Below are 57,671 nucleotides of genomic sequence, written 5' to 3' on the forward strand. Positions count from 1 at the left end.
CGTCTATCTGGACGGCAACTCCCTGGGCGCGCTGCCCGCGCATGTCCCCGCGCGGATCGCCGATGTGGTCGCCCGGCAGTGGGGTGGGCTGCGTATCCGCTCCTGGGACGAGAGCGGCTGGTGGACCGCGCCCGAGCGGATCGGCGACCGGATCGCCCCCCTCGTGGGTGCCGGGCCGGGGCAGATCGTGGTGGGCGACTCCACCAGCGTCAATGTCTTCAAGGCCGTGGTGGGGGCCGTACGGCTCGCGGAACCCGGCCGTACGGACGTGATCGTGGACGCGGCCACCTTTCCCAGCGACGGCTATATCGCCGAGTCCGCCGCGCGGATGACCGGGCTGCGGATCGTCCCGGTGGAGCCCGCCGGGGTCCCCTCCGCCCTGGGACCGGGCACCGCGGCCGTGCTGCTCAACCATGTCGACTACCGCAGCGGCCGGCTCCACGATCTGCCGGGGCTGACGGCCGCGATCCACGGCGCGGGCGCGATCGCCGTCTGGGACCTCTGCCACAGCGCGGGCGCGCTGCCGGTCGGCCTGGACGCGCACGGGGTGGACCTCGCGGTGGGCTGCACCTACAAGTATCTGAACGGAGGCCCCGGTTCACCGGCGTATCTGTATGTCGCCCGCCGCCATCAGGCCGCCTTCGACTCCCCGCTGCCCGGCTGGACCTCCCACCGGGACCCGTTCGCGATGACCCCCGGCTTCACACCCGCGGACGGGGCGACGCGCGGTCGGGTCGGGACGCCCGACATCCTCTCGATGCTGGCGCTGGATGCGGCGCTGGACGTCTGGGACGGGATCGCGATGGAGTCCGTACGGAGGAAGAGCCTGGCCCTGACCGACTTCTTCCTGGAGTGCGTGGAGGCGTACACGGGCGGGCCGGGGAACCGGCTCCGCCCGCTGACACCGGTCGCGCACCACGAGCGCGGCAGCCAGATCGCGCTGCGGTGCGCCGAGGCCCCCGCCGTGATGGAACGGCTCGTCGCACGGGGAGTCGTCGGGGACCTTCGGAGGCCGGACGTGCTGCGTTTCGGTTTCACACCCCTGTACACGGGGTTCGGCGACACGGAGCGGGCGGCGGCCGAACTGGCCCGGGTGCTCGACGAGGTTCCGGCGGCTTGATCCGACCGGCGGCCCGGCCGGCGGGGGACTGGTACCGTCCCCGCTGGTCAGGTCATTTGCGCGGGCCCTGCCACCGGTTGCCGAGGCCCGCCGTCGACTCCGCGACTCCTCCGGAAGGCTGGAACCGTATGCCCGACCCCGTGGCCCGAGACGCCGCCGAGACCGAGTCGGCGTTCTCCCATCCCGCCGTTGAACCGGACGCGTCCCTTCCGTACGGCGACCATCCCGACCAGGTCGTCGACTTCTACGCGCCCCGCGACGGACGGGCGGACGCGCCGCTCGTCGTGCTGCTGCACGGCGGGGCGTGGCGGGCGCCGTACGACCGCTCGCACGTGACTCCGTTCGCCGGCTTCCTGGCCCGCCAGGGGCTCGCCGTCGCCAATGTCGAGTACCGGCGCGGGCCGGGGATTCCCCAGCAGCGCGGGAAGGACGGGAAGGACGGGAAAGACACAGAAGAAGGGGGCACCTCCGCGGAGCCGGTCGCGGGACGGTGGCCGGACACGTTCGACGATGTGGCCGCCGCCCTCGACGCCCTGCCGGGGCTCGCCCGCCGGGCACTGTCCGGAAGCGACGGCAGGCGTACGGTGCTGACCGGGCACTCCGCGGGCGGGCAGCTCGCCCTGTGGGCCGCCGCCCGGCACGTACTGCCGGGGGGGTCGCCATGGCGGCTGCCCGCCCCGCCCCGGCTGCGGGGCGTGGTCGCTCTCGCGCCGATCGCGGACTTCACCCGGGCCGTCGAGCTGGATGTGTGCGGTGGGGCGGTACGCCAGCTACTGGGCGGCGACGAGGAGTTCGAGGAGCGCCGGGCGCACACCGACCCCGCGGCCCTGCTGCCGACCGGGATCGCCACGGCCCTCGTCCAGGGGCGGGCCGACATCACCGTTCCGTACACCCTCGCCGAGTCGTACGCCGAGGCGGCGGCGAAGGCGGGGGAGCCCGTGGGCCTCACGCTCCTGGAGGACGTCGGGCACTTCCCGCTGATCGATCCGGCGGCGGACGCGTGCGCGGTGGTCGCGGAGGAGATCGCGCAGCTGGCCTGGTGAAACGGAGCAGTTGAGCCCGGTGAATTCCCTGCTCCCGGGCCATTGAGGACCGTAACTGTCCGCAAGCCTTCCTATGGTCGTTCCATGACGAATCTCGTAACCGGGGCAACCGGAACCGTAGGCCGCCAGATCGTCCGGGAGCTGCTCGACCGGGGGCACGCCGTGCGCGCGCTGACCCGGGACCCCGCGACGGCCGACTTCCCGGAGGGCGTCGAGGTCGTACGGGGCGACCTCACCGACGCCGAGTCCCTGGCCGCGGCCCTGGCGGGTGTGACCGGGCTCCATCTGATCACCTTCGGCGGCCCCTACTTCACCCCGCTGGCGACGGGCCCCCGCATTCTGGAGCTGGCTCAGAAGGCCGGGGTCCGGCGGATCACCGTGCTGCACGGCGGCGGGCCGACCCCGCTGGAGGACGCGGTCCGGGCCGGTGACATCCCGTGGACCGTGATCATGCCCGTCGAGTTCATGTCCAACGCGCTGGAGTGGGCGGAGGCGATCAGCGAGCGCGACGAGGTGCGGGAGCCCTTCGTGGACCGGCTCAGCGCAATGGTCCACGAGGCGGACATCGGCGCGGTGGCGGCGGTCGCGCTGACGGAGGAGGGGCACGGCGGGCAGGAGTACGTGGTCACCGGCCCGGAGGTCCTCACCGTCAAGGACAAGACGGAGGCGATCGCGGCGGCACGGGGGCGGGAGATCCGGCTCGTCGAACTGACCGAGGAGGAGGCCGTGGCGCAGTGGCACGCGGCGGGGCAGCCGGATGACGTGATCGAGTTCCTGCTGCTGGTGTACCGGGACACCCCCGAGGTGGGGCGGACGGTCGCGGACACGGTGGAGCAGGTGACGGGCCGCGCGCCGAGGCCGTTCGCGCAGTGGGCGCGGGAGAGGGCGGGGGAGTTCCGGGGGTAGGGGCGGTCGGCCGGGGTGCGGGGCGCGGGGGTCGGGGCACGGGGGTACGACCGGGATGCGCGTCGCGGGGGGACGCGCATCCCGGGCCGAGCCCGGTCCTCTCCGGGCGGAGACGGCCGCGTACTCCGGTCCTCTCCGGGCGGAGACACACGTGCGCCCCGGGCGTCCGCCTCCGGTCGGGCCGGAGGCGGAAGGCGGGAACTCTCCCGGCCGGAGACGGACGGGCGGGCGGGAACCCTCCGTAGTCCTCGGGACGGACGGCCGAGGATCCCCAGTCAGCCGGACGACCCCGCCCGCCGCGCCGCTTACCGTGCTGTATGTGAACGAGACGATCCGCAGCCCCGAGTACCGTCTGGCCGTCGGAGCCCTCCGGGGCCTGCGGCAGGACCTCTTCCACGACGCGTTCGCCTACCGTCCGCTGCCGCCGATGCGGCTGGACGGGCCGCTCCTGCGGCATCTGCCACGACGCGTGCACCGATTCGCGCGGTGGACTCCGCACGCCCTGATCCTGGGTATCGCGGGGATCACACTGCTCTACAGCGGTGTTGCGTACGACTCCCGGTTCACGACCGTGCCGCTCGTGGTGGGCCCACCGTTCATCATGGCGATGGCGCTGGTCAGACCGCTCGGCGCGTTCTGGATATCGCTGCTGTCCGCGCCGTTCCTGTCGGCGCTGGACGACACGGGGCTGTGGCCGTGGTCGGGCGGTGCGTTCGTCGCGCACCTCTTGGTGATGACCGTGCTGGCACTGCGGACCGGGCCTCGCACCGCGGTCTGGATGTGGGTGCTGACGGCGGTCAGCGGCACGCTCGCCGACCTCGCGGTCGATCGGTACTACGCGCAGGACACGCCGCACATGCTCATCATCTCGGCGCTGCTCCTGCTGATGGCGACCGTCCGCAATGTGCGGCGGACCGCCCAGGAGGAAGTCGCCGAGCAGCAGAGCGTCACGGCCGTCGAACGCGACAAGCGGACCCTGCTCGAAGAGCGCACGACCATCGCCCGCGAACTGCACGACGTGGTCGCGCACCATATGTCGGTGGTGGCGATCCAGGCGGAGGCCGCCCCCTACCGGGTCGAGAACCCGCCGCCCGAGCTGGAGCAGGCGTTCGTGACGATCCGCGAGAACGCGGTCGCCGCGTTGAACGAGCTGCGCCGGATCCTCGGAGTCGTCCGCGCGGAGGACTACGAGGCCCCCGACGCGCCCCAGCCGGTCCTCGCCGACCTGGACCGTCTCCTCGCCAACGTCGGTGACGCGGGCCTGGAGGCGGAGAAGACGGTCACCGGGGCAGTACGGGCCCTGCCGCCGGGCGTCGAGCTGTCCTCGTACAGGATCATCCAGGAGGCCCTGAGCAACGCGCTGCGGCACGCCCCCGGCTCGACGGCCAGGGTGGAGATCGCGTATGTGCTCGGCGGGCTGGGCCTGCGGATCGTGAACACCCCGGCCCGGGGGCCGGTCCAGCCGTCGCCGGGCGCCGGGCACGGGATCACGGGCATGCGGGAGAGGGTGGCGATGCTGAACGGTGAGATGACCGCCGAGGCGACGGAGGACGGCGGCTACGAGGTGACCGCCTACATCCCCGCCCCGCCGGGCGAACCGGCCGTCGCCGCGGGGGAGACGTCATGACCGGGCAGCCGATCCGGGTGCTGATCGTCGACGACCAGATGATGGTCCGCGAAGGGTTCTCCGTCCTCCTCAACGCCATGCCCGGGATCGAGGTCGTCGGCGAGGCGGTCAACGGCCGGGAGGCGGTCGCCAAGGTCGCCGAGCTGATGCCGGACGTGGTGCTGATGGACATCCGGATGCCCGAGCTGAACGGCATCGAGGCCACCCGTGAGATCGTCGCCGCGTACGCCGACTCCAAGGTGCTGGTGCTGACGACCTTCGACCTCGACGAGTACGTGTATCAGGCGCTGCGCGCGGGCGCGTCCGGGTTTCTGCTCAAGGACGCCTCCGCGCGGCAGCTCGCCGACGGGGTGCGGGTCGTCGCCGCGGGGGAGGCGCTGCTCGCGCCGACGGTGACCCGGCGGCTGATCACGGAGTTCTCGAAGCTCAGCCAGGCCCCGAGGGCGCCCGCGCTGGCGCAGATCGGGGAACTCACCGAGCGCGAGACTGAGGTGCTGGCGCTGATCGCCCAGGGGCTGTCGAACGCGGAGATCGCCACGCATCTGATGGTCGCCGAGTCCACGATCAAGACGCATGTGAGCCGTGTGCTGGTGAAGCTGGGTCTGCGGGACCGGACGCAGGCGGCGGTGTTCGCGTACGAGGCGAGACTGGTCACGCCGTCCTGAGGGACGGGACGAGTCGTCCCGGCCCGAGGAGGTACGGCGGTACGGGGCGCCCTGACTCGGGGTACGGGCCCGGTCGTTCCGCGTACGGGGCCCGGTCGTTCCGTCTTGGGCACGGGCGAACCGTCGTCCTGGCCCGGGGCACGGGCCCGGTCGTTCCGGCCCATGGCATATGCAACCGGCCGGCCTGGCCCGAAATCCGCGCCGTCGGCCGCCAACCTGTGAGTCCGTCCCCCGGACTGGCCGCCGTCGGGCCGGCAACGTTAGCGTCCGCGTATGAACACACTCTTCGAACCGTGGTCACCCGACTTCGTCGCCAATCCGTATCCCGCGTACCAGGGGCTGCGGGCCGGTGGGCGGGTGCACTGGTTCGAACCCACCCGGCAGTGGCTCGTACCGCACCACGCGGATGTGTCGGCACTGCTGCGGGACCGGCGCCTCGGGCGTACGTATCTGCACCGCTTCACCCACGAGGAGTTCGGGCGTACGCCTCCGCCGCCCGAGCACGAACCGTTCCACACCCTGAACGACAACGGCCTCCTCGATCTGGAGGCCCCCGACCACACCCGGATCCGGCGGCTCGTCACCAAGGCGTTCACACCCCGGACGGTGGCCGCGCTGGAGCCGACCGTGCGACGGCTGGCCGCCGGGCTGGTCGCGGATCTGAAGCGGGAGGGCGGCGGGGATCTGCTCGCCGATGTCGCCGAGCCGCTGCCGGTGGCCGTGATCGCGGAGATGCTGGGCATCCCGGAGTCGGACCGGTATCTGCTGCGGCCCTGGTCGGCCGACATCTGCGGAATGTACGAGCTGAATCCCTCCGAGGAGACGGCGGGCAAGGCGGTCACGGCGTCACTGGAGTTCTCCGCGTATCTGCGGGAACTGATCGCCGAGCGGCGCCGGAGGCCGGGCGACGACCTGATCTCGGCGCTGATCGCCGTGTACGAAGAGGGTGAGGAGAGTGAGGAGAGCGGGGACGGGGGTCTTGAAGGGTCCGGGGGGACGGGTGCCGGCGGGAGTTCCGCGGTCCGGCTCAGCGAGCAGGAGATGATCTCCACCTGTGTGCTGCTGCTGAACGCGGGCCACGAGGCGACCGTGAACACCACCGCCAACGGCTGGTGGACCCTCTTCCGGCACCCCGGACAGCTCGCGGCGCTGCGGGCCGACCACTCCCTGCTGCCCACGGCGGTGGAGGAGCTGATGCGGTACGACACCCCGCTCCAGCTGTTCGAGCGCTGGGTGCTCGACGACATCGAGATCGACGGCACCCGCATCCCGCGGGGCTCCGAACTCGCCCTCCTCTTCGGCTCGGCCAACCGCGACCCCCAGCGCTTCGACCGTCCCGAGGAACTCGACCTCTCCCGTAAGGACAACCCGCACGTCACCTTCGGCGCGGGCATCCACTTCTGTCTGGGCGCCCCGCTGGCCCGTGTCGAACTCACCACCGTCTTCGGCGAACTCCTCCGGGAGGCGCCGACCCTGCGGATGGTGGGTGAGCCGGAGTGGAAGCCGGGCTATGTGATCCGGGGCGTGCACGAACTGCGGGTGGAGCTGTAGGACTCGGCTCCTCCGCCGGAGTGGGGGCTCACGGTACCGGCCGGTGACCGGCGAGTTCGCCCGGGAGAGGACCGGGTACGAGCGCCGTCGCGTGCCGGGGACAGGCGTACTGAACGACTCCGCAGCCGCTGGGCCGCTGGACATGCACTAGGCCGGCCCCGGCTCGATCACTGTCGGATCCAGGGCGGGGGCGGACGCGGTCGAGGAGTCAGCGCAACGAGGGCACTCGCAGGGCGGATAACGACCCGGGTCCGAGGGGATGACGTATCGGTCACCTGACTGAACGCGGGTCGTCTGTGACCATGAGCGACCGGAGTCGCGGGATACGCGAAGCGTCATGAGAACGCGGGACTCGGGCTCCCCGGCCAGTGCCTGAGCGAGCCGCTCCTGTTCGTGACCCTCAGCGCCATTCTGCGTTGCCATATCCGTACCCTTCCGCAGGGCTGTTCCTGCCTGGTTCGCGACAACTCTCAGGAAAGCGGCAGAAGTCGGCGGACTCCACGGCATACATGCCGCATTCTTGGATCAGATCCGTGCACGGGTGCCGAACGGCTCGAAGGCGTGGGAAGAGGTCGTCATGGGACTGGCCGAACGGCGTAAGACCCTGGGTTACAGTCAGGAGAAACTGGCCGGGTTACTCGGCGTGGACCGCACGACGGTCGGGCGCTGGGAGAGCGGCAGGATCGAACCGCAGCCACCCCAGCGGCGAGGCTTGGCAATCGCTCTGGAAGTCAGCCTTCAAGATCTTGAACTCCTCCTGACAGAGCCACGGTCCGCAGGCCGGGAGGCCACAGGGCAGCAGTCCAGTGACTACCTGAGCGTGGGAGACCCCGACGAGATGATCCGCCGCGAATTCCTCCGTGTCCTCACCGTCAGCGGGGCTCTGACCTCCCTGCCGCTCGATGAGGCTGAAGCACTTGCGGACGGAGTGCTCAGAGGTGCGCCCGCCGACTTCGAGCGGATGAACAGCCACCTGTGGCAGGTCTACCAACTGGCGCGCTCGAAGGGCTCGGTCTATGCCGTGATCCGGGACCAGCTGGCCACGCTGAACGAGGCACTGGCAACCAGCCGGGGAAACTCGCGTCAGATGTTGATGGCGGCTGCCGATCTCTTCCAACTGGCCGGCGAGGTCGCCTTCGACAGAAACCGGTACGCGGACGCCGCAGCGTCGTACTCGCTCGCCGCCTCAGTCAGCAAAGACGCAGGAGCGTACGACTTGTGGGCCTGCGCCCTCGTGCGCCATGCCTATCTGGACGTGTCCGAGCAACGCTATCGACAGGCGGCCCAGGTGCTGGGTGCGGCCGAGCGGCTGGCTGGGCGAGGGGACAAGGAACTCACGACTCGGCACTGGGTCGCTTCGGTCCAGGCAGAGGCATACGCCGGGCTAGGTGACCTGGTGGCATGCGAACGCGCGCTGGACCAGGCCGAGAAGGTCAGGGGCCTCACCGCACACAGCGCCAACGGCGGATGGCTGCGGTTCGACGGCACCCGGCTGGCGGAAGAGCGGGGAGCACGCTACGTCCGGCTCGGCCGTCTCGACCTGGCGGAGACGACACTGAAGCAGGCACTGGACCAGAAAGCCCTCGCGGCTGGGCAGTCGTACCGGCGCAGGAGCGCGGTGCTCACCGACCTTGCGGCCATCGGGGCGAAGAGGCGTGATCCCGAACAGGTGGTCACGTATGGGCGAGAGGCCATCCGCCTGGCCCAAGCCTCATCATCCGGATACGTCGCCCGTAGACTCCACAGTCTGCGCGATGAGTTCGGTCCCCTGGCCCGGGACCACCGTGTGGCGGAGCTGGGGGCGGAGATCTCCATGTTGAGGACGCCGTGACAAGAAGGGTTGGCATGTCGCAGACCGAAGGCGCACGACTGTTCCGGGAAGCGTGGATCGCGGGTGTGCATCAGCACTTTCCCGGTGAGCCGAAGGCCGGTTATGTGACTCCGTGGGATGGCACTCCGCAGTGGGAGCGGGAGGCGGCGGGCTCCGTCTACGATCAGGTCCGGCAGTTCATCGAGATCAGCGGTGGTCATACGTCGAGGCTGTCCCGCGAGCAGAAGGGCCGGTTCGTCGCGATCTGCTGGACGGCCCAGATGTTCCGGCACTTCGAGGACCCGAAGCCGGGTTACGTCGCGGACTGGGCCGATCTGCCGTCCTGGCAGCAGCAGACGGACGCGGACATCTTCGAGGCCATCGAGAAGACGCTGGGCTGACCGCCGCGAGGCGGGCTCGGGCCCGGTAGACGCGGCTGGTGAACTGGACGTCGTCCAGGACGATTCGGCAGTCCGCCGCGAACAACTCGGCCGTGTGGTCGGCCGGTGCCGGACGTTCGGCCGATGAACCGGGCACAGCCCACCGCAGGCGGTCAGGACAGACGATCAGGCGGCTGACGACCCCCTTCCCCGCTGAATTGAACGCTCGCTCCAGTCCATTGCGTAGTCACGCCCGGGGCGTTCGCCCGCGTATCTGCATGTCGACGACCCGGGCCGTTCCGGCTCCGAGGTTCCCATGGGCCATCAGAGCAGGCCGTGCTGCTTGGACCAGTCGATGAACTGGCCCTGAGCACATGGATACCGGGCGCCGGTACCGATCATCGCGTCCACGAGGGCCGTCGCCGCGTAGGGGGTGGTACGGCCCTCGCTGACGGACTCGGCTATGACACGTAACGAGCCCCAGACCTCAAGACCCGCCCCGCGGCCGATGCGCCGTGCGTCGCCGTCGTCGACCACCGCGGTGGCTCGGTGCACCTCGGCCCGGGCGAGCACGGTGGCCTCGCCGTGGTTGGACTTCGCTCCTGAGACCAGATGCATCCAGTTCACCAAGGCTTCGATCTCGTTGATGTCGTCGACATGGACGATCTCCAGCCACTCCGAACCGGCCAGCGGCAGCTGGAAGTGGCTGATCTCGCTGATGACGGCCTGAGTGGTGACGTTCCGGCGTGCACCTCCCCACCGGTTCCGGGCTATGTCGCCCAGAACGTCGATCTTTCCCGCCTTGATCGCGTGCAGAAGCGGGGAGGTGTCCCAGACGAGGGTCGCCACTGAAGAGCGCGACGGGGGAGACGGGGGAGTCGCCGAGGTCACGGCAGGCTGTCCTTGAGGTTTCGGCTGGGAAGCTCGTTCTCCGTCACGGCTCCGTAGAGGAGTTCCACCGCCCTGGGCGCGGTGACGGCGCCTTGCGACCATGCCGAGAGAGCTGCCTGGCGCCATTGCACACCGGTCGCCCCGATCTCCAGGTCGGGGGTCGGCTGGCTGCCGTGCGCTGCCAGGAAGTCCCCGCGTACGGGGGTGTCCGCCTTCTGCCGTCTGGCTTCCGCCGGTTCGATCAGGCCAAGGTGGCGGGCCCTGTTGACGACCGCGCTCCAGGACATCCGGTAGGAGGCCGAAACGTCGATCATGATGGCCCGGGGTGTCCTGCCGTCGCTTTCGTTCGCACGCCAGAGCTGGCGCATATCGGTCGAGGGCAGCAGGAACTCTTCGGCGAACCGGTCGATGAACTGCTCGCGTTCGTCGCGGGACGTCGCGACCCCGGCATCGGTGTGGTACTCGTCCTGCATCAGGTGATGCCCCAGCTCATGTGCGGCCGTCCAGCGGCGCCTGCCCGGCTGCGCCCTGCCGCTGATCACGGCCACTCCGAAACCCTGGAGCAGGAGTGACGCGCCTTCGGCGGCTTCGTCGACCGCGGTCAGATAGAGCCCCAGCCGCTCCAGGACGTCCGCCAGCGGGCCCAGCGGCCCTGACGGGTGCCCCACGGCCCTTCGGGCGGCGGTCGCGAGAGCGAGGGGTTCGACGGTGGTCGTGGACCGCGGGCCGGGCTCGGGCCGGGGCGGGGAGAGGAAACCGTGGTCCACCAGCCACTGTGCGTGGCGCGCGTGCTCTTCGAGGCGTGCGTCGAGACGGTACCGGGCGCGCGATGCCTCGTCGGCGGTCTCCTCCAGCGCGCTGCGGCGTGACACGAGCGCTTCCGGTGGCCGCGAGACCAGATGCGCCAGTGGTACGCCGAGGACCTCGGCCAGACGGAAGAGCTCCAGGGCCGTGATGCGCCGGTCTCCGGCCTCGATGCGTACCAGCGCGGTACGGTCCAGCTCCAGCCGGGCGGCGAGCTCACCCTGGCTCAGGCCCGTGGCGAGGCGCGCCTCGGCGATTCGCTCGCCGACTTCGGCCCAGCTCCGCGCACCATCCATGTGTGTGATTTTTGCACACCTTCGGACGGGGAGACACCGGCGGCCGTGTCCGGGCCGTCGATTCCGGCCACGGTGCCGTCTGACGGCTGCGGCTCCGGACTGTCCCCGTGACGAGGCGCGAGCCGGTGCGGGTCCCCCGGTCCTCTGTGTCCCGGGGCCCACAGGAGGGAGGCCGTACCCGCCCGGGCCCGGTCCCCGCCGTGTTCGACCCGGCGTCGTGACCCCGTCGGCTGCCGGAAGGGGTGCCTCGCAGACCGTCCCGCCGCCCATGAGACCGCGGCCCGGCGCCGGCCGGCGGTTCTCCGGGGCAGCCGACCACAGAGCCGGGTCACGGAAGCCGGGCCGCGGGAGCCGGGTCACGGGACCTGGACGCACAGGAACAGTCAGCGGTCCCGGGGCGGGGGCATGGGCCGCGCGACCCGGGCCGCGAGAGGGCGATCGCGAGCGGCCCCGTCAGCTGTGCAGGTCCCGGCGGCGCAGGGCCGTCAGGCCCACGGCCACCAGGGCCGCCGCCGAGGCCGTCAGGATCAGGGCCGGGGGCCAGGACATCGCGGCGCCCGGCATCTTCGGGAGATGGCTGAACGGAGAGAGGTTCAGTACGCCCTCGGGGAGGTCGAGCGCCGGGCCGATCCAGCCGATGGCCAGACTGAGGCCGACCACACCCCAGGCCGCCGCCGCGAGCTTCGGGAGGAGGCCGTACAGCAGGAACGCCAGGGCGGCCAGCAGCCAGACGGCCGGGAGCAGGACCAGGGCCGCGCCCAGGAGGGTGCCGGTGTCCCGGCCGTGGCCGATGGCGAGGCCGGCGCCCGCGGCGGTCATGATCACGGCCGCGCCGCCGAACGCGATGGCCAGATGGCCCGCCGCCCAGCCCCCGCGGCTGACCGCGTTCGCGAGGAGCGGCTCGGCGCGCTGGGAGGTCTCCTCGCCGTGCAGGCGCAGTACGGAGGAGACCGCGTACAGCCCGGCGACCAGGCCGCACAGGCCGATGATCGCGGCGAGGAACGCGTCGGTCAGGCCGGACTGGCCGCCCATGCGCTCGAAGATCTCCCTCGCGCCCTCGTTCTCGCCGACGATGTCGGCCGCGCCTTCGGCCATCCCGCCGAAGACGACTCCGGCGACGAAGAACCCGGCGGTCCAGCCCATGAGCGCGCCGCGCTGGAGGCGCAGGGCGAGCCCGGAGGCCGTGGTGATCTTTCCCTCGGGCGGTCCCGGCCGGGTCGGCAGGAAGCTCATGCCGACGTCGCGGCGTCCGGCCAGGACGTACGCCACCGAGCCCTGGACGAGGACGGCGGCGCCGAGCATCAGCAGGACCCACCAGCGTTCCCCGGCGTACGGGCGCACGTTCTCGGCCCAGCCGAGCGGGGAGAGCCAGGTCCACACGGAGCCGCCGTCCGTGGCGGAGGCGTCACCGGCGGCCCGCAGGGCGAAGGCCGTGCCCAGGGTCGCCGCCGTGAGGCCGCGGGCGAGCCGGGCGCTCTCGGTGAGCTGGGCCATGATCCCCGCCATGCCCGCGAAGAGCATGCCGATCCCGGCGATCGCGAGGCCCAGCGCGAACGCGCCGGTGGCGGAGCCGGTCGGGCCGCTCAGACCGAGGGTGACGATCAGGGCGAGGCCCGCGTTGGCGATGAGGGCCGTGAGCATCGCGGCGGTCAGCGGGGCACGCCGCCCCAGCGCCGCGGACGACAGCATCTCCTGGCGCCCGGTCTCCTCCTCCTCGCGGGTGTGCCGGATGACGATCAGCAGGCTCATCACAGCGGCCAGCACCGCGATGAACCCGCCGAAGCGCCAGGCGACGAGTCCGCCGAGGGAGTCGCTGAAGACGGGCCCGTACATCGCGCGCAGCGAACCGTTGGTGGCCATCGACTCGGCGAGTTCGGCGCGCTTGGCGGCGGTGTCGTACAGCCCCTCGATCGAGCTCGCGCCGCTGACGGTGACCGCCCCGAGCACGATCACCCACGCGGGGAGCATCAGCCGGTCCTGGCGCAGGGCGAGGCGCAGGAGGGTGCCCGTGCCGGCGAAGGGCTGCGTGGAACCCGTACGCGCCGGGACCCGGGAGGCTTCGGCCACGGCGGTCATCGGGCCACCGCCCCGTCCGGGGAGGCCCCGGCCCCGTCCGCGGAGGCGCCGTCCCCGGCGCCGTCCCCGTCCCCGGGCGCGTAGTGGCGCAGGAACAGCTCCTCCAGCGTGGGCGGGGTGCTGGTCAGCGACCGTACGCCCGTCTCGGTGAGGGCGCGGAGCACCGCGTCCAGCTTGTCGGTGTCGACCTGGAGCCTGACCCGGGTGCCCTGGATGTCGAGATCGTGGACGCCGGGGAGGTGGGAGAGCCCGTTCGGCGGTCCGGCGAGTTCGGCGCTGACGCTCGTACGGGTCAGATGGCGCAGATCCGCGAGTGAGCCGGTCTCCACGGTCCGGCCCTTGCGGATGATGCTGACCCGGTCGCAGAGCGTCTCGACCTCGCTGAGGATGTGCGAGGACAGCAGCACCGTACGGCCGCGGTCGCGCTCCTCCGTCACACACCGCTGGAAGACCTCCTCCATCAGCGGGTCGAGTCCGGAGGTGGGCTCGTCGAGGATCAGGACGTCCACGTCCGAAGCGAACGCGGCGACGAGGGCCACTTTCTGGCGGTTGCCCTTGGAGTAGGTGCGGCCCTTCTTGGTCGGGTCGAGTTCGAAGCGCTCGATCAGGTCCGCCCGGCGCGTTCGGTCCAGCCGGCCGCCCCGGAGCCGTCCGTAGAGGTCGATGACCTCGCCGCCGGAGAGATTGCGCCACAGGGTCACATCACCGGGCACGTAGGCGATACGGCGGTGCAGTTCGACGGCGTCGTGCCAGGGGTCCCGGCCGAGGAGCTGGGCCGCGCCGGAGTCGGCGCGCAGCAGTCCGAGCAGGACCCGGATGGTCGTGGACTTCCCGGAGCCGTTGGGGCCGAGGAAGCCGTGGACCTCACCGGCCTCGACCGCGAGGTCGAGGCCGTCCAGTGCGTGGGTCCGTCCGAAGGACTTGTGGAGTCCGGAGACGGTCATGGCCTTCGTCATGGTTCAGAAAGTACGTTGGTTTCAGAAAATTGTGAAGTTAAGGAAGCGTATAAAGTCGAAACGAGTACATGATCAGGGGAGAGGATCGAAAGCATGACTGAGCAGCCCTCGCCCGAGTCGGTGTCGCCCGGGTCAACGACACGCGGGCGCGACGAGGCGGTGGTCTCCGCCTTCGTGGAGCGCTTCGCCGCGCAGTTGGTGGAGGCGGGCATGGCCCGGATGCCGGCGCGGGTCTTCGCGGCGACCCTCGCCTCCGACACCGGGGTGATGACGGCGGCGGAGCTGGGTCAGCAGCTGAAGGTCAGCCCGGCGGCGGTCTCCGGCGCGGTGCGTTATCTCGCGCAGGTCCATATGGTCTCGCGCGAGCGGGAGCCGGGCTCACGGCGGGAGCGCTACCGCGTCCACGCCGACCAGTGGTACGAGGCACTCACCAGCCGCGACCAGATCATGCGGCGCTGGGAGGACACGCTGCGGGACGGCGTCGAGAGTCTCGGCCAGGAGTCCCCGGCGGGGGAGCGGCTGACCGAGACGATGGAGTTCTTCGCCTTTGTGAAGCGGGAGCTGCCGCTGATGATGGAGCGCTGGCGGGCTCACCGGGAGAAGCTGTTCGGGCCGGAGTGAGGGCGCGGCGGTACTCAAGGCGCCGGCGGGTGAGCGGACCCGCGCCTGAGGGGTGAGGGTACGGGGGTACGGGGTCGCCGCAGCCGGGTCGGCCGGGCGCGAGGGCGCGGGGCCGGGTCCCGAGGGGCCGGGGGCGCGGTCCGCCGCACCGGACCCGTACGGCTCAGACCTTGCGCCAGCCGGGTACCCAGGCGCCGTCCTCGACCTCGTAGTCCCCGAACAGCGCCGGGGCCTCCTTGGTCATCAGCTCCCCGACCCTGCCGAAGAGCAGCCGGATCTCCTCCTCCGCGCCCGGGGCCGTACGGTTCTCGATGACGTGCCGCAGGGTCCGGACGTTGGCGGTCCATACCAGGCCGGTCGCGACGCCCTCGGGGGCGAACCGGCGCATGAAGGAGGTCTTGGCCTTCTTCTCGCCGAAGCGCGTGTCCTCCTCGTCCAGACCGAAGCGCTCGGCCATCCAGAGCTGGAAGGCCTCCATCTGCTCCAGCAGGGCGGTGGCGCGCTCCATCAGCTCGCCGTCCCGCTCGGCCCACTCCGGGAACCAGAACGGCAGATCGTCGAGCCGGACGAACCGCAGTGACTCCTGCGACACGGCGGTTCCCGCGCGGTGCCGGACGAGTTCATGGGTGGCGACCCGGCTGACGTCGTGCAGGACGAAGGTGAAGTTCACATGCTCCAGGACCGAACCGTGCGCGCCGGCCAGGATGTTGCGCAGATACGTGTCCTGGTTCGCGCGGATCCGCTTCACGTTCGGGTTCAGCCCCGGCTCCCAGGATCGGTAGCAGATACGGCCGGCGAACTCGGCGAGGTTCTGCGCGTCGTCCAGCTCCCCGCGGTCCACCCGCTCCAGCCAGCTCTCCCCGCCGACCTCCGCGAGATAGCCCGCGACCTCGTCGTAGTCCAGCTCGGGCCGGGCGATGATGCGGACCTGGGGTTCCACGCGACGCAAGATTTCCTCCGCCAACGGCTCGGTGAATCGGGCGCCCCGAGTCTGCCACGGCACCCGCGGGCGGCCCTGGAGCGGCCACGGGAGCCCGGGGGCTGCTCAGCGAGCGGCCAGCAGCCGCTCGGCGATGCCGTCAGTGCCGCCGGTGATGACACAGGTCCTGGGTGCGGTGTCGTTGGTCCTGGGTGCGGTGCCGCCGGTCCTGGTCGCGGTGCCGGTGGCCCTGGCTGTGGTGTCGCCGGTCCCGGCTGTGGTGTCGCCGGGCTTCGCCGCGGTGCCGGTCCGGTTCACAGGAACCTCGCCGCGATCTTCTCGGGGGTGAGGCGGACGGTGACCAGTTCCGGGAGGACGGCCGCCGACTCGGGGTGGTGCTCGGCGTACGGCAGGCCCGTGTACTTGACGGACAGCTCGTCCATACGGTCCCGGCTGCCCGCGCTCTCGAAGCGCCCGGCGCCGCTGATCACCGCGTACGCGTAGGGCTCGTCCGGTGGACTGACCGCCATGCTCAGCCGGGGGTCGCGGTGCAGATGGCGCACCTTGAGCTTGTCGATCCCGGTCACGAAGAACACGTCGTCGCCGTCCCGTCCGACCCAGACCACCGACTGGTGCGGGCTGCCGTCGGGCCGGAGGGTCGCCACGGTGACGAAACCCTGGAATCGAGGACGGTCCTCAACTTCTCGGACAACTGAACCGGGCTCACACGCGACTCCTGGAGAGGTGGGGCACGGCGCGAAGGGGTACGCGACCGGCGAACAACTGACACAATGATGTGACAGTTATTCGGGGAGTCGCAAGTGAGATGTGGCACTTATTGGAGGATCGGCCGCACTCGTGCGTATGCTCCCGTCACGATGAGAGCTGACGCGGCACGGAATCTGGACGCGGTCCTGTCGACCGGCGCACGCCTGCTGGCGCGCGATCCCGGTACGAGCATCGCGGCGATCGCGGCGGCGGCGGGTGTCGACCGGCGCACGGTCTACCGCCGCTTCGAGACCCGCGAGGCGCTGATGGCCGCGGTCCATGCGGCGAAGCTCGACGCCTGCGAGAGCGTCCTCGCGCAGGCGCGGCTGGACGAGGCGCCGGTGGTGGTGGCGCTGCACCGGTACGCGGAGGGCATCATCACCGTCAGCCGGCGCTGGCCGGTGGATCTCCAGCAGGCACGGGACGAAGCCGTGGCCGCCCGTCTTCGCGGGCTGGTGGGGCAACTCGACGCCTTTGTGGTCCGGGCGGTACGCGAGGGAGTCATCCGGCCCGGCCTTCCGGACCGCTGGGCCCGCTCCCTGCTCGTCCACCTCACCAACATCGCCTCGCACGAGATGCCGGAGCTGACCCCGGCGCAGGGCGCTGACATGGTGGCCCGGTCCCTGTTCACCGGGCTCGGCCCGACCGGGCCCACGTAGAGCGGGGGCTCGCGTAGAGCGGGGCGCAGGGGCGGACGCGCGTGGACCGGACCCACGTAGAGCGGGGCGGGGCGCAGGACCGGACCCGCGCAGGGCCGGACGCGCGTGGACCGGACCCACGTAGAGCGGGGCGGGGCGCAGGACCGGACCCGCGCAGGGCCGGACCCGCGCAGAGCGGGGCTCGCGTGGAGCCGGGCGGGCCGGAAGGGGGCGGGCGGAGAGCCGGGTCCCGTAGAGCCGGACATCCCCCTCGCGCCGGTACGGCAGCCTGCGACCGGCCAGTGGCCCCGCCCGTACCCGACAGCTCCCCGGGCACGAACGGCACGAACACGCGCGCCGTGAGCCCGGGCCCCCACCGCGGGGCCGGCACGTGCCCCGCCGGAGCGCCCCGCCCCGCCGGAGCGCCCGCCCTTCCCCCCGCCCCGCGGCTACGGCAGGGTCAGCCCCCACGCACCCGCCCGCAGGGTCCAGGTGCGGGTGCGGACCGGGCCCGTGATCAGGGTGTCAGCGCGATAGCGGAAGTCGGGGCCCGAGACCGTGACCGTCAGGGCCTTCGCGGTCACCGGTTCCGCGGGGGGCCGGGGCTGGACCGTGACCTCCGCGCGGCCGTGGGCCGTACGGACGGTCAGGGCAACGGTCTCCTGGTCCAGATCCGCGAGGAGGACCCCGTCCGCCTCGACCCGCAGCCGGTGCGGGCGCGTCACCGGCGGCGGGGCCGGGTTGACCAGCCCGCGGACGAGGGTGCGGCACACCGACCAGAGCGAGCCCGGCACCAGTCCGCCCGGTGCCCGGCCCGCCGGGATCGTGACATCGCCCACGACGACCCCGTCGCTCTCGTCCACCAGCAGATCGAGTCTGCGGACGACCCCGTCCAGCACCGCCCGCGCCGCGGCGACCGCGCCGCGCGGCACCCCGAGGGAGTGCGCCAGATCGACCGCCGGGCCCACCGGGACATGCGACAGGGCGCCGTCCCCGAGCCACCGGTCCCGGTGCAGAAGCGCCACCGCGCGCAGCAGCGCGCGGTCGTCGCCGATGACCACCGGCCGCCGTGAACCCCTGCGGGCCAGCGCCCGCGCGAATTCCTCCGGGCCCTCCGGAAGGCAGATTTTCGCCTCCGACCCGCCGCACAGCACATCTTTCGCGATCCGCACGGACTCGCCGTCACTTCGGCGGGCGACCGGGTCGATGACCACCAGCAGCTGGTCGTGAGCCGACACCTCGGTCCTTCCTCGGGTAGCATCTTTGTGCAAGAGCCCCTTGCGCTATTGCGCCAGGGGCTTCGTCTATTCCGGGGCAACCGGTCCGATGACTCAGGCAACTCAGGCAGGCTGAGGCCCCCTGACCTTGGACATGCCCCGCCCGGAAGGGGTGTACGCCTGTGCCCGCACTTGTGCTGCTCGGTGCTCAGTGGGGTGACGAGGGCAAGGGAAAGGCCACCGACCTGCTCGGTGGATCCGTTGACTATGTGGTGCGCTACCAGGGCGGCAACAACGCCGGCCACACGGTCGTCGTCGGCGACCAGAAGTACGCACTGCACCTCCTCCCCTCCGGGATCCTCTCACCGGGGTGCACCCCGGTCATCGGCAACGGGGTCGTGGTCGACCCGGCCGTCCTGCTCTCCGAGCTGAGCGGGCTCAATGACCGGGGTGTCGATACGTCCAAGCTGCTGATCAGCGGAAACGCTCATCTGATCACCCCGTACAACGTCACACTCGACAAGGTGACGGAACGGTTCCTCGGGAAGCGCCGGATCGGCACGACCGGCCGGGGCATCGGCCCGACGTACGCCGACAAGATCAACCGCGTGGGCATCCGCGTCCAGGACCTCTACGACGAGTCGATCCTGGAGCAGAAGGTCGAGGCGGCGCTGGAGTCGAAGAACCAGCTCCTCGCCAAGGTCTTCAACCGCCGGGCGATCGAGCCGGTCCGTATCGTCGACGAGATGCTCCAGTACGCGGAGCAGATCAGGCCGTACGTCGCCGACACCACGCTGATCCTGAACCGGGCCGTCGACCAGGGCAAGGTCGTCCTGTTCGAGGGCGGCCAGGGCACGCTGCTGGACGTGGACCACGGCACGTACCCCTTTGTGACCTCGTCGAACCCGACGGCGGGCGGCGCGTGCACGGGTTCGGGCGTCGGCCCGACGAAGATCTCCCGGGTCATCGGCATCCTCAAGGCGTACACGACCCGTGTCGGCGCCGGTCCGTTCCCGACGGAGCTGTTCGACGAGGACGGCGAGGCGCTGCGCCGTATCGGCGGCGAGCGGGGTGTGACCACCGGGCGGGACCGCCGCTGCGGCTGGTTCGACGCGGTGATCGCGCGGTACGCGACCCGGGTCAACGGCCTGACCGACTTCTTCCTCACCAAGCTGGACGTGCTGACCGGCTGGGAGCAGATCCCGGTCTGCGTCGCGTACGAGATCGACGGCAGGCGCGTGGAGGAGCTGCCGTACTCGCAGACGGACTTCCACCACGCGAAGCCGGTCTACGAGATGCTGCCGGGCTGGTCCGAGGACATCACCAAGGCGAAGACCTTCGACGATCTGCCGAAGAACGCGCAGGGGTATGTGAAGGCGCTGGAGGAGATGTCGGGCGCGCCGATCTCGGCGATCGGTGTCGGTCCGGGGCGTACGGAGACGATCGAGATCAACTCGTTCCTCTGAGGTCGGTCCGGCGGGCCCCTGAGGTCGGTCCGGTCGAAGGCGGTCCGGCACGGCGGATCCCGGGAGGACGCCGGGGCCGGAGCCAGGTCCTTCGGCGGTAGTGGTGGTGCGGGCGCGGTTCCCCGAGTCAGGGGAGCCGGGCCCGCCGCGCTTTCCGGCCCCTGGGCCGGTGGCCCCGTACGGCCGATCCGCCGAGGTTGTCGGCCCATACGTCTTTTTACTCCTTTGAGGAGAACACGGGACTACCCACCGTGGTGTTGGTTACGTATGGCGATCGTCAGTAACCGACAGTGAAATGGGAGTGGTCATGCGTACTGCACTGAAGACGAGCGCGGTCCTGGTCGCGGCCGGAGCCGCCCTCGCCCTGGGGCTCCCCGGCCCGGCCGCCGCCGGATCCGCCGAGCGCGCCGCCGCGCCCCGCGCCGCGTCCGTCGACGTCCAGCAGGTCACCCTCCGGCTGGCGAGCGACCCGGGCCAGGTCGCGAACGTCAGGGGCGCGTCCCATGAGAACGGCGCCGCGATCATCCAGTGGCCGCTCTCACGGACGGCGAACGAGCGCTGGGAGCCGGAGGCGACCGGTGGCGGCTACTACCGCTTCCGTTCCGTGGAGAGCGGTCTGTGTCTGAACGTCAAGGGCGGCGGCAACGCGGACGGCGCCCAGATCATCCAGTGGTCCTGCGGCACCGCGGCCAACGAGCAGTGGCGCTTCGAGCCGAAGGGTACGGGCTACCAGATCGTGGCCAGGTCCAGCGGCAAGTGCCTCAACGTCTCCGGTGGTGTGGGCCAGGGCCGCAATCTGATCCAGTACACCTGCACCGGCGCCGGGGCCGCCAACGACGTCTGGCTCGCGGTGGCCGAGGACCTCTAGGGGTTCGGTCGGCCGGGATGGCTCTGGGCCCGGCGGCCCGGCGGCCCGGGTGGCTCCTGGGCCCCTCGGTGGCCCGAGGGGCCGGGAGCCACCGGTGTGTCCGACAGTCCGGGCGGTCAGGTGGGCAAGGCGGGAGCCGGCCCGGCCGAACGGATCCGGGTGACGGCGGTGGGCGCCTGCCGGCCGTACGGCCCGGAGGGTCCGGGAGGCCCCTCGGTACGGGTGACCCGGCGCGGCTCCGGTGGCCTGAAGGGCCGGGCGGCTCCGGGGCCCTGGGTGGTCCGGCGGCCTGAGCGGCCCGTTGTCCCGGCGGGAGCCTTCCGGCCGCCCGGTCCGGGTGACCAGGTGGCCGGGTGACCGCGTGGCTGCGGAGGGCGGGGCGTTCACCGTGAACCCCCGTCCTCCCGTACGTACGGGTCCCGGCGGAGCAGATCCAGGGCCAGCAGGCTCAGCCAGCACCACCCCACCGTGATCGACAGGCGCTGGAACAGCCCGGCGGTGCCGGCCAGCCCGGCCCGGTGGTCGAAGCCCATGGCGGACAGGACGAACGCCGTGGCGACGACCGCCCCCGCGACGGCCGAACCGGCCGCCCGGGCGCGCTCGCCCTCCCTCGCGAACCGCAGCGCGAAGACGGAGCAGGCCGCCGTGAGCGCGGCGAAGGCGAGGAGCGAGAAGGCGTCGTGCAGCGCGGCTTCGGTGCCGCTGTAGGCGGCGGGCCGTTCGGGGGTGCCCGGCGGGTATCCGGAGACCGGGTCGGTGACGAAGGCCCCCGCCCCCAGCAGCCCGACCGCCCAAGCGGCGACCAGCCGGGGGCCCCAGCCCGGCGCGCCCCGTCGGCTGAGCACCCGGTGCAGTCCGGCGGCCAGCCCGAGGCCGAGCGTGCCGGTGACGAGGAAACCGGCGGTCTGCACCGCGCCGAGGTCGCCCAGGGCGAGCGAACTGACCGGATGGCGCCGCCAGTCGTAGTGCTCGCGCAGCGCACCCTGGACGGCGAACGCGGTGACGAACAGCGGGCCGGCGACCGCGCCGCCGATGAGCAGCTGCCGGGTACGGAGGGGCAGGTGCATGCGGGAGGGCGGAGGGATCGGGGACGGCGTGGGCGTGCGCGCGAGCAGGGAGGCGAGGGCGGTGCGGACGGTCCGGGCGGCTCGGGGTCCCCGGGCGGTACGAGTGGTGCGCGGTCGCGGCATGGCGGGCGTTCCCTCCGGCAGGCGTCGGCACGGGCCGGTGGGTACCGGCCCGTGCCTGTCATCCTGGGTTGACGAGGAGGGGTTCGTCAACCTTGATTGACATGCGGTCGGGTGCGGGCCCTGCCGTCTCCCCGGTCCCGGTCGTCCCGTCCGTTCCCTGCCCCGGGCCCCTGTCCGCGCTCGCGAACTGGGTCCGGTACAGCTCCGCGTACCGTCCGCCCCGCGCCAGCAGCCCTTCGTGCGTACCGCGTTCCACGATCCGGCCGCCCTCGACGACGAGGATCAGATCGGCGGCGCGGACGGTCGACAGCCGGTGGGCGATCACCACGGCGGTGCGGCCCTCCAGGGCCTCGGTCAGCGCCTCCTGGACGGCCGCCTCGGAGGTGTTGTCGAGATGGGCGGTCGCCTCGTCGAGGATGACGACCCGCTGGCGGGCGAGCAGCAGCCGTGCGATGGTCATCCGCTGGCGCTCACCGCCCGAGAGCCGGTAGCCGCGCTCACCGACGACCGTGTCGAGCCCGTCGGGCAGCGACCGCACCAGAGCGTCGAGCCTGGCCCGGCTCAGCACGTCCCACAGCTCCTCCTCCGTGGCCTCCGGCCGGGCCAGCAGCAGATTCTCGCGTACGGACTCGTGGAAGAGATGCCCGTCCTGGGTGACCATGCCGAGGGTGGCCCGCAGGGAGCCGGCGGACAGCTCCCGTACATCGACACCGCCGACGCGGACCGTGCCCTCGTCGGTGTCGTACAGCCGTGGCAGCAGCGCGGCGATGGTCGACTTGCCCGCGCCGGAGGAACCGACGAGGGCGACGGTCTGCCCGGCCTCGGCGCGGAAGGAGATCCCGCGCAGGACGTCGTCGCCGCCCCGGGTGTCCAGGGTGGCGACCTCCTCCAGGGAGGCGAGCGAGACCTTGTCCGCCGAGGGGTAGCCGAAGCGCACGCCGTCGAACTCCACGGCCACGGGCCCTTCCGGCACCTCCCGGGCGCCGGGCTTCTCGTCGATGAGCGGCTTGAGGTCGAGGACCTCGAAGACGCGCTCGAAGCTGACGAGGGCGCTCATCACCTCGACGCGCGCCCCGGCGAGCGCGGTGAGGGGCGCGTACAGCCGGGTCAGCAGCAGCGCCAGCGCCACGACCGCGCCGGGCTCCAGGGTGCCGCGCAGGGCGTAGTAGCCGCCGAGGCCGTAGACGAGGGCGAGGGCGAGCGCGGAGACCAGGGTGAGCGCGGTCATGAAGGTGTACTGCGCCATCGCGGTCCGGATGCCGATGTCCCGTACCCTGCCCGCCCGTTCCGCGAACTCCCGGGACTCCGCCCCGGGCCGTCCGAACAGCTTGATCAGCGTGGCTCCGGGCGCGGAGAAACGCTCCGTCATACGGGTTCCCATGGCCGCGTTGACCTCGGCGGCCTCCCGGTGGAGCCGTGCCATCCGGGAGCCCATCCGCCGTGCGGGGACGACGAACACCGGCAGCAGGACCAGGGCCAGCAGCGTGATCTGCCACGACAGGGTGAGCATCACGGCGAGTGTCAGCACCAGGGTGACGACATCGCTGACGACACCGGAGAGCGTGCTGCTGAAGGCGTGCTGAGCGCCGATCACATCGTTGTTGAGCCGGCTCACGAGCGCGCCCGTGCGGGTACGGGTGAAGAACGCGACCGGCATGCGCTGCACATGGTCGAAGACCGCCCGCCGCAGATCGAGGATCAGATCCTCGCCGAGGGTCGCCGACAGCCGGCGTTCGAGAAGGCCGAGCGCGGCTTCCACGACCGCGATCAGCGCGATCAGCAGCGCGAGCCGGACGACGGTCCCCGGCGCGTCACCGGACACGATGGCGTCGATCACCCGCCCCGCGAGTACGGGGGTGGCGACCGCGAGCAGTGCGCCGAGGACGCTGAGAAGGACGAAGTGGACGATACGGCGGCGGTGGGGCCGGGCGAAGCCCATGATCCGCCGGAAGGTGGCGCGGGCGAGGGGGCGTTGCCCCTGATCGGCGCGTTTCATGTTGTACAGCTGACTCCAGCCGGTCATCTCCATGCTCATACGCAGGACCGTAAAACCTCAAGGTTCATTGAGGTCAAGGTCCTGATGCCTTCTCTGTTCGCCGGTTCCGCGCCGCCGGTTCCGCGCCGGGGCTCCGGCGGGCCGCGGTGCCCCGGCGCCCGGCGGAAAGCCGTCAGGGGCGGGGCCTCCGGCGCTGGTTGGGTCGGCGCCCGTGGGGCGGTGCCGGTTGGCCGGTACCGGTTCAGCAGGTCGGCCCGGTGCCGTCCGGGACATGTCCCGGACAGGCGTAATACGGACGGAAGGGTCAGTTCCGGAACTAGTGTCCCCGCGCATGGACATGACGACGGACGCGGACACCATCACCGACAACGGCACGGACACCAACGACACGGACATCACCGGCACGGGTACGGGCACCAGCAGGAGGAACCTGCTGCGCGGTCTCGCCGCCGCCCCGCTCGCCGCCGCGGCGGGCGGGCTGTTCACCGGTACGGCCGAGGCGGCGCCGGGCGCCCGGCTGGTGCTGAGGCGGGTCACCTCGGGCGCGGGCGGCTCGTTCAACGCGGCGATCCGCGGGCTGAGGGCGGCGGGCCTGCCCCCGGCCCGGCTGACGGACGTGCTGGGAGACCTCGACCGGACCGGACGGTTCACCACGTCGTTCCCCAACGCGCCCAGGGGGCTGGCCAAGGCGTTCACCTGGGACGGACGGGATGTCGAGGACACCCTGTGGTACCCCCAGGGGATCACCGGTGTCCATGACGCCGACGGGGCGACGGGTGACGACACCCTGCTCGTCTCCTGGTACGGCAAGGGCGCCAACTACTACCAGGGCTCCAAGGTCACGTTCGTCGACGCCGACGGAAGCGCCCCGAGGTACCGCCATGTCCTGCTGGTCGAGCCCCGCGCGGTGCGCGTCGGCCCCTCGACGCGTTACACCTACGAGCCCGTGGAGATACACGCCGGGGGCATCGCCTGGTACCGGCACCGGCTGTATGTGGCCGACAGCGGTCTGCGGGCCCTGCGGGTCTTCGACACCGACCGGATGTTCCGCGCCACCGGCTTCGACCCGGACCTCTGCGGGTCGGTCGGCGGACGCTACCACGCCTTCAACAACGGCTATGTGCTGCCGCAGAGCCGCATCTACCGGCTGACGGGCCCCAGGGACCGGCTGAAGTTCTCGCAGGTGGCGCTGGACCGTACGACCACACCCCACTCGCTCGTGGTGAGCGAGTTCCACCGCCGCCGCAGGACGGACGTCGTCCGCTGGAACCTCAACCCGGCGAGCCGGTACGGCCTTCTCGGATCGCTGACCTCCCGCCCGGCCGTGGAGATCGACCGGGGCAACCAGATCCAGGGTGCGGTGAGCGCCCACGGGACGTACTACCTGTCCGTGAGCAACGGGAGGGGCCGGGGGTATCTGAAGACCGCCCGTCCGCGCGGCCATACCGCCGTGGCCGCGAGCCGGCAGCGGCTGCCCGTCGGCCCGGAGGACGTGAGCTACCAGAACACCGGGGGAGCGGGCCGTATCTGGTCGCTCAACGAGTACCCGCTCGACCGGTATGTGTACGCGATCAACGTCTGAGGCGTTGGGCGCCGGGGCCGCCAACGTCCGAGGCGTTGGGCGCCGGGGCCGTCGGCGGACCTACTGCTGCTTGGTGTAGCGCAGGGGGGCACCGGACGAGCCGACCAGTTCGCGCACGATCGTGGTGCTGTCCGGCATCTCCAGACGGCTCCACTGGCCGGGCGAGCACTTGGTGGGATCGCCGGACAGGACCTTGGTCGGGCCGAGATTGAGGTCCGTCTCCGACGACTGGAGCTTCGCCGACCACGTGCAGTCGTACGAGGGGCCGCTGCCGGTCAGCGTCATGACCGTCTCATCCGTGCGGCCCTGAATGATCGTCATCAACCGCTCGTTGCTGCCGTCCGCCGTCTCGAAAGTCGCCCGCCAGGTGCCGAGGAAGTGCGCCGGCACATGGCCGTCCGCGGGCGGGACCGTGCCGGAGGACGCACGCGGGGTGGTGGATGCCGACGAACCCTGCTTGGGGTCGTCAGCCGGGTCCTTGCCGTCGCCGAGCGCGCGGACCGCCGCCACCGCGAGAACGGCGATCACCGCGGCGCCGATCCCGACCAGGGCGGCCACCCGTCCCCGGTCGGCGGGCGCGCGGCGCGAGCGGGTGGTGGTCGGCGGGCTGTAGGGGGCGGGTTCCGGCCGGCGCGGCGGAGACGGACTGCCGCCGCCGCGAGGAGCGGGGCCGGGACCGGGAGCAGCACTGCGGCCGGGAGCGGGAGCAGGGCGTGAACCGGGTCCGGGTCCGCGGTCGGGTGCGGGGTTGAGGGCCGGTGGCTGGGCGGGGTGGTGCGCGGGTGCCGCGGCCCCTGCCGCGGGCGCGTGCGAGGAGGGGGTTACGGGAGCGCCGGCCGGGGCCGCGTGCTCCACCTCCAGCAGCTGGACCGCGTGACGGCCCAGCTGGGCGATCAGCGCCCCCGGCAGCCAGGGCTCATGGCTCGGCTGGGTCGCCGTGCGCGCCAGGATCTCCTCCAGCCCCGGCCGTCGCCCCGGAAACTTGTCCAGACAGTGCTGGACGAGGTCGTAGAGACCGATCGGAAGACCCGTCAGATCCGGTTCCTCCTCGGCGATACGGAACATCAGCGCGTGCCCGGCGCTCTGAGCCGTACCGAACGGGAGCCGCCCGGTCGCCGCGTACATCAGGACCGAGCCCAGACAGAAGATGTCGGCCGCCGGGGTGAGCGGTTCGCCGCGGACCTGCTCGGGGGCCATGAAGCCGGGCGAGCCGACGAGCGCGCCCGTGCGGGTGAGCCCGCCGTCGGCGGCCGTCTCCAGGGCGCGTGCGATACCGAAGTCGATGACGCGCGGGCCGTCGATGGTGATCATGATGTTGGACGGCTTGAGGTCGCGGTGGATCAGTCCGGCGGTGTGGATCGATCCGAGCGCGTGCGCGAGACCGGCGGCGAGGATACGTACCGAACGCTCGGGCAGCGGCCCGTGGTCCCCGGACACCACCGCGTTCAGCGGGGGACCGGCGACATATCCCGTCGCGACCCAGGGGACCGGTGCCTCGGTGTCGGCGTCCAGGACGGGCGCGGTCCACTGGCCGCCGACCCGCCGGGCCGAACGCACCTCCTGCCGGAAGCGCTCACGGAAGGTCTCCTGCGCGGCGAGTTCCTGCCGTACGAGCTTGACGGCGACCGTACGGCCCCGGTCGCTGCGTGCGAGAAAGACCTGGCCCATGCCGCCCGCGCCGAGGCGGGCGAGCAGCCGGTAGCCGCCTATGTGCTGCGGATCCCCCGGCACCAGCTGATCCATGGCCGCATGTCCCCCGAAACCCTGTGAACCCCGAACCCCGATTTCCGAACCACCCCATGGTGCCGGACGGAATCGAGGATAGGCTGCGCGGCCGGTCGCGCGCGCGGGCCCCTGCAACCCGGGCCCGACCCGTTATCCCCCGCGCCCCGGGTCGTTATCCCCCACGCCCGCGGCCCGCTTGTCCTTCGCGTCCCCGGCCGGGCGCCGTGGACTCCTGGACCGGGCGCCGTGCGCTCCTGGCGGGAGCGGGCCGGGCCGATGACATACGGCCATGCCGGGACGGCGGCTGATCCGGGCGGGGCGACGGCTGTCCCGGCACCCGTGCGGACGGGACCCGGTCCCGCCGGGTCGGCCGGGTCCAGGTCCGGGCCCGCTCCGGCCGGGCCGGGCTCGGTCGGGCGGCCCGTTCCCGCCAGTTGGGCCGGGCGTCCGTCAGGCCCAGAACGTTCCGGTGACCTGGTGACCCGGTGACCCGGCGGTCAGGCGTCCCGGCTTCGGACCTGGCTGTTCGGGTCCGGACCGGGCCATCCCGCCCGGACCTTGCTGTTCCGCCCTGGACCTGGCCGTTCCGGTTCGGTTCCACGTGAAACACCGCCAGGTCTCCGGGTTCAGGGCTCCGTGATCGTGTCCAGGGCCTTCGACAGCCGTTCCAGCGTCTGCGCGGTCCGTGCGAACTCCTCCGGTCCCAGTACGGCGGCCAGCCGGGCCGCCAACTCCGCGTGCCCCGGCTCGATTCGGGAGATCGCCTCCCGGCCTTCGTCGGTGAGGCGGAGCAACTTGGCTCTGCGATGGGCGGGATTGGGTTCGTACACCGCGAGAGAGCGCTCGACGAGCAGATCCGCGATCCGCTGCACACTCTGGCGGGTGATGCCCATCTCCCGGGCGATCCCGGCCACCGGCAGCGGTGTGCGCAGGACGGCGCCGAGCACCTGCCACCAGGCGGCGGTGAGTCCGGCGGGTCGGGCGAGTTCCTCGGAGACGGCGAGGAACTGGCCGTTCAGCCGGAAGACTCCGAGGGCCGTACGGCTGAGCAGGTCCTGCTCCTCGCGGCTCATGCCCCGGCCGGTCCGTTGTGGCCCGCCGTATCGCCGTCGGCCGTATCGCCGTCCGCCGGTCCCGCCGGGCCGGCCGCGCTCGCCACGGCCGCCGGGTCTTCGGCGTCCTCAGGCCCGTCGCCGCCGTCGCCGCCTTCGCCGCCGTCCCCGCCTTCGAGGACGGCGTACGCGGAGGCGTCGGAGTCATGGAACAGGCGGTACCAGGCGTCCAGTTTGTCGCCCTCGTACGCACCGAGCCGGGCGAAGACCTCACGCGCGAAGGCGACCGGCTCGGTCGGTCCGGCCGTGATCAGATCGCCGTCCGTGACCGCGTCGGCCTCGCGGTAGCGGTCGCCGCCCCCGTAGCCGGTGGCGGCGAGATAGAAGGAGACCGCGCTGGTGTGGTCGCGGTCGTCGAGCAGGCCCTCGCGCGCCAGCCCCGCCGTCGCCCCGCAGATCCCGGCGACCGGGACACCCGCGTCGAGGAACGCCCGCGCCTTCGCCGCGAACGGCGCCAGCTCGTCGCCCGTGTCCCAGGTGCTCGCGCCCGTGAGGATCAGCAGCGCGCTGTCGGCGGGGTCGAGATCGGCGAGCGCCAGGTCGGGCTGGATCCGCATACCGCCCATAGTGGTGACCGGGGCCGTGGTGGGCCCGACCGTACGGACGGTGAAGCCGTGCTGGGTGAGATGCGCGGTCGTGTGGCCCGTCTCCCAGTCGGCGAAGGTGTCGTACACGGCGAGATGAACGGTCGTACGGGCCGTGCGGGCGGTCGTGCCCGTGGTCGTGTCGGCCGTGCCGGTGGTCGTGGTGTCCATGGTGTGTGTCCTCCTCGGCTTCCCCAGGGAGTATGACAGAAGACTGTCATGACGACAGAATGCTGTCAATCCAGGGAATCGCCTCCGCTGGACAGAACGCCGCAGGAAGCCCGCGCGGGGCAGACAGGATGGTGATGTCGGATCCCGTACGGCGGTCCATACGCTGGGGCGCATGACCCCTCAAGCTGTTGACCCCGCGAACCCGGGGGCCGGCGCGGCCGTGAAGGCCGCGGACCGTGCGCACGTCTTCCACTCGTGGTCCGCCCAGGGCCTGATCGACCCGCTCGCCGTCGCCGGCGCCGAGGGCTCGTACTTCTGGGACTACGACGGGAAGCGCTATCTCGACTTCACCAGCGGCCTCGTCTACACCAACATCGGCTACCAGCACCCGAAGGTCGTCGCGGCGATCCAGGAGCAGGCGGGGAAGCTGACCACCTTCGCGCCCGCGTTCGCCGTCGAGGCGCGCTCCGAGGCCGCCCGGCTGATCGCCGAGCGCACCCCCGGCGATCTGGACAAGATCTTCTTCACCAACGGTGGCGCCGAGGCCGTCGAGAACGCGATCCGGATGGCCCGGCTGCACACCGGCCGCCCCAAGGTGCTCTCCGCGTACCGCTCGTACCACGGAGGCACCCAGACCGCGATCAATGTCACCGGCGACCCCCGCCGCTGGCCCTCCGACACCGGCACCGCCGGGGTGGTGCACTTCTGGGCGCCCTTCCTGTACCGCTCGCCCTTCCACTCCGCCACCGAGGAGGAGGAAGGCGCCCGCGCGCTGCGGCACCTGGAGGAGACCATCGCCTTCGAGGGTCCCGCGACGATCGCCGCGATCGTGCTGGAGACCATCCCCGGCACGGCCGGGATCATGGTCCCGCCGCCCGGCTATCTCGCGGGTGTGCGGGAGATCTGCGACCGGTACGGGATCGTGTTCGTCCTGGACGAGGTCATGGCGGGCTTCGGGCGTACCGGAAAGTGGTTCGCCGCCGAGCACTTCGGCGTGGTGCCCGATCTGATCACCTTCGCCAAGGGCGTCAACTCCGGTTACGTTCCGCTGGGCGGTGTCGCCATCTCCGCGGAGATCGCGGCGACCTTCGAGACCCGGCCCTACCCCGGCGGACTCACCTACTCCGGCCATCCGCTGGCGTGCGCGGCGGCGGTCGCCACGATCCGGGTCATGGAGGAGGAGCAGATCGTCGAGCGCGCGGCCGCCATCGGCGAGACGGTCATCGGACCCGGTCTGCGGGAGCTGGCAGAGCGCCACCCGAGCGTCGGCGAGGTCCGGGGCACGGGCGTCTTCTGGGCGCTCGACCTGGTCCGCGACCGGGAGACCCGCGAGCCCCTGGTCCCGTACAACGCCTCCGGCGAGGCGAACGCGGCCATGGCCTCCTTCGCCGCGGCCTGCAAGGCCCACGGTCTGTGGCCGTTCGTCAATATGAACCGCACCCATGTCGTCCCGCCGTGCAACATCAGCGAGGCGGAGGCCAAGGAGGGCCTGGCGGCGCTGGACGCGGCGCTGGGGGTCGCGGACGGGTACGTGGCGTAGAGGCCGCTCCGGACGGGGTCGGGCAGGCCGGACGGCCGGACTCGGTGGGTTCGGACGGACGGGTGCGGTGCGTCGGACGGATGCGGTGGGTTCGGCCGGACGCGGTGGGGAGGCCCGCTCCACCGGGCCCGTCCCCCTGGTGCCACCCGAGGGCACTTCGGATGCGGTGGACTCGGCCGGACGGACGGGATGGGTTCGGCCGGACGCGGTGAGGCGGCCCGCTCCACCGCGTCCGAGGGCACCCCACCCGTCCGGGCCGAGTCGCCCGACCGGGCCCGCGTCACCGTCCGGGACGCGTCCGACACCGACCGGGCCCGGACGCGGGCCGTGTCCCCGGGCGAGTTCCCCCGGGACACGGTCGTCCGTCCCCGACCCGCCCCCGGACACCGCCGCGTTCAGACGTCCGACCGTGCAGGTTCCCCCGGGACGGCTTCAGGGGCCCCCGGCTCGTCGCCGCCGATGACGCCGATGTGCCTGAGCACCACGGCGGACAGAAACGCCAGTACCAGGGTGCCGCACGCGGCGACCAGCATCGCCGTGTTCAGCCCGGAGGTGGCCGCCTCCTCGGCCTGGTCGAGCCAGCCGGCGGGCAGCTCGTTCACCGACGAGGACGCTCCGGCGAGACTGTCGCCCGCCGCTTCGGCCACCTCGTCCGGCGTCCCGGCGGGGAACTCGTCGCCGACGCGGCCCCGGTAGACGGCGGTGGCCAGACTGCCCAGGATCGCCACACCCAGGGCGAGACCCAGTTCCTGCACGGTCTCCGACATCGCCGAGGCGGAACCGGCCTTCTCCGGCGGCGCGGCGCCGACCACCAGGTCCGTGCCCAGGGCCGCGATCGCCCCGAGTCCGAGGTAGATCAGCCCGAAACCGGTCACGATCAGAGGGATGCCGCCCTTGGTGCCCACCTGGGTGAGCAGCAGGTATCCGACGGTGGACAGCACCAGGGTGACGGCCACCACGATCCCCGGCGGCACCCGGCGCGCGACCAGCGGCGCCCCGATCGCGGCCATGAGCATCATCAGCGCGGGCGGCCCCATCCACAGACCCGCTTCGACCGGAGGCAGTCCCTCCACGAGCTGGAGCTGCTGTGTGATCAGCAGCATCGAGCCGCCGACGCCGACCAGCCCGACGAGCAGGACGCTCAGCGCGGCGCTGAACGTACGGTTGGTGAACAGCCGCACGTCCAGCAAAGGGCTCGCCAGGCCGGTCTGGCGCCGTACGAACAGCCCCGCGAAGACCAGGCCGGTCACCAGGGCGACGAGCACGGGAGCCTCCGGGCCGTCCTTGGCGCCCCGCTTCACCGCGTAGACGACCGGCAGGATCGCGACCAGCGACAGCGCGACGCTGAGCAGGTCGAACCGGCCACGGCGCGGGGCGCGGTACTCGGGGATCAGCACCGGTGCGGCCACCAGCAGGACGATCGCGACCGGGACCGCGAGCAGAAACGCCGAACCCCACCAGAACCGGGCCAGCATCGCACCGCCGACCACCGGCCCCAGAGCCATCCCGAGCGCGAAGCTCGTGGCCCAGACACCGATCGCCAGGGAGCGCTGGCGCGGATCGATGAACATATTGCTGATCAGGGACAGGGTGGACGGCATCAGCGTGGCACCGGCGATCCCCAGCGCCGCCCGCGCGGCGATGAGCAGTTCGGTGCTGCCGGAGTAGGCGGCCACCACCGAGACGGCTCCGAAGGCGGCGGCCCCGATCATCAGCAGCTTCCGGCGGCCGATCCGGTCGCCCAGCGTGCCCATGGTGATCAGGAAGCCGGCGATCAGAAAGCCGTACGCGTCCATGATCCACAGCGTCTCGGTGCCGCTCGGGCGCAGGTCTTCCGCGAGGGAGGGGAGGGCGAGGTACAGCACGGTGACGTCGAGGCCGAGCAGCACGGTGGGCAGCGAGAGGACGGCCAGCCCTCCCCACTCCCGGGGCCCGGCGCCCTTCCGGGGACCGGCTCCGCGTACGGTCGATGCGCTCATCGCACTCCCCTTTCTCACGGGTTTCCCCGCGGTTCTCTGCGGCTTCTCCGCGGCTTCTCCGCGGTTTCTCTGGGGTTTCTCTGGGGTTTTCTCCGCAGGGCTGCACGGGTTCGAGCAGGTGCGCGGTCACTCTCCCGGTCGGTACGCACGATTTCCTGATGGTCGGCCGGCGATAGACTGCGACGATGCGCTACGGGGTGCTCGGCCCGCTGGCCGTCTGGGACGCCGAGGGGGCGCCGGTCAGAGTCCCCGAAGCGAAAGTGCGCGCCCTGCTGGCGGATCTGCTGATCCACGGGGGCGGACCGGTGCCGCCGGACCGTCTCATCGAGGACCTGTGGGCGGGCAACCCGCCGGACGGGTCGGCCAACGCGTTGCAGACCAAGATCTCCCAGCTGCGCCGTGTGCTGGGCCGCGAGCGGGTGGTCCGGGAGCCCGCGGGCTATCGGCTGCTGCTGGCGGAGAACGCCAACATCGCCGACAACGCCAATCTCGCTGACGACACCAACAACGCCGACGATGTGATCGGGGCGGTCGACGCGCTGCGGTTCCAGGAACTGGCCGAACGCGCCCGCGCCCACGACGAACCGGCGGTGAAGGCGGACCTGTTCGCCGAAGCGCTCGCGCTGTGGCGGGGCCCGGCCTACGCCGATGTCGCCGAGGCGCTGTTCGCCCGCGGTGAGATCGCCCGGCTGGAGGAGCTGCGCCTGACCGTCCTGGAGGACCGGGCCGACGTACGGCTGACTCTGGGCGAACACCATGCGCTCGCCGCGGAGCTGGGCGAACTGGTGGCGCGGTATCCGCTGCGGGAACGGCTGCGCACGGCCCATATGCGCGCGCTGTACCGGGCCGGGCGGCAGGGCGACGCCTTGCGGAGCTTCCAGGAGCTGCGGAGTCTGCTGAAGGAGGAGCTGGGCGTGTCGCCGGGCCCGGGGGCCACCGTGCTCCACGAGGCGATTCTGCGCCAGGAGCCGCATCTGGCGCCGCCGACCGTCGAGTCACCGTCGTGCCGTACCAATCTGCCCACACCGCTGACCTCGTTGATCGGCCGGCGGGAGGCGGTCGGTGAGGTGCGGGCACGGCTGGGCCCGGACTCGGACACCCGTCTGGTCACGCTCACCGGTCTCGGCGGGGTCGGGAAGACACGGCTGGCGACGGCCGCGGCCCGCGATATGGCCGAACGCTTCACCCACGGAGTGTGGTTGGTCGAACTGGCCGGTCTGAGCGCCGTCTCGACCCCGGACGACATCGCCGAACGGGTCATCACGACGCTCGGACTGTGCGACACGTCGGCGTCGGAGCCGAACCTGGACGACCTGGTGGGCTGGCTGTGCCAGGCGGTGGCCGAGAAGCGTCTGCTGATCCTGCTGGACAACTGCGAGCACCTGGTCGAGCCGGTCGCCGCGCTCGCCGGGGCCGTACTGTCGGCGGTGCCCGGAGGGCATCTGCTGGTCACCAGCCAGGAGGCCCTCGACATCCCCGGCGAGGTGGTGCACCCGGTGCCCCCGCTGGCGTTGCCGGAGCACACGGGTCCGGGAGCGGCCGCCCGGTCCGGCGCCGTCGAGCTGTTCGTGGAGCGGGCGGCCGCGGCGGTGCCCGGCTTCGTCCTCGACGCGGACAACGCGCCGGCCGTCTCGGCCATCTGCCGTCGGCTGGACGGCATTCCGCTCGCGCTGGAACTCGTGGCCCCCCGGCTGAGGGCACTGAGCCCGGACGAACTCGCCGCCCGCCTCGACGACCGGTTCACCCGGCCCGAGGTCCGGGCGCGCGGGCTGCCGGCCAGGCAGCAGACGCTGCGGAGCATGCTCGACTGGAGCTGGCAGCTGCTGACCGCGGATGAGCGGACCGTACTGCGGCGGCTGGCCGTGTATGCCGACGGCTGCACCCTGGAGTCCGCCGAGGCCGTGTGCGCCGACCGGGACCTGCCCGCCGAGCGGGTGCCCGACCTGCTGGCCCGGCTGGTGGACCGCTCCCTGGTGGTCCGCGAGGGCGGCCGGTTCCGGCTGCTCGAATCGGTGGCCGCCTACTGCGCCGAGAGGCTCACGGAGGCGGGTGAAGCGGCCGCCGTCCGTGCCAGGTTCGTACGGTGCTGTACGGAGCTGGCCGAACGGGAGAACGAGCGGCTGCGCGGCCCGGACCAGCGGCGCTGTCTGGAGCGCCTGGACGCGGAGACGGTCAATCTGCGCCGCGCTCTCGACCTCGCGGTCACCGGGAGCGGCGAACACGCGGTGCGGCTGGTGAACGCGCTGATGTGGTACTGGTTTCTGCGCGGACGGCTCACCGAGGCCCGCAGATCGCTCCAGACGGCGCTGGCGGCGGAGGGCGGGACGGCCCCGGGCGCCCGTCCGGCGGCGCGGGCCTGGCTGACCGGAGTCACACTGCGCACATCACCGGCCGACGTGTCACCGGCCAACGGGTCACTGGCCGAGGGGGCACCGGCCGACGTATCACCGGCCGAGGCGGCAGCGGGCGGCGGGTCACCGGTCCCGGTCGGTGAGGACCCGACGGCCGGTCTCGACGACCCGGTACTGCGGGCCCGGTTGCAGTGGTTCATCGGCACCGGTCTGACGGGCCAGGGCCACCACCGTGAGGGGCTGCGTCTGGTGGAGGCGAGCCTGGCCGGTGCGCGTACCGCCGGGGACCGCTGGGGCGAGGCCGCGGCCCTGGTCGAACTCGCCGGCCATGTCCCGGCCCGGGGGGAAGCCCACGCGGAGCTGGGCGCCGCGCTGTTCCACGAGATCGGGGACCGCTGGGGACAGCTCCGGGCCACCCGGTCACTGGCGCTCGCGGCCGAACACCACGGCGACCGGGCGCGGACGGAGCGGCTGCACCGGGAAGGTCTCCTGATGGCCGAGGAACTCGGGCTGTGGACCGAGGTCGTCGAAACCCTGATCCGGCTCGGCCGGACCGCCCTGGCCGGCGGCCACGTCCGGCGGGCGAGGGAACGGTACGAGCGTGCGCTGTCCGTCTCCGCCGAACGGGCTTACATCCGGGGCGAGATCCGCGCGGAAATCGGCCTGGGCCGTGCCGCACGCCTCCACGGCGACCGGGAGTCCGCCAGGCGCCATCTGAACCGCGCACTGGCGAAGAGCCGTTCCTCGGCCTCCGCCGCGGGCGCCGCGGACGCACTGGCGGAGCTGGAGCTCGTCCTCCCGGTGTGAGTTCCCGGCGCCTGAAGCTCGTCCCGGTCCTGACCGAGTCATCGCTCCGCGTTCTCGCCGAACGATCCGGCTCGGGCCCGTCGGGACGCCTGGACCTGGTTCTTCCGGTTCGGCCGGCGTCACCCCCCGGGGCGGGGCGTGATCGTCCAGAGACCTTCCGCCTCGACGGCCAGCAGGCGCGGGCCGCCCCTCAGACGTACCGTCTGGCGGAACGGGCCGACGGCCGAGGTGAGCAGATAGTCGACATCGCCGAAATCCGCGTCCTCGTACCAGATGTTGTCTATCCCCATCGCGAGGAGCGTGAGGCTGTTGTCGCTGCGGTCCGGGCCGTGCCGCGGGCCCAGGAACTCCACCTCCAGGTCGATATCGGGCCCGTTGTGCGCGAGTACCTCGTAGGAATCGCCGTGGACCGCCACCGAGCCGAGCCGGCGCGCCGTCGACACCGGGCGCACGGTGGCCGTCCAGTCGTCCTCCGCCATGATTTCCAGCCGCAGGGGATGTCTGTCCGACGCGATGGCGGGCGCGCGGCCGTGGAAGTCCGGTGACATCGTGCTGGCGATCGTGCCCCCGGTCTCATGACGCTGGTTGAGCTGGTACACGGACATCCAGCCGTCGCCCCGGTGGGCCAGCTCCACGATCACCGGACCGGCCGGGATCGGCGCGGCGAAGGTGACCTTGTCGTTGCCGTGGCCGCGGATGGTCTGGGGCGGGAAGGAGGGGAAGCGGGCGAACCGGTCCTCGGCCGGGTGGGCCTGGTATCCGGCCTGGTGGGGCTGGGCCGTTCCGGGCGGCGCCGGGTAGGGGTGTCCCGAGGGCGCGGGGGCGGGTGTCTGGTACGTGGCCGGGGGCGCAGGCGCGGGTGTCTGGTACGGGGGAGCGGCACCGGGCTGGGGCCCGGGCGCCTGGTACGGCTGGGGGTGGCCGGGCTGTTGGTGGCCTGGCTGGGGATATCCCGGCTGCGGGTGGGGCTGGGGGAACCCGTGCTGCGGCTGACCGGGAGCGCCTCCCGGCTGCTGGAACCCGTGCTGCGGAACACCCGGCTGCGGGTGGCCCGGCTGGGGCGCGGGCGGTTGGGGCGCGGGCGGCCGGGGGTCGACCATGCCGTGCCCCGGTGCGTACGTCCTGCCGGGGCCGGGGCCGGGACCGTACGGCTGCGGCGGGTGCGCTGGCTGATGCAGAGGCGGGTGCTGCTGGTGCTGCCCGCCCAACGGAGGCTGTCCGCCCGGTTGTTGTTGACCGAGCGGAGGCTGTCCACCCGGCTGTTGTCCACCGAGCGGGGGCTGCCCGCCCGGGCCGGGCTGCTGCGCCTCCGTGCCGTAGTCCGCGATGACGCCCTGGATCCCGGAGGCGTACCCCTGTCCCATCGCCCGGAACTTCCACGCCCCGTCGCGCCGGTAGAACTCCCCGAGGACGAACGCGGTCTCGTTCGCCGCGTCGGTCACCGTGTACCGCGCGACCGGCATCCCGTCCTGCCCGGACGCCTGTACATACAGCCCGGGTACGGATCCGAAGGCGGCCCCTCCGGAGAGCGCGATGATCAGCACCCGCTGGATCTCGGCCTCCACGACCGGCAGATCCACGTCCAGCCAGACGGCGAACTGCCCGTTGCCCGTGGTGCTGCCCATGTGCCCCACGGCCCGCGAGGGGTGCAGGGTCCCCTGGCTGGACACCACGTCGGAACGGCCCGGACGTGTCGTGCCCCGCCCGTCGAGCAGCAGCGCCACGGCGTCCACGGCCGGTGTCGTGGGCGTCAGGGCGTGCCCCACCGCCACCCGCAGCCGAGCGGTCGGCACAGGGGCGTTCGCACCTTTGGGGATGTTCGTCATGGGGCACATGCTGACACCGGGACACCGGAGAAGTCGATGCCGGTCCGCGGTCGAGTCCCCGCGGTCGAAACCCCCGCGGTCCGGCCCTCAGTCCGGAGCCCAGTCGTCCGGCGCGGGTTCGGGCCCCGGTGCCGTCAGCAGACCGTCCGGTAGGGGACGGCCGGGAGATGGGTCTCCCACTCCGCGCGGGAGGGCCCGCCCGCCGCCCGGGCGCACACCGCATCCGCCGTGTCCCGGATATCCAGGGAGTAGGCGCGCGAGGCGGTGTGCGGGGTCGTCACCCGCAGGGTGCGGCCGTCCGGGGCGAAGGCGAGCGCCAGCACCGGACCGTCGGCGACCGGGAGCGGGGAGCCGGTGGACCGGGGGGCCGAGGTGTCCCAGAGCCGTATGCGGCCGTCGGCGTCACCGACCGCGACCGTGCGGCCGTCGGGGGAGAACGCGAGCGCGGGTACGCGCCGTTCCGGACCCGGACCGCTCCTCGGCACCGGGGGAGTGAGCACGGCGAGCCGCTGCCGGCCCTCCCCGTCCCAGAGCGTGGTGCGGCCCTGTTCGTCGGTCATGACCAGCCGGTCGCCCCCGGGGGAGTACACCACCGCCTTCGCACGGTCCTCGCCCTCCATGACACGGGTGGCCCCGCCCGTGCGCGGGTCGATCGACAGGTGGTCCTCGGTGAGGATCCGGCCGTCCGGTGCGGTGGCGAGGAGGGCGCCCTCCCGGCCGCGACGCAGCGTGGACCAGCGGGTTCCGCCGTCCAGGTCCAGGATCTCGGTGGCCGCGTCGGAGGACTTGGAGGACTCCGGCAGCCGGGATGCGGCGATCCAGGAGCCCTTCGGGCCGAGTGCGAGCCCGTAGACGAGGGAGCGGTACGGCAGCGTCGTGGCCGCGCCCCCGGCGAGCGGGCGCACGGTCACCCTGCCCGAGGAGTCCAGATGGGCGAAGAGCCGGCCGTCCGGGCTGAACGCCACCGCGGCCAGGTTCTCCGGGCCGGGACCGTCCTGAGTGAGGACCCGGCGGAGCCGTCCGTCGGAGGAGTCCCGGTGTTCGTACGCCTGGGGGCGGTCGGGTTCCCGCGGGGCGGCCGGTTCCTCCACGGCGACCGCCGAGCCCGGGGGGATCGCCGAACCGCCCGCCGGACCCGGCACGGCCGCCGCACCCGGTGTGGCCGTCGAGCCCTGGACGGCCGTGATGTCCGGCGTGGCCGTAGGCGCGGGGGCGGCCGGAGGAGCGGTGGCGGGAGGGGAGCCGGTGCCGGGCGTACGGGCCGTCACCAGGGTCCGGGCGTCCGGGCTGTACCAGGCTCCGGTGAACGGGACGCGCTCCCAGGCGCGTCCGTCCGCCGGGGTGTCCAGCGCGATGGTCCGTATGGTGAGAGTGGGGCCGATACCGTCCGCGAAGCGGATCACCCCGTCCGCCAGGTTCAGCCGGGGATCGGTGGGATTGACCGCGTTCACCTGAAGCGTGAGCACGGGCACGGGCACCTCCGTTCCCGACAGCCGCCAGAGCCGGACCTCGTCGTCCGCCAGGGTCACGGCATGGGAGCCGTCCGCGCTGAACGCCGTATCGGGGGGCATGGACGACGGGATCAGGGGGCGCTCCCGCCCGGACCGGACGTCCCAGCTGCGTACTCCCGTCCCGGCGCCGATCGCGAGCGTCCGGCCGTCGGGCGTGAACAGGATGTTGTCCACCCCGCACACATCGCCCTTCGTGGCCCAGGGGGTGGGGATCCGGCGCCGTTCGCCGATGTCCCAGAGCTGGAGCGGGGCGTCGTCCGGGCAGAACGCGAGCAGCCGGTTGTCGGGGGAGATCCGGATCCGGCGTATGTCGTTCCAGCGGCCGGACGGCTCCAGGAGCAGTCGCCCGGTGCCCGTGTCCCAGAGCCGGAGCGGCCGGCGGGTCCCGTCGCCGTATTCGTATGTGGCGAACAGCCTCGCGTCCGGGGAGAAGTCGCCTTCCACCTGGTCGCCCCGGGGCCCGAAGAGGGGGCCGTCCGTCGGTTTCCCCGTCTCCGTGTCCCACAGGCGCACCCCTGAGGGGCTGCGGACGGCGACCCTCCTCGTATCGCCGCTGATCTGGATGATCCGCGCTGCGGCGGCGCCCAGCCCCGGGGAGTCGGGCCGCTTGTGGCGCGTGGCCGCGTCCCAGCGCTCGGTGCGTTCCCGGCTGACCACGGTCAGCGTCCGGCCGTCCTCGCTCAGCCGCCGCCAGGTGCTGCTGTCGTCCGGCTCGTTGAACCCGGGCAGCGTGGTGGTGAAGGCGTCGGTCTCGCGCTGTGCCGCCGCCTCGGACAGGGCCTCCCGGGTCTCCCGGACATCGGCCAGCCGCCAGGCCGCCAGGCTCAGCCGCATCGCGGTGCGCGGGTCGGACGCGCGCAGGGTGTTCGCCACCGCGGCGATCCTGCGCGCCTCCGCCTCGGTGGCACGGCGGTCGCTGACCCGGCTCTGCTGCCAGGCGGTGAGACCGGCGACGGCGGCGAGGCACAGCAGTACGGACAGGGTGACGGTGAGCGTACGCAGCCGGCGGTTGGTGCGGGCGGCGGCGCGGACGGCGCGGTCGTGGGCGGCGACCGACGCGATGAGGAAGGCGTTCTCCTGGGGAGTGAGGGCGATACGGGCGCGGGGCCCGGCGAAGGCGGCGCGGGAGGACCCGGTCGCGGAAAGGCCGTCACCGTGGGGGTCGATACCGGCGGGGTCGATACCGTCGGGGTCGATACCGTCGGGGTCGGTCGAGGTGGCGCCGGTCGACGTGGCACCCGTCGCCGTGGCGCCCGGGCCGGTGGTGCCGGTCGACGCGCGGGCGCCGGTCAGGGTTCCGCTCCCCGGCCCGGGCGCCCCGAACGCCTCCCGGGCCGCCTCCAGCTGCGCCCCCCGGTACAGCGCCCCCGCGTCCCGCCCCAGTTCCTCCCACATCCGGGCGGCCTCGGTCAGCCTGCGGTGCAGCCGCAGCAGCTCGCGGTCCTCCTCGATCCAGCTCCGCAGCCGGGGCCAGCCGGTGATCAGGGCCTCGTGCGCGAGGTTCACGGAGCCGTCGTCGGCGGTCAGCAGCCGGGCCCGCAGCAGCCGTTCCAGAACCCGCCCGGGGACCTGCGAACCGTGGGGCACCAACTCCTCGCGGCCGGCGGGCCGACGGGTGTCCGCGGTGCCATCACCGGGCGATATGAGCCGCAGCAGCAGCGCACGGGCGGCCGAGGACTCCTCGGGGGTGAGCGCGGCGAAGACCTGCTCGGCCGTGTGGGCGATCGCGCCCTGCACACCGCCGATGGCCTCGTACGCCTCCTCGGTCAGCGTCCGTCCGCGTCTGCGCCGCCACACCTCCCGCAGCGCGTGCGACAGCAGCGGCAGCCCGCCCGGTTCGTCCGCGATGTCGTCCACGACCCGGGCGGTGAGGCCCCGCTCCACGACGAGCCGTTCGGCACCCGCGGGACCGACGACCGCCTCGCGCAGCTGCTCCCGGCTCATCCGCCCCACCAGCAGCACCGAGTCCTTGAGGGCGCGCACGAGCGCGGGCTGCTCGGCGCAGCGCCCGTAGAAGTCCGCGCGTACGGCGAGCACCACCCGGGCGCCCCCGTCGAGCATCAGATCCGTGAATGCGGCCCGCTCCTCCGGGTCGTCGCAGAGCGTGAAGACCTCCTCGAACTGGTCGACCAGGATCAGCGCGCCGCCGGTGAACAGTTCTTTGTGGGTACGCGCCGGGGTCGGCCCGGGGGTGAGGATCCGGATCACCGAGGGACGGTCGCCGTCCTCCCGCCGCCGCACCGCGGGGACGAGACCGGCCCGCAGCAGCGAGGACTTCCCGCTGCCGGACGCCCCGACCAGCGCGGCGAAGGGGCGCCGGCGCGTGAGGTCGAGGAGTTCCGCGATCAGATCATCACGGCCGAAGTAGTGGTCGCCGTCCTCGGGGCCGTACCGTGCCAGTCCCGGGTACGGGCCGGGCCCGTCGTCGGGGGCGGGCCCGCCGTCCTCCGACGCCTCGCGCCACCGCCGCTCCCACTCCGCGGCGTCCCGCTCATCGCCGCCGCACGCCGCCACATACGCGAGCGTGACGGCCAGCGAGGGCATCCGCTCACCCGACGCGGCGGCCGACAGGGTCGGCGCGGAGTACGGGGTCTCCCGGGCCATGGTCCGGTAGGTCGGTCCGCCCGCGGCCCGGCGCAGCTCCCGCAGCTCGTGGGCGAAACGCTGCACCGGCCCGGCAGCCGGGTCCAGGGGCTTCTCGCGTCGTCCCACGGTGTCCCCCGGTCCGCTCGTCCGCTTGTCGGCTTGCCTGCTTGTTGGCTCGTGCCGCTGGATTCCTCTGCTGTCCCCGCTCCGACCTGCGAGGGTAGTCAATTGATGCCTCCGGCGCGGAGGGGCTGCCCATCAATGCGCGGGCCGATGGACTCGACCGATGCTCGACACCGCAGTCCCTCACCGCCTCCACCGGGCCCGCGCCCGGGCCGCCCCGCCCGTCACACCCCCGGCGGGCGAGGTGGGCACGGCGGGCGCCTGGAAGGTCGCCGTACCGCCCGCCCTGCTGATGCTCGTCCTCGGCCTGTGGGGGATCACGCGTGAGGGGACGCTCTGGGGCGACGAGGCGGTCACCTACGACATGGCCCGGCGCACGATCCCGGAGATCTGGCGCACCCTGGGCTCCGCCGACGCGGTCCACGGCCTCTACTACGTCCTCATGCACGGGGTCTTCGCGGTGGGGGAGCCGGGACTGGTCGCGCTGCGGCTGCCGTCCGTGCTGGCGATGGCCGCGACGGCCGCCGGTGTCGCGGTCATCGGCCGGCGGCTCGCCGGCCCGCGCGCCGGACTGTTCGCCGGCCTGATCCTGCCGGTGCTGCCGACGGTTCAGCGGTACGCGCAGGAGGGGCGCTCGTACGCACTGGTCTGCGCGCTCGTGACCTGGGGCACCTGGCTGCTGCTGAAGCGGTGGTGGACGGCGTACGCGGGGGTGATGCTCACGGCGTGTCTGCTGCACGAGTTCGCGGTGCTGCTGGTCCTCGCGCACGGGGTGACGCTGTGGCACGGCGGCAGGGCGCCACGGCTGCCGGGCACGGGTGTGCTCGGCCGGATCCCCGCCGTGGTGTCCGCGCTGCCCCGCGGCTGGCTCGTCGCCGCGTCCGTGGTCGTCGCCGGACTGGCGCCGCTCGCGCTGTTCAGCGTCACCCAGTCCCAGCAGGTCGACTGGATCGGGTTCCCCAGCATCCACGAACTGGTGCTGGTGGCCCTGGTGGCGGTCCTCGCCCGGCTCGCCTTCCGCGGCCCGGCCATGGCGGCGGTCCGGGCGGTCGCCCTGCCGGTGCTGATTGTCCCCATGGGCCTGCTGCTGCTGGTGTCCCTGGTGCACCCCCTCTTCGTCGACCGCTATGTCCTCTCGTACGTCGTCGGCGCGGCCCTGCTGATCGGCGCCGCCGCCGACCGCCACTGGTCCAGGGCGCTGGTCCTGGCCACCGCGGCGGCCGCCCTGATCACCCTCGTCGTGCACGGCCCGCATCTGCGGTCCCCCGACAGCCGCAAGAACGACGTGGGAGAGGTCGCGGCGGCGGTCGCCGCGATCGCGGAGCCCGGTGACGGTCTGCTGTTCACCCCCACCCGCCGCCGTGTCTACACCCTGGCCCACCCCTCGGCCTTCCGCGGCCTCACCGATGTCTCCCTCGCCGGCACTCCCCGCGCCTCCGACACCCTCTTCGGCGCGGAGGCCACACCACAGGAGATACGTACCCGTGTGCTCGGGGAGCGGCGGATCGTGGCCGTCCAGGATCTGCGGGGCCAGCCCCTCGACCCCTTCCCGGTGGAGGCGGCCAAGCGTGACGCGCTCCGGGAGGGGTTCAGGCTCCAGGAGGAGCGGGTCGTGGGCCCGGTCCGTATCGGCGTCTACATCCGTGTCCCGGCTGACTGAATGGACGGACTGAATGGACGGACCGAATGGACGGACTGGACGGACGGGATGAACGGACGGGCTGGACGGGCTGAAGGGATCGCACGGACGGAGACGGACCGTACGGATGGGCCGACCGAACGGACCGGTTGATCGGACGGGCCGTGGGCTGCCCGGACTCGGCGGCCTGCGAGCGCCGAGCGGGCCGCGCGGTCCGGTTCTCCGGCGCGGATGGCCGCCGACCGGGGCCGTGACGCCCCGCCCACCGCCGGGCCCGGCCGTTCAGCGTGCCCCGCCCCCACCCCGGCAGTCAGCTTGCCCCGCCTCCCACCTGCGGCAGCGCCTCCACCTCCAGGTACCGGCGCCCCTTGGGACCCCGGTACAGCAGGGCCTCCCAGCCGCCCGCCGCCGCGAGGGCCCCGGCGCACTCTGCCAGCCGCGCATCGGACTCCCGGGCCGCGCCGCTGCCCGCCGGACCCGGCCAGTCCACCCGCACGGCCCCGGCACGGTCCCCGGCCCGCACCCGGTATCCCGTGGCGACGGGCAGCCCCTCCCCGTCCACCGCCGACGGAGGAACCCCCGCCGCCTCCAGGGTCAGCGCGACCGCCTGGACCATCCGGTTGCGCTCCCACTCGGCGGGCACGGCGCCCGTCAGCCGGCGTATCTGCATCAGCCCGGCGAACGCCGTACGCACCTCCGCGGCCCGCCCGGCCGGATCGCCCGGCACCGGCGCGCCGTCGCCGGTCGCCGCCTCGAACACCTCTCCCACCGCCAACTCCCTTGTCTCCGCCTGCCGTGCACGGGCACGGGCGCGTCACGGCTGGCCTATCGTGTCCGGCGGAACCCCCGGCGAACCGGCGGAACCCCCCCCGCGAAGGAGAAGCCATCGATGCCCGGCCCCGGCAGCACCTCTGTCACCCGCAGCACCCTGCGGCAGCAGATCGCGGACGCGCTGCGGGACGAGGTGCTGGCCGGCCGCCTGCCGTCGGGGCAGGAGTTCACGGTGAAGCAGATCGCCGAGCAGTACGGCGTCTCCGCGACGCCGGTACGCGAGGCACTGGTCGATCTCTCGGCCCAGGGGCTGCTCGACTCCGACCAGCACCGTGGCTTTAGAGTGCATCAATTCTCGGTGAACGACTACCGGGAGATGGCGGAGACGCGCTCCCTGGTCATCGACGGGATCATCCAGCACGCGGAGCGCCAGGGCCGCACCCGGGTCAACGCCAAGGCGGCCGTGCCGGTGCGCCGCCGCGCCGAGGAGGCCGCCCGCGCCGCCCGCTGCGGCGATCTGGACATCCTCATCGGCTACGACCTCCGTTTCTGGCGCGAGCTGGGCGCGATCGTCGCCAACCGCTATATCTCCGACTTCCTGCACCAACTGCGGGTCCAGACCTGGGTGTTCTCGGTCCCGCATCTGCGTGCCGACCCGGAGGCCCGGGACTGGCTGTTCACCGCCTACGAGACGCTGATCGACGCCGTGGTGGCGGGCGACATGGGCGAGGCGCGCGAGGTGATCTTCGCGTACTACGAGCAGTCCCTCGCCTGGGCGGATCGGCTGGACCGGTGAGCGCCGCGCCGGACACCGGGCTCCCCGGGCCGAAGGCGCCCGGCGGCGTCGGGCCGGGCCTCAGCGTCGTCGTGCCGGCGTACAACGAGGAGGCCCGGCTGCGCCCCACGCTGGACGCCGTCCGCGCCCATCTGCTCGCCGACCCCGGGCGCTGGGGCGAGTGGGAGGTGATCGTCGTGGACGACGGCTCCACGGACGGCACCGCCCGCGTCGCCCGGGAGGCGGCGGACGCCGATCCGCGGATCCGGGTGGTCACCGGCACGGTCAACCGCGGGAAGGGGTACGCGCTGCGCCAGGGCGTCCTCGCCTCCCGAGGCCGTCAGGTCCTGCTCAGCGACGCCGATCTGGCCACTCCGATCGACGAGTTGGACCATCTCCACCAGCGGCTCGCCGCCGAAGGGGCCGGGGCCGCGATCGGCTCCCGCGCTCTGCCCCAGTCCCGGATCGAGGTCCACCAGCGGTGGGTGCGGGAGTTCCTCGGCCGGATGGGCAACCGGCTGATACGCCTGGTCGCGGTCCCGGGAATCCGGGACACCCAGTGCGGGTTCAAGCTGTTCGACGGCGACCGGGCGCGCGCGGCCTTCGCCGACTCACGGCTCGACGGCTGGGGCATAGACGTCGAGATCCTGCGCTACTTCCGGCGCGCGGGCTGGCCGGTGACGGAGGTCCCGGTGCGCTGGTCGCACATCCCGGGCTCCAAGGTCGGGCCGCCGGCCTACGCCGGGGTCCTCGTCGAACTCGTCCGGCTGCGGACCCGGGCCCTGCGCCGGACCGACCTCCTGGTGGCCGGGCTGTTCCTGCTCGCCGCCTTCGCCCTCTACCGGGGGCTGTGGGCCGATCTCGACCGCGGCTATCTCGCGGACTCGGGCCAGGACCAGAACCAGTGGGAGTGGTTCTTCGCGGTCACCGCCGACAATGTGGCCCATCTGCGGAACCCGCTGTTCACCACCTTCCAGGGCGCCCCGGACGGGGTGAACCTGATGGGGAACACGGTGATGCTCGGCGTATCGGTCCCGCTCACCCCCCTGACCCTGCTCTGCGGGCCGACGGTCACCTGGGCGCTCGTCCTCACCCTCGGCCTCGCGGCGACGGCGGCCTCCTGGTACTGGCTGTTCGCCCGCCGGCTGGTCTCCCACCGGGGGGCGGCGGCTCTCGGCGCGGCCTTCACCGCCTTCGCGCCGCCGATGATCTCGCACGGCAACGCCCACCCCAACTTCCTTCTGCTGTTCATGATCCCGCTGATCATCGACCGCGCGCTCAGGCTGTGCGAGGGCCGTGACGTCGTACGGGACGGGGTGCTGCTCGGCCTGTTCGCCGCGTACCAGGTCTTCCTCGGCGAGGAACCGCTGCTGCTGGCGGCCATGGGCATGCTGCTGTTCGCCCTCGCGTACGCCCTGGTGCGCCGCGATGTGGCCCGCCGGGCGCTGCGGCCCCTGCTGAGCGGCCTCGGTATCGCCCTGGTCACCTGTCTGCCGATCGTCGCCTTCCCGCTGGGTTGGCAGTTCTTCGGCCCCGGCAGTTACTCGAACGTGCTGCACGCGGACAACACGGGCAACGGACCCCGGGCGTTCCTGGAGTTCGCGGGCCGCTCGCTGCTCGGCTCGGACGAGCGGGCCGACCTCTTCGCCATGAACCGCACCGAGCAGAACGCCTTCTTCGGCTGGCCGCTCGTCTCCCTCTCCGTCGCCATCGTGATCCGGCTGTGGCGGCAGAGTCTCGTGCGTGCCCTCGCCGTCACGGCCGTGGCGGCGGCGCTGCTCTCCCTCGGTGAGAGGGTCCGCCTCCCGTACACGGACATCGTGGTGCCGGGGCCCTGGCGCGCCCTCGCCGAAGCGCCCCTGTTCGAGGCGGTCATCGAGTCCCGGGTCGCCCTGATCTGCGTACCGGCGCTCGGTATCCTCCTCGCGCTGACGGCGGACCGGCTGCTGCTCACCGGAGACCGGCCGCTGCGCGCCGCGGGACTCACGGCGATCGCCCTGGCCCTGCTCCCGGTGCTCCCGACCCCCTACCCGGTCCGCGAACGCCCCGAGGTGCCCGCCTTCATCGCCCAGGACCTGTACCGCCCCTATCTCGCCCGGGGCGAATCGCTGGTCACGGTCCCGCTCCCGTCCCCCGCCGGCGCGGACGCCCTTCACTGGCAGTCCTCCACGGGTTTCGGGTTCTCCCTCGCGGGGGGCTATTACGTCGGCCCCTGGGGCCCCGACCGCCTCGGCATCTACGGGGCCTCGCCGACCCACACCTCCAACCTCCTCACCGACGTCGGCCACACCGGCCGGATCCCCGACATCGGCCCCGCCCTCCAGGAACAGGCCCGCCTCGATCTGAAGTCCTGGCACGCGGGCGCGGTGATTCTGCCCCCTCAGCACAACGAACGCGCCCTGCGCACCACCCTGACGGTCCTTCTGTCCGACCCCGGCGTACGCGTGGGCGGGGTGTGGGTATGGGACCTCCCCGAGTCCCGGTGACCTCTCGGGGGCGGGCCCGGTCCGGAGGGGCGCCGTGGCCCCACGGCCCCGGGCGCCGGGAAGCGGCCCGAGCCGGGACCTTGCCGGGCGGGGGTGTGGTACGAGCAACTACCCTGGGCCGACCGTCGTATGACGACAGCGCCCGATCCCGTGATCCCGTTGGAGAGCGAGCCTCCCTTGGCCTGTGACCTGTGGCTGGTCCCCCTCGTCGATGTGTTGTGCCACAGCCCTGACAACCCCTTCGCCGAAGAGATCGCTTCCTACGACAAGGCCCTGAACGACGCCGGGCTGCCGACCGTGCCCGTGTTCGCCTATATGCCCGGGCTGTCCGGTGATGTGGCTCCGGTCGCCGCGTTCGACTACGACGCCCTGCACTTTCTGCGGCGGGCGTATCTCCTCCAGCTGTGCGGGCTCGCGGTGACGCCCGTGGACGAACTGGGCGGGGACTACGAGCAGTTGCTGGAGATGTTCGAGGGCACCGCGCAGCAGTCGCATCTGGTGTGGCACTACGACCACGCAGGGGCGTATGTGCCCGTCGACTTCGCGGCGCCGCTGTTCAACGACGAACTGCTCGCGGGCGGCGGTCCCCTGGGATCCACCCAGGGGCTGCTGCGCGAGCTGGAGTTCGTGGCTCCGTCGATCGGTATCGACCCGGCGAACCCGCCGGAGGCGCCCCTGCCGCCGGAGAGGCCGACCTCGCTGGAGGAGCCGGCGGGCCCGATGCCGTACGACGAGAGCCCCTTCGCCCGTGAGCGCTACACCTGGCTGGGTCTGCACGCGGCGGCGACCCGCAGTCTGGGGCAGGGCTCGATGATCATCTTCAGCTGAGGGGGCGGGGCCCGGCGGGTGGCACGGGGCCGTGTGCGCCGGGGCGCCCGTGATCCCGGCCGCCCGGTCGGCCCGGCTACGGGCGGCCCGTAGCCGGACAGCCTCGTCCCCCCATGACGGGGCCCGGCTGCTCACCGCCCGGGCTCGCCGGCTGCCGGTGGGCCCTGCGCCCCCACGGCCGGGCTCTCCCGGCCCGCGGCGCCCGTGACGCCCCACGCCCGTGCCGCGCCCGCGACGGCTCCGCCGCCCGCGTCACCTCGGCGGCTCCGGCGGGCGCTGCCTCGGCATGTTCGGGCGGGTGCCCGGGGGCAGGGTCGAGCGGCCGGGGAAGCCCGGTTCCGCCGTCCGCGCGTGCCCGCCCGCCAGCGGGAGCGCTGTGGACTGGAGCACCAGGGCGTCCAGCCCGCCGTGGAACGCCCGCATCCAGTCCGCCGTCTCCGACCGGACCAGTTCCTGTACGTCCTCCGAGAACCGCCTCAGCACCCCCAGGCACCGTTCGGCCGCCTCGCTCGCGGTGCCCTCGGCCGGGCCGAGGATCTCCCGTACGCTCTCCGACGCCCAGTCGAATTGCAGGGTCTGCAACCGGCGCTGCACGGCCTGTGCGGTCGCCATGTTCCGCATCCAGCCGGAGGTGACCCCGAAGTACCGGTCGCAGGCCAGCGCGGCCGCGCCCAGGAGCAGCGACAGATAACCCCAGCCCGCGGCGCCGTCCACCAGACCCGTGAGGTCGAGCAGGGGGAGGGTGGCTCCCGCGATGGTGCCGAGCGCGGTCGCCAGGCGCAGCGCACGGCCCGTACGCCGCTTCCAGACGCGATCCGCCAGATACCAGTCCACCGTGCGCAGCGCGGCCGTCTCGACCCAGCGGTACAACTCGTCGAGGCGCTCCGCGGGCTCGCCCCAGTCGCCGAGCGGAAACGGCCTCCCGGTCAGGTCGCCGCGCGGCGCCTCGCCGCGCTCCTCCCGGGCCGGCCCCCCGGGCTGCATGTCCGGCTGGCTCACCGGGGCACTCCTCTACGACGTGGTGTGGTACGTGACGCGTGGTGCGCAGCCCCCCCCTTGGAGATTGGAGATTGGAGATCGGAGACGCGTACGCACAACTGTGCGCATCGCGTGCGATTGGTTACGCACCGATGCGCATGCTCTTCCTACCGCCGAATGGTGGGCCGTGTGGTGGAAATCCCAGTATTTCCGTCCACAAGCGGGTCTTGATCAGGTAGAGGACCCGCAGCTTACTCACTCCTCGGAGTTGTCGCCGCTGGGTGGGGCGGGCCGCCCGGGGACCACGTAGGCTCGGCATACCGAACAACCGTCGTCGAAGTGCCAGGAGTGACCGTGATTCCCGGTGGTGGCCAGCCCGATATGCAGCAGCTGTTCCAGCAGGCCCAGAAGATGCAGCAGGACCTCGCCCGGGCCCAGGAGGAACTGGCGCGCACCGAGGTCGAGGGGCAGGCGGGCGGTGGTCTGGTGAAGGCGACCGTGACCGGCTCCGGTGAGCTGCGGGGACTGGTCATCGACCCCAAGGCCGTCGACCCCGAGGACACCGAGACCCTCGCAGACCTCGTCGTCGCCGCCGTCCAGGCCGCGAACGAGAACGCGCAGCAGCTCCAGCAGCAGAAGCTCGGCCCGCTCGCCCAGGGTCTCGGCGGGATGCCGGGTCTGCCCTTCTGACACGGCGGTCGACCAACTAACGTACGGGCCACAGGGCCGTACGAGCCGCAGGGGCCGGGCGGCCGGGCCGCGCACCACGGGTGTTACGGCCCGGGGCCGCGCGCGGCCGAGCAGAGCCGAGGAGAGGCAGTCCGTTGTACGAAGGCGTGGTTCAGGACCTCATCGACGAGCTGGGCAGGCTGCCCGGCGTCGGTCCCAAGAGCGCGCAGCGGATCGCCTTCCACATCCTCCAGGCCGAGCCGGCCGACGTCCGCCGTCTCGCCCACGCCCTCCTGGAAGTGAAGGACAAGGTCCGCTTCTGCGCGGTGTGCGGGAACGTCGCCCAGCAGGAGCAGTGCAACATCTGCCGCGACCCGCGCCGCGACCCTTCCGTCATCTGTGTGGTGGAGGAGTCGAAGGACGTGGTGGCGATCGAGCGGACCAGGGAGTTCCGGGGCCGCTACCACGTGCTCGGCGGGGCCATCAGCCCCATCGAGGGCGTCGGCCCCGACGATCTGCGCATCCGTGAGCTGCTGGCACGCCTCGCGGACGGCTCGGTCACCGAGCTGATCCTCGCCACGGACCCCAATCTGGAGGGCGAGGCCACCGCCACATACCTGGCGCGCATGATCAAGCCGATGGGCCTGAAGGTCACCCGGCTGGCCAGCGGTCTGCCCGTGGGGGGAGACTTGGAATACGCCGACGAGGTCACGCTGGGGCGTGCCTTCGAGGGGAGACGACTTCTCGATGTCTGACGCCATGCTCCACGCCGTGAACCAGGACCCGGCGGACTTCGCGGTCCAGATCGCCGACTCCATCGAGTCCTTCATCGTCGCGACCACCGAGGTCGCGAAGGGCGACGAGCCCGACAGCGCGGTGCCCTTCCTGCTGCTGGAGGTCTCCCAGCTGCTGCTCACCGGCGGCCGGCTGGGCGCGCACGAGGACATCGTCCCGGACGAGCGGTACGAGACCGACACCGGACCGGAGCCGGACGTGGACGAGCTGCGGGAGCGGTTCGCGCTGCTCCTGGACCCGGTGGACGTCTTCTCCGAGGTCTTCGACCCGTACGAGCCGCGCAAGGCGCCGGTCGCCTTCCGTATCTCCGACAATCTCGCCGATATCGTCACCGATCTGCGGCACGGTCTCGCGCACTACCGCGCGGGGCGCACCACCGAGGCGCTGTGGTGGTGGCAGTTCTCGTACTTCTCCAACTGGGGGCCGACCGCGTCGGCGACCCTGCGCGCCCTCCAGTCCCTGGTCTCCCACGTCCGTCTCGACCAGCCGCTCCAGGCGCTGGACGGGCTGGACACGGACGAGGACCTGGCGGAGGACGCGCTGGCGGAGGAGGCGGGAAAGGTGATGGCGGAGGAGATCGCCGCGCCGCTGGGTCTGCGGACCTCCTGAGGGCGCCGCCCGGGCCCGTGATGTACCGCCGGTGGCCGCGAGCACCGCGAACCGCGAGGGAGCACCAGTACCGCGTGTGAGGCGGGTACCGCGTGTGGGGCGGGTACCGCGTGTGACCCGGCACACAAAGCGCGTATACGGCCGACTCGCGGGCAGGGTGGATTCCGGGCGGCCGTGACCACTCCGCGATCGGCGCATCTCACGATGTGACTGCACGCGGAAGGAACGGGTCCGCTCGTTAAACTGAGCCCGACCGCAGTGCATGGCTGTGGTGGAGAACCGAGCGAGGAGCGCACGTGGGCCTTGTCGTGCAGAAGTACGGAGGCTCCTCCGTCGCCGATGCCGAAGGCATCAAGCGTGTCGCCAAGCGGATCGTGGACGCCAAGAAGAACGGCCACCAGGTGGTCGTCGTGGTCTCCGCGATGGGCGACACGACGGATGAGCTGATCGATCTCGCCGAGCAGGTATCGCCGATCCCTGCCGGACGTGAGTTCGACATGCTGCTGACCGCCGGAGAGCGTATCTCCATGGCCCTGCTGGCCATGGCGATCAAAAACCTGGGCCACGAGGCCCAGTCCTTCACCGGCAGCCAGGCAGGCGTGATCACCGACTCGGTCCACAACAGGGCGCGCATCATCGATGTGACCCCGGGCCGGATCCGTACTGCACTGGACGAGGGCAATATCGCCATCGTCGCCGGGTTCCAGGGTGTGTCCCAGGACAAGAAGGACATCACCACCCTCGGCCGCGGAGGCTCCGACACCACCGCCGTCGCCCTCGCCGCCGCGCTCGACGCCGAGGTCTGTGAGATCTACACCGACGTGGACGGCGTCTTCACCGCCGACCCCCGGGTCGTCCCGAAGGCCCGGAAGATCGACTGGATCTCCTTCGAGGACATGCTGGAGCTGGCGTCGTCCGGCTCCAAGGTGCTGCTGCACCGGTGCGTCGAGTACGCACGCCGATACAACATCCCGATCCACGTCCGCTCGTCCTTCTCCGGGCTGCGCGGCACCTGGGTCAGCAACGAGCCGCAGGGAGACCAGCAGGTGGAGCACGCCATCATCTCCGGAGTCGCCCATGACGTCTCCGAGGCCAAGGTCACCGTCGTCGGAGTGCCCGACAAGCCCGGTGAGGCCGCGGCCATCTTCCGTACGATCGCGGACGCCGAGATCAATATCGACATGGTCGTCCAGAACGTCTCGGCGGCGACCACGGCCCTGACCGACATCTCCTTCACCCTCCCGAAGACGGACGGTACGCGGGCGATCGACGCGCTGGAGAAGGCGAAGGGCCAGATCGGCTTCGAGTCCCTGCGCTACGACGACCAGATCGGCAAGATCTCGCTGGTCGGCGCGGGTATGAAGACCAACCCGGGCGTGACCGCCTCCTTCTTCGAGGCGCTGTCGGACGCGGGAGTGAACATCGAGCTGATCTCGACATCCGAGATCCGTATCTCGGTCGTCACCCGTGCCGACGATGTGAACGAGGCCGTGCGCGCCGTACACACGCGCTTCGGGCTCGACAGCGACTCCGACGAGGCGGTCGTCTACGGAGGCACCGGGCGATGATCCGTCGCTCAGGCTCCGGCCGATGAGCCGCAAGCCGGCGCTCGCGGTCGTGGGGGCGACCGGAGCCGCCGGCGCGGTGATGCTCCAGATCCTCTCCCAGCACGAGGACGTCTGGGGTGACATACGGCTGGTCGCCTCCCCGCGCTCGGCCGGCCGCAAACTGGCCGTGCGCGGACAGGAGTGCGAGGTCGTCGCGCTGACCGAGGAGGCCCTGACGGGCGTCGACGTCGCGCTCTTCCTCGTACCCGACCAGGTGTCGGCCCAGTGGGCGCCGATCGCCGCGTCCAAGGGCGCGGTGGCAGTGGACACCTCCGCCGCCTTCCGGCTGGACCCCGATGTCCCGCTGGTCGTTCCGGAGGTCAACCCCCATGCCGTACGGGTGCGTCCGCGCGGCATCGTCGCGAGCCCGCACGACACCACCCTCGCCATGATTCCGGCGGTGGGCGCGCTGCACGCCGAGTTCGGGCTGCGCGAACTCATCGTCTCCTCGTACCAGGCCGTCAGCGGCGCGGGGCGGGCCGCCGTCGCCACGCTGCGGGCCCAGCTGTCCCTCGTCGCCGGTACGGACCTGGGCGCGGGCCCCGGTGACGTACGCCGTGCCGTGGGCGATGTCGCGGGCGACGGGCTCGGGCCCTTCGCGGCGCCGATCGCGCTCAATGTGGTGCCGTGGGCCGGGACGCACGAGGACGGCGGCTGGTCCTCGGAGGAACTGGGGCTGCGGGCCGAGACCCGCAAGATCCTGGGTCTGCCGGGGCTGCGGGTGTCCGCGACCTGTGTCCGTGTGCCCGTGGTGACGACCCACTCCCTGGTGGTGCACGCGCGCTTCGAGAACGAGGTCACGGTGGCGCGGGCCCACGAGATCCTGGCGACCTCGCCGGGGGTCGTCCTCTACGACAACCCGGCCGTGGGGGACTTCCCCACGCCCGCCGATGTCGTCGGCACCGATCCCACCTGGGTGGGCCGGGTGCGCCGGGCCCCGGACGACCCCTGCGCGCTGGAACTGTTCGTCTGCGGCGACAACCTCCGCAAGGGCGCCGCGCTGAACTCCGCGCAGATCGCCGAGGCGGTCGCGGCCGAACTGTGCCGGTAGGGCGGGCTGTTTCATGTATGGGGCATGGAGGGGCGGTTCGCGGGCTTCTGTGTGACGCGCCGACAGGTTTACGGGCAAGGCGTCCCGAGGGTTCCGCGTGATGCGGCCGCGGGCTTCTTCGTGACGCGGCCGGGGACTTCCGTGTGACGCGTCCGCGGGCTTCTGCGCGGGCCGGGGCGCCGGGTGTTGGCCAGGGCGCGACTCTCCGCGGTTGCCGCTGATTCCATGATCGGGATTTCTTGCTCCGTTCCGGTGATCGCTCTTGTGTAAGTGCCTCCTGCACTTTGTAGGATCTGTGAACGCCCCGTGAGCAAGTGGTAGGTCCGTACCATGTGAGCGGGGGTGCGAGGATGATCGGCAGTTCCCTTCCCCTTGGTCTGCAACCGCCAGTCGGGTGGGGAGCGTCTTTGCGGACGCCTCTAGACGGTGCCGCGAAAAATGGGGCATTGGGGAAGAGCGAGTACGCATGGCTGCAAACGAATCACCGTCAAAAGCGGTGGCGTGCGCGTACAACCCTGATGGGGGGAAGCGTGTCCAACAGGCGTGGCAGAGGTACTCGACTTCGTGGGCACGGCCCCGGCGGGAGTGGCTCCGGTCCCTGGCGCTTCGGCGCGCCGCGGAGTGCCGGGGGCGCTGGTCCCGCTCGCGGTGCCGGTACCCGGTGTCCCGGTGCGTCCGCCTCGCCCCTCCCGTCCGGCCGGCGGCATGCCGGTGATCGCGCCCATGCCCACACCCCGGGCCGCCGAAGTCCCCTCCCAGCGCGAGGGCACTGACCAGACCATGGCCCCGGGCACCACCGTCGATCATCTCACCGAGACCTACCGCGCCCACTACCGGTCGCTGCTGGGTCTCGCCGCGCTGCTGCTGGACGACACGGCCTCCTGCGAGGACGTCGTCCAGGAGGCGTTCATCCGGGTCCACTCCGCGCGCAACCGGGTCCGTGACCCGGAGAAGACGCTCGCCTATCTGCGGCAGACCGTGGTCAATCTGTCCCGGTCCGCGCTGCGCCGCCGCATCCTCGGGCTCAAGCTGCTCTCCAAGCCGATGCCGGACATGGCGAGCGCGGAGGAGGGGGCGTACGAGCAGTTGGAGCGGGACGCCCTGATCAAGGCGATGCGCGGGCTCCAGCGCCGCCAGCGCGAAGTGCTGGTGCTGCGCTACTTCGCGGACATGACGGAGGCACAGGTCGCCGAGACCCTGGGCATATCCCTGGGTTCGGTGAAGGCGTACGGTTCCCGGGGCATCGCGGCGCTGCGCGTCGCGATGGAGGCCACGACATGAGCGGCCGGGACAGCGGCCGGGACGACGGGCACGGGAACAGGTGTGAGCGGTACGAGCCGGACGGGCCGTTTGACGACCGGACTGGGAACGGAATTGTGAACAACGGGCCGGAGAACGAAGAAAACGGCCTCGGCGCGGGGCCGGACGGACCGAAGGGACGGAACGGCGGCGGCCCGGGCGCCTCCGGGGGATCGGGCTCCTTCACGGGGTCGGGTGCCTCTGCGGGACCGGGGAGCGCGGCGGGGCCGGGTGGTGCGGGGCCGGGCAGTACGGGCGGTGCCGGTCGTACGGGGGGACCGGGGGGTTCCGGCGACGGCGGCCACGGGGGCGACGGCGGACCTGGGGGGATTGGCGGGTCCGGTGGGTCCGGGTTCGGTGGGGAAGGGTTCGGCTCGGAGGAGGAGCTGCGCCGGCTGTTCCGGGGCGCGGTGGAGGACCTGCGGCCGTCGGAAGGTTCCCTCGACCATCTGCGCAGGGCGGTTCCGGCCCGCAAGGCCCGTAAACGGCAGGCACTGATCGGCGCGGTCGCGGCGGTCCTGCTGATGGGGACCGGCGTCCCCGCATTCGTCCATGTGGCGAACTCCGACGGAGGCGGCAGCACCAGCACCGTCAACACGGGACACGGCAAGCACTCACAGGGCAGCACGGGAGACGACACCGGCTCCTCCGGCGGTCATGGCGAGGGAGGCCCCACCGAGGGCAAGGAGACCGCGGGCGGGCCGGGCAGCGCGAGCCGCTCGCCGGGCGGGCCCTCCGTCGCGGGCACCGGCGACGGCGGTACGGGCAGCTCGCCCGTGCCCCCCGGCCCCCCGGCCGCCGACTCCCCGGTCTGCGCGGCCGGGCAACTCGGGGTCACCTCCGCGCAGGCGGCCAAGCCGGACGCCGAGGGCAAGGTCTACGGAGCCTTCCGGGTCGCCAATGTCTCCGCCACGGACTGCGCGGTCAGCGGGCGCGGCACAATCGGCTTCCAGGCGCAGGGCGCGGCGGACGCCTCCAAGATCAATGTGGTCGACCACGCGCCGGGCGACGCGGCCACCGGGCTGCCCGATCCCTCCGAGGAAGCGGCGGCGCTGCTGCTGAAGCCGGACTCGGTGTACGAGGTCCGTTTCGCGTGGGTCCCCAAGGAGACCTGCCCCACCGACAGCGCGTCCCCGGAGCCGTCCACCTCGCCGGGCAGCACCTCGGGCAGCGTCAGCGGTACGAGCGGTTCCGCCCCCGGCAACACCCAGGCCCAGCTCGGTACCACCGAGAACACGAACTCCGACGGCAGCGTCTCGGTCACCCACACGGCCGAGCCCGGCGCCCCCAGCGCCGAGACCGTCATCCCGAACGCCTGCGCCGGCACGATCTACCGCACCGGCGTCCTCACCGGCTGACCCCCTCCTTCCCGAGCCGCCGAAGCCCGGGTGCCGTTCAGGTGCGCCCGGGCCCGCTGAAGCGGTGCGCCTGAGCCCGCCGAGGCCCCGTCCCGCCCGCATAGGGGCCCGGGCCGCCCGGGCAGCGGACCCTGTGCTCCGGCCTCGGGGGCTGCCGTGTTCAAGGCGCCGGAAGGTGGATGCGTCGGGGTTCCGGGTGCGGGGCCTTGGCTTTCGGGTTGCTCGGGGCCCGGCCCCGACCCGCGGATCGCGGGGCTCGGGTGGCGGCTTGCTCCGGCGGCCCGAGGCATGGAGGCCGCCTATGGCCTGGGACCTTGAGGGCCGGGCACCTGACCGACCGACGGGCTGCGGGTGACGGCTCGCTCTGAGACCCGAGGCGCGGAGGCCGCCCATGGTCTGGGACCTTGAGGGCCGGGCCGCCCATGGCCTGGGGCTCGGGTGCCGCCCCCGGTTGTTGCGTTGGGCGTCCCGCCGCAGGTGGCGGCTTGCTTCGGCTTCCGGGCGAGGCCTTGGCTTTCGGGTTGCTCGGCCTCCGGATCGCCGGGTCTCGGGTGCGGAGGCGCCGATGGCTTGGGGCTCGGGTGCCGGCCTCGGTTGTTGTGTTGGGCGCCGGCCGCGGGTGGCGGCCTGCCCGGGCGGCCCTGAGGCATGGATGCCGCCACGGGCCTCGGGCCCCGGCGCCCAGGGGCCCCGGGCCCAGGCGTCCCCAGGAGTCAGGGCGCCGGGGCCAGGCCCAGTTCGCGGTCCTTGGCCGCCTCCAGTTCGCGGCGCAGGAGGCGGAACCACATGAAGAGGATGAAGGCGACACCCGCGAACCACTCGCCGGAGTAGCCGAGGTTCTGGAACGCCTTCAGATCGAGGCCGGAGCCCTCGGGGAGGGACGCGGGCACCGGCACCAGACCGGTGTCCGCCTCGGCGAGGGTGACCCATGCGTCGTACACCTGGTCCGGTACCAGGTTGACCAGGGACGCCGCGCTGATCATCCCCAGCTGGCCGCTCGGCAGCCCGCCCGCCTGGACCCCGTCGGTGCTCACGGTCTCGGACGCCTGGAGCGCGCCCCTCACCATGACCTCACCGGCGGGTGCCGAGGGCGCCGGGCTG

General features: G+C 72.4%; 44 protein-coding genes and 1 pseudogene (2 of these 45 cut by a window edge). 26 read left to right on the forward strand and 19 right to left on the reverse strand.

Features of this window, described 5'->3' with window-relative positions:
• The 8 genes from ACIBCM_RS21405 to ACIBCM_RS21440 form a co-directional block, all read left to right on the forward strand.
• Positions 1-1,120: the 3' portion of a kynureninase gene (locus ACIBCM_RS21405; RefSeq protein ID WP_399245454.1), read on the forward strand. It extends 353 nt beyond the left edge of the window; the window shows 1,120 of its 1,473 coding nt (coding positions 354-1,473); the start codon falls outside the window, past its left edge; it ends in the stop codon at positions 1,118-1,120.
• Between the two features lie 128 nt (positions 1,121-1,248).
• Positions 1,249-2,163: an alpha/beta hydrolase gene (locus tag ACIBCM_RS21410; RefSeq protein ID WP_399245456.1), complete on the forward strand. Its 915-nt coding sequence runs from the start codon at positions 1,249-1,251 to the stop codon at positions 2,161-2,163.
• Between the two features lie 84 nt (positions 2,164-2,247).
• Positions 2,248-3,069, forward strand: a complete 822-nt coding sequence (locus ACIBCM_RS21415; RefSeq protein ID WP_399245457.1) for an NAD(P)H-binding protein — start codon at positions 2,248-2,250, stop codon at positions 3,067-3,069.
• Positions 3,070-3,388: 319 nt separating this feature from the next.
• Positions 3,389-4,696, forward strand: a complete 1,308-nt coding sequence (locus ACIBCM_RS21420; protein WP_399245459.1) for a sensor histidine kinase — start codon at positions 3,389-3,391, stop codon at positions 4,694-4,696.
• Positions 4,693-5,361 (forward strand): response regulator, encoded by a 669-nt coding sequence (locus ACIBCM_RS21425; protein ID WP_399245460.1) that lies wholly within the window; start codon positions 4,693-4,695, stop codon positions 5,359-5,361. Before ACIBCM_RS21420 ends, ACIBCM_RS21425 begins: the two co-directional genes overlap by 4 nt.
• Before the next feature lie 273 nt (positions 5,362-5,634).
• Positions 5,635-6,912 carry a cytochrome P450 gene (locus tag ACIBCM_RS21430; RefSeq protein ID WP_399245462.1) on the forward strand — a complete coding sequence of 426 codons (1,278 nt, stop codon included), beginning with the start codon at positions 5,635-5,637 and terminating at the stop codon, positions 6,910-6,912.
• Between the two features lie 577 nt (positions 6,913-7,489).
• Positions 7,490-8,743 (forward strand): helix-turn-helix transcriptional regulator, encoded by a 1,254-nt coding sequence (locus ACIBCM_RS21435; RefSeq protein WP_399245740.1) that lies wholly within the window; start codon positions 7,490-7,492, stop codon positions 8,741-8,743.
• Between the two features lie 14 nt (positions 8,744-8,757).
• Complete coding sequence (locus ACIBCM_RS21440; protein WP_399245464.1) at positions 8,758-9,123, forward strand: hypothetical protein; 366 nt, start codon at positions 8,758-8,760, stop codon at positions 9,121-9,123.
• Between the two features lie 303 nt (positions 9,124-9,426).
• On the opposite strand, the gene ACIBCM_RS21445 is transcribed toward ACIBCM_RS21440, so the two are convergent.
• The 4 genes from ACIBCM_RS21445 to ACIBCM_RS21460 all read right to left on the reverse strand — a co-directional run bounded on the left by ACIBCM_RS21445 (position 9,427) and on the right by ACIBCM_RS21460 (position 14,125).
• Positions 9,427-9,951, reverse strand: coding sequence for a hypothetical protein (locus ACIBCM_RS21445; protein WP_399245466.1), 525 nt, complete (start codon positions 9,949-9,951; stop codon positions 9,427-9,429).
• Between the two features lie 38 nt (positions 9,952-9,989).
• Positions 9,990-11,093 (reverse strand): helix-turn-helix domain-containing protein, encoded by a 1,104-nt coding sequence (locus ACIBCM_RS21450; protein WP_399245468.1) that lies wholly within the window; start codon positions 11,091-11,093, stop codon positions 9,990-9,992.
• Between the two features lie 453 nt (positions 11,094-11,546).
• Positions 11,547-13,169, reverse strand: a complete 1,623-nt coding sequence (locus tag ACIBCM_RS21455) for an ABC transporter permease (protein ID WP_399245470.1) — start codon at positions 13,167-13,169, stop codon at positions 11,547-11,549.
• Positions 13,166-14,125, reverse strand: a complete 960-nt coding sequence (locus tag ACIBCM_RS21460; RefSeq protein WP_399245472.1) for an ATP-binding cassette domain-containing protein — start codon at positions 14,123-14,125, stop codon at positions 13,166-13,168. Before ACIBCM_RS21460 ends, ACIBCM_RS21455 begins: the two co-directional genes overlap by 4 nt.
• A 93-nt stretch (positions 14,126-14,218) precedes the next feature.
• Between ACIBCM_RS21460 and ACIBCM_RS21465 the strand changes: the two genes are divergently transcribed.
• Complete coding sequence (locus ACIBCM_RS21465; protein WP_399245474.1) at positions 14,219-14,746, forward strand: GbsR/MarR family transcriptional regulator; 528 nt, start codon at positions 14,219-14,221, stop codon at positions 14,744-14,746.
• 163 nt (positions 14,747-14,909) lie between these two features.
• Here the strand turns inward: ACIBCM_RS21465 and thyX are convergent, their stop codons facing one another.
• The 3 genes from thyX to ACIBCM_RS21480 form a co-directional block, all read right to left on the reverse strand.
• A complete protein-coding gene (gene thyX, locus ACIBCM_RS21470; protein WP_399245476.1) occupies positions 14,910-15,686 on the reverse strand; it encodes an FAD-dependent thymidylate synthase in 777 nt (258 codons plus the stop codon).
• A gap of 105 nt (positions 15,687-15,791) precedes the next feature.
• Positions 15,792-15,983, reverse strand: coding sequence for a hypothetical protein (locus ACIBCM_RS21475; RefSeq protein ID WP_399245478.1), 192 nt, complete (start codon positions 15,981-15,983; stop codon positions 15,792-15,794).
• Positions 15,980-16,330 carry a PPOX class F420-dependent oxidoreductase gene (locus tag ACIBCM_RS21480; protein WP_399245480.1) on the reverse strand — a complete coding sequence of 117 codons (351 nt, stop codon included), beginning with the start codon at positions 16,328-16,330 and terminating at the stop codon, positions 15,980-15,982. Before ACIBCM_RS21480 ends, ACIBCM_RS21475 begins: the two co-directional genes overlap by 4 nt.
• A 213-nt stretch (positions 16,331-16,543) precedes the next feature.
• Here ACIBCM_RS21480 and ACIBCM_RS21485 point away from each other — a divergent pair, with 213 nt between their 5' ends.
• Entirely contained in the window at positions 16,544-17,092 is a 549-nt protein-coding gene (locus tag ACIBCM_RS21485; protein WP_399245482.1) for a TetR/AcrR family transcriptional regulator, read from the forward strand.
• A gap of 428 nt (positions 17,093-17,520) precedes the next feature.
• Here ACIBCM_RS21485 and ACIBCM_RS21490 read toward each other — a convergent pair whose 3' ends face one another.
• Positions 17,521-18,309, reverse strand: a complete 789-nt coding sequence (locus ACIBCM_RS21490) for a diacylglycerol kinase (protein ID WP_399245483.1) — start codon at positions 18,307-18,309, stop codon at positions 17,521-17,523.
• A gap of 161 nt (positions 18,310-18,470) precedes the next feature.
• On the opposite strand from ACIBCM_RS21490, the gene ACIBCM_RS21495 reads away from it, so the two are divergent.
• Together ACIBCM_RS21495 and ACIBCM_RS21500 are read left to right on the forward strand one after the other, a co-directional pair.
• Positions 18,471-19,754, forward strand: coding sequence for an adenylosuccinate synthase (locus ACIBCM_RS21495; protein WP_399245485.1), 1,284 nt, complete (start codon positions 18,471-18,473; stop codon positions 19,752-19,754).
• Between the two features lie 307 nt (positions 19,755-20,061).
• Positions 20,062-20,622 (forward strand): RICIN domain-containing protein, encoded by a 561-nt coding sequence (locus ACIBCM_RS21500; protein WP_399245487.1) that lies wholly within the window; start codon positions 20,062-20,064, stop codon positions 20,620-20,622.
• A gap of 383 nt (positions 20,623-21,005) precedes the next feature.
• Here ACIBCM_RS21500 and ACIBCM_RS21505 read toward each other — a convergent pair whose 3' ends face one another.
• The gene (locus tag ACIBCM_RS21505) at positions 21,006-21,689 is read right to left on the reverse strand and encodes a DUF998 domain-containing protein (RefSeq protein WP_399245489.1); all 684 of its coding nucleotides are present in this window, start codon (positions 21,687-21,689) and stop codon (positions 21,006-21,008) included.
• 181 nt (positions 21,690-21,870) lie between these two features.
• The gene (locus tag ACIBCM_RS21510) at positions 21,871-23,841 is read right to left on the reverse strand and encodes an ABC transporter ATP-binding protein (RefSeq protein WP_399245742.1); all 1,971 of its coding nucleotides are present in this window, start codon (positions 23,839-23,841) and stop codon (positions 21,871-21,873) included.
• 298 nt (positions 23,842-24,139) lie between these two features.
• Between ACIBCM_RS21510 and ACIBCM_RS21515 the strand changes: the two genes are divergently transcribed.
• Entirely contained in the window at positions 24,140-25,390 is a 1,251-nt protein-coding gene (locus ACIBCM_RS21515; protein ID WP_399245491.1) for a hypothetical protein, read from the forward strand.
• Between the two features lie 60 nt (positions 25,391-25,450).
• Here the strand turns inward: ACIBCM_RS21515 and ACIBCM_RS21520 are convergent, their stop codons facing one another.
• The 3 genes and pseudogenes from ACIBCM_RS21520 to ACIBCM_RS21530 form a co-directional block, all read right to left on the reverse strand.
• Entirely contained in the window at positions 25,451-27,133 is a 1,683-nt protein-coding gene (locus ACIBCM_RS21520; protein WP_399245493.1) for a serine/threonine-protein kinase, read from the reverse strand.
• 608 nt (positions 27,134-27,741) lie between these two features.
• Complete coding sequence (locus ACIBCM_RS21525) at positions 27,742-28,188, reverse strand: MarR family winged helix-turn-helix transcriptional regulator (protein WP_399245495.1); 447 nt, start codon at positions 28,186-28,188, stop codon at positions 27,742-27,744.
• A 149-nt stretch (positions 28,189-28,337) separates the two neighbouring features.
• Positions 28,338-28,982, reverse strand: a pseudogene (locus ACIBCM_RS21530) (DJ-1/PfpI family protein); the annotation flags it as partial.
• 172 nt (positions 28,983-29,154) lie between these two features.
• Here ACIBCM_RS21530 and ACIBCM_RS21535 point away from each other — a divergent pair.
• The gene (locus ACIBCM_RS21535; RefSeq protein WP_399245497.1) at positions 29,155-30,522 is read left to right on the forward strand and encodes an aspartate aminotransferase family protein; all 1,368 of its coding nucleotides are present in this window, start codon (positions 29,155-29,157) and stop codon (positions 30,520-30,522) included.
• 395 nt (positions 30,523-30,917) lie between these two features.
• On the opposite strand, the gene ACIBCM_RS21540 is transcribed toward ACIBCM_RS21535, so the two are convergent.
• A complete protein-coding gene (locus tag ACIBCM_RS21540; protein ID WP_399245499.1) occupies positions 30,918-32,501 on the reverse strand; it encodes an MFS transporter in 1,584 nt (527 codons plus the stop codon).
• A gap of 185 nt (positions 32,502-32,686) precedes the next feature.
• On the opposite strand from ACIBCM_RS21540, the gene ACIBCM_RS21545 reads away from it, so the two are divergent.
• On the forward strand, positions 32,687-35,659 hold the full coding sequence (locus tag ACIBCM_RS21545; protein WP_399245500.1) for a BTAD domain-containing putative transcriptional regulator: 2,973 nt from the start codon (positions 32,687-32,689) through the stop codon (positions 35,657-35,659).
• 119 nt (positions 35,660-35,778) lie between these two features.
• On the opposite strand, the gene ACIBCM_RS21550 is transcribed toward ACIBCM_RS21545, so the two are convergent.
• Positions 35,779-37,485 carry a TerD family protein gene (locus tag ACIBCM_RS21550; protein WP_399245502.1) on the reverse strand — a complete coding sequence of 569 codons (1,707 nt, stop codon included), beginning with the start codon at positions 37,483-37,485 and terminating at the stop codon, positions 35,779-35,781.
• Positions 37,486-37,619: 134 nt separating this feature from the next.
• A complete protein-coding gene (locus ACIBCM_RS21555) occupies positions 37,620-41,708 on the reverse strand; it encodes a hypothetical protein (protein ID WP_399245504.1) in 4,089 nt (1,362 codons plus the stop codon).
• A 160-nt stretch (positions 41,709-41,868) separates the two neighbouring features.
• Here ACIBCM_RS21555 and ACIBCM_RS21560 point away from each other — a divergent pair, with 160 nt between their 5' ends.
• The gene (locus tag ACIBCM_RS21560; protein WP_399245506.1) at positions 41,869-43,365 is read left to right on the forward strand and encodes a hypothetical protein; all 1,497 of its coding nucleotides are present in this window, start codon (positions 41,869-41,871) and stop codon (positions 43,363-43,365) included.
• A 289-nt stretch (positions 43,366-43,654) separates the two neighbouring features.
• On the opposite strand, the gene ACIBCM_RS21565 is transcribed toward ACIBCM_RS21560, so the two are convergent.
• Positions 43,655-44,113, reverse strand: coding sequence for a hypothetical protein (locus ACIBCM_RS21565; protein WP_399245508.1), 459 nt, complete (start codon positions 44,111-44,113; stop codon positions 43,655-43,657).
• Between the two features lie 120 nt (positions 44,114-44,233).
• Between ACIBCM_RS21565 and ACIBCM_RS21570 the strand changes: the two genes are divergently transcribed.
• The 3 genes from ACIBCM_RS21570 to ACIBCM_RS21580 all read left to right on the forward strand — a co-directional run bounded on the left by ACIBCM_RS21570 (position 44,234) and on the right by ACIBCM_RS21580 (position 48,204).
• On the forward strand, positions 44,234-44,911 hold the full coding sequence (locus ACIBCM_RS21570) for a GntR family transcriptional regulator (RefSeq protein ID WP_399245510.1): 678 nt from the start codon (positions 44,234-44,236) through the stop codon (positions 44,909-44,911).
• On the forward strand, positions 44,908-47,376 hold the full coding sequence (locus ACIBCM_RS21575; protein WP_399245512.1) for a dolichyl-phosphate beta-glucosyltransferase: 2,469 nt from the start codon (positions 44,908-44,910) through the stop codon (positions 47,374-47,376). Before ACIBCM_RS21570 ends, ACIBCM_RS21575 begins: the two co-directional genes overlap by 4 nt.
• Before the next feature lie 177 nt (positions 47,377-47,553).
• Positions 47,554-48,204 (forward strand): hypothetical protein, encoded by a 651-nt coding sequence (locus ACIBCM_RS21580; protein ID WP_399245744.1) that lies wholly within the window; start codon positions 47,554-47,556, stop codon positions 48,202-48,204.
• Between the two features lie 252 nt (positions 48,205-48,456).
• Here ACIBCM_RS21580 and ACIBCM_RS21585 read toward each other — a convergent pair whose 3' ends face one another.
• The gene (locus ACIBCM_RS21585) at positions 48,457-49,203 is read right to left on the reverse strand and encodes an SLATT domain-containing protein (RefSeq protein ID WP_399245514.1); all 747 of its coding nucleotides are present in this window, start codon (positions 49,201-49,203) and stop codon (positions 48,457-48,459) included.
• 333 nt (positions 49,204-49,536) lie between these two features.
• Here ACIBCM_RS21585 and ACIBCM_RS21590 point away from each other — a divergent pair, with 333 nt between their 5' ends.
• The 7 genes from ACIBCM_RS21590 (at position 49,537) to ACIBCM_RS21620 (ending at position 56,570) form a co-directional block, all read left to right on the forward strand.
• A complete protein-coding gene (locus ACIBCM_RS21590; RefSeq protein WP_399245746.1) occupies positions 49,537-49,872 on the forward strand; it encodes a YbaB/EbfC family nucleoid-associated protein in 336 nt (111 codons plus the stop codon).
• A gap of 134 nt (positions 49,873-50,006) precedes the next feature.
• Positions 50,007-50,606: a recombination mediator RecR gene (gene recR / locus ACIBCM_RS21595; protein ID WP_399245516.1), complete on the forward strand. Its 600-nt coding sequence runs from the start codon at positions 50,007-50,009 to the stop codon at positions 50,604-50,606.
• Positions 50,599-51,255, forward strand: coding sequence for a DUF5063 domain-containing protein (locus tag ACIBCM_RS21600; protein WP_399245518.1), 657 nt, complete (start codon positions 50,599-50,601; stop codon positions 51,253-51,255). The genes recR and ACIBCM_RS21600 overlap by 8 nt, the downstream gene beginning before the upstream one ends.
• Before the next feature lie 296 nt (positions 51,256-51,551).
• The gene (locus ACIBCM_RS21605; RefSeq protein WP_399245520.1) at positions 51,552-52,823 is read left to right on the forward strand and encodes an aspartate kinase; all 1,272 of its coding nucleotides are present in this window, start codon (positions 51,552-51,554) and stop codon (positions 52,821-52,823) included.
• 22 nt (positions 52,824-52,845) lie between these two features.
• On the forward strand, positions 52,846-53,913 hold the full coding sequence (locus ACIBCM_RS21610) for an aspartate-semialdehyde dehydrogenase (RefSeq protein WP_399245522.1): 1,068 nt from the start codon (positions 52,846-52,848) through the stop codon (positions 53,911-53,913).
• Between the two features lie 705 nt (positions 53,914-54,618).
• Positions 54,619-55,194 (forward strand): SigE family RNA polymerase sigma factor, encoded by a 576-nt coding sequence (locus ACIBCM_RS21615; protein WP_399245524.1) that lies wholly within the window; start codon positions 54,619-54,621, stop codon positions 55,192-55,194.
• A 428-nt stretch (positions 55,195-55,622) separates the two neighbouring features.
• Positions 55,623-56,570: a hypothetical protein gene (locus ACIBCM_RS21620; RefSeq protein WP_399245526.1), complete on the forward strand. Its 948-nt coding sequence runs from the start codon at positions 55,623-55,625 to the stop codon at positions 56,568-56,570.
• 713 nt (positions 56,571-57,283) lie between these two features.
• Here ACIBCM_RS21620 and ACIBCM_RS21625 read toward each other — a convergent pair.
• Positions 57,284-57,671, reverse strand: the 3' portion of a protein-coding gene (locus ACIBCM_RS21625) for an SURF1 family protein (RefSeq protein WP_399245528.1). It continues 362 nt past the right edge of the window; only the last 388 of its 750 coding nucleotides appear in the window; its start codon lies beyond the right edge, outside the window; it ends in the stop codon at positions 57,284-57,286.

Origin of the sequence: Streptomyces sp. NPDC051018 (assembly GCF_044456085.1) — a bacterium.
GTDB lineage: Bacteria > Actinomycetota > Actinomycetes > Streptomycetales > Streptomycetaceae > Streptomyces.

Coding starts and splice junctions, on each gene's coding strand:
- ACIBCM_RS21505 (WP_399245489.1), bottom strand. CDS start 21,689: ATGCACCTGCCCCTCCGTACCCGGCAGCTGCTCATCGGCGGCGCGGTC.
- ACIBCM_RS21500 (WP_399245487.1), top strand. CDS start 20,062: ATGCGTACTGCACTGAAGACGAGCGCGGTCCTGGTCGCGGCCGGAGCC.
- ACIBCM_RS21615 (WP_399245524.1), top strand. CDS start 54,619: ATGCCGGTGATCGCGCCCATGCCCACACCCCGGGCCGCCGAAGTCCCC.
- ACIBCM_RS21550 (WP_399245502.1), bottom strand. CDS start 37,485: ATGACGAACATCCCCAAAGGTGCGAACGCCCCTGTGCCGACCGCTCGG.
- ACIBCM_RS21520 (WP_399245493.1), bottom strand. CDS start 27,133: ATGGATCAGCTGGTGCCGGGGGATCCGCAGCACATAGGCGGCTACCGG.
- ACIBCM_RS21410 (WP_399245456.1), top strand. CDS start 1,249: ATGCCCGACCCCGTGGCCCGAGACGCCGCCGAGACCGAGTCGGCGTTC.
- ACIBCM_RS21485 (WP_399245482.1), top strand. CDS start 16,544: ATGAGAGCTGACGCGGCACGGAATCTGGACGCGGTCCTGTCGACCGGC.
- ACIBCM_RS21430 (WP_399245462.1), top strand. CDS start 5,635: ATGAACACACTCTTCGAACCGTGGTCACCCGACTTCGTCGCCAATCCG.
- ACIBCM_RS21560 (WP_399245506.1), top strand. CDS start 41,869: ATGCTCGACACCGCAGTCCCTCACCGCCTCCACCGGGCCCGCGCCCGG.
- ACIBCM_RS21610 (WP_399245522.1), top strand. CDS start 52,846: ATGAGCCGCAAGCCGGCGCTCGCGGTCGTGGGGGCGACCGGAGCCGCC.
- ACIBCM_RS21455 (WP_399245470.1), bottom strand. CDS start 13,169: ATGACCGCCGTGGCCGAAGCCTCCCGGGTCCCGGCGCGTACGGGTTCC.
- ACIBCM_RS21570 (WP_399245510.1), top strand. CDS start 44,234: ATGCCCGGCCCCGGCAGCACCTCTGTCACCCGCAGCACCCTGCGGCAG.
- ACIBCM_RS21535 (WP_399245497.1), top strand. CDS start 29,155: ATGACCCCTCAAGCTGTTGACCCCGCGAACCCGGGGGCCGGCGCGGCC.
- ACIBCM_RS21525 (WP_399245495.1), bottom strand. CDS start 28,188: ATGAGCCGCGAGGAGCAGGACCTGCTCAGCCGTACGGCCCTCGGAGTC.
- ACIBCM_RS21540 (WP_399245499.1), bottom strand. CDS start 32,501: ATGAGCGCATCGACCGTACGCGGAGCCGGTCCCCGGAAGGGCGCCGGG.
- ACIBCM_RS21415 (WP_399245457.1), top strand. CDS start 2,248: ATGACGAATCTCGTAACCGGGGCAACCGGAACCGTAGGCCGCCAGATC.
- ACIBCM_RS21440 (WP_399245464.1), top strand. CDS start 8,758: ATGTCGCAGACCGAAGGCGCACGACTGTTCCGGGAAGCGTGGATCGCG.
- ACIBCM_RS21450 (WP_399245468.1), bottom strand. CDS start 11,093: ATGGATGGTGCGCGGAGCTGGGCCGAAGTCGGCGAGCGAATCGCCGAG.
- ACIBCM_RS21515 (WP_399245491.1), top strand. CDS start 24,140: ATGGACATGACGACGGACGCGGACACCATCACCGACAACGGCACGGAC.
- ACIBCM_RS21460 (WP_399245472.1), bottom strand. CDS start 14,125: ATGACGAAGGCCATGACCGTCTCCGGACTCCACAAGTCCTTCGGACGG.
- ACIBCM_RS21425 (WP_399245460.1), top strand. CDS start 4,693: ATGACCGGGCAGCCGATCCGGGTGCTGATCGTCGACGACCAGATGATG.
- ACIBCM_RS21545 (WP_399245500.1), top strand. CDS start 32,687: ATGCGCTACGGGGTGCTCGGCCCGCTGGCCGTCTGGGACGCCGAGGGG.
- ACIBCM_RS21435 (WP_399245740.1), top strand. CDS start 7,490: ATGGGACTGGCCGAACGGCGTAAGACCCTGGGTTACAGTCAGGAGAAA.
- ACIBCM_RS21510 (WP_399245742.1), bottom strand. CDS start 23,841: ATGGAGATGACCGGCTGGAGTCAGCTGTACAACATGAAACGCGCCGAT.
- ACIBCM_RS21600 (WP_399245518.1), top strand. CDS start 50,599: ATGTCTGACGCCATGCTCCACGCCGTGAACCAGGACCCGGCGGACTTC.
- ACIBCM_RS21465 (WP_399245474.1), top strand. CDS start 14,219: ATGACTGAGCAGCCCTCGCCCGAGTCGGTGTCGCCCGGGTCAACGACA.